This is a genomic window from Pseudobutyrivibrio xylanivorans, from assembly GCF_008935055.1.
Classification (GTDB): Bacteria; Bacillota; Clostridia; order Lachnospirales; family Lachnospiraceae; genus Pseudobutyrivibrio; species Pseudobutyrivibrio xylanivorans_A.
Genome location: NZ_CP043028.1, coordinates 3,084,160 through 3,141,830, shown reverse-complemented (window position 1 = coordinate 3,141,830; position 57,671 = coordinate 3,084,160). Strand labels below are relative to the sequence as shown.

The window sequence follows — 57,671 nt, the reverse complement described above, 5'->3', positions numbered from 1 at the left end:
TTATGTGTCTGCAGACCTTTGCTACTGCGCCTAGTACTGTAGAGTATCTTGAAACATATGGTACAGAGGAGCAGGTTATTCCAGATTCTGCTATTTCTGCAGCCATGGATACAATGAATACCATTATTAATGATGGGAATGATAGTGTTATTTTGTCAAGGATAACAGGCGATCAGATATACAGAACTGATCATGCCGAGCTTGCAAATATTTCTGACCGTGAATATTTCCAAGAGGCAACAACTACAGGAAAACCAGCAATTTCTGATGTAGTAGTTAGTAAGTCGAAGGGAACTCGTATTACAATTATCTGCGTACCTATTTACGATAAAACTGGTTCAAAGGTCATTGGCACAATTCAGCGAAGCTTTGATTTGAATAATCTCCATGAATTCTTAGCAGCCAATATTGATGATGGTTTTATCTGTGATACAAAGGGTATGATGGTTGCTCATGCTCAGTTCGAGATTAGTGCAGAAGAAGAGTACGATATGAGTGCTTTTGAGTTCATGACATCCTCTGAGTCATCAGGCGTAATCACTTCTGAATTTGACAGTGGCCTTACATATATGTCATGGGTTCGTGAACCGACCAGTGGATACATTGTAGCCGCTTCAGAGGCAAATTCAATTATCATGGCATCTGCACAGAAGTCAGCATTAACAATCATCCTTGTTGGTGTTGTACTTTTGATAATTGCTATTATTATTTCACTTGTTGTTGCTACAAGCTTTACAAAGCCAATCGTGGCTGTTAATGCTTCAATTTCACAGCTGGCAGATGGTCGCTTTAAGAAGATTGATGGCTTCGCAGGACGTAAGGATGAATTTGGCGAAATCGTACGTAGTACAAACTCCGTTATCGATAGATTAGGAAGTATAGTTGCTGCTATCAAGCATTCAGCAGCCACAGTTACCACATCCTCTGAGGATTTGGCTGATATGGCAAATCAGATTGCAGCAACAACAGATACAGTTGCAAATGCAGTTCAGGAAATTGCAACTGGTGCAGTTCAGCAGGCTGAGGAAATTCAGGAAGCAGCAGAGAATGTTGGTAAGATTACCGATGCCGTTGCAGGCGTTCAGACTTCAACAGATAATATGGAGAGCCTTGCAGGCAAGATGAAGGAAGCTTCAGAAACCTCTAGCAAGTCACTTCTCAATCTTCAGGATTCAAGTAGTGATATGACTGCTAAGATTGAAGAGATTGCCAGAACAATTTCTGCAACCAAGGATGCTGTTACAAGCATCAATGAGAGCGTAGAAGGCATTTCAGGAATCGCTTCACAGACAAACCTTCTTTCACTTAATGCTTCGATTGAGGCAGCCAGAGCTGGTGAAGCAGGCAAGGGTTTCGCAGTTGTTGCTGAGGAAATCAGAAAGCTTGCTGATGATTCAGACAGCATGGCTCAGGATATCAGAACACAGATGGATGTTCTACTTAAGCAGTCTGAGGCAGCCGTTGCCGCAGCAAACCTTGTAAAGCAGGGTAACTTGGAGCAGCAGGATGCTATCGGAGGAACCCTTGAGTCAGTTAACGGAATGCTCGCAGACATCAATGGAACAGTTAACGGTGTACGCGACATCGCTGGTGGAGCAAGCACTTGCGTAACCTCTAATGAAGTTGTTTCCGATGCCATGTCATCACTTTCAGCTATCTCTGAAGAGAATGCAGCATCATCAGAGACAACAGGCGCATCTGTTCAGGAGCTTTCTGCTACAGTTTCAAGTCTTGCAAACTCAGCAGACGACCTGAAGGACATCGCAGTCAAGCTCAACGAAGAAATCTCATTCTTCAAGGACGACGAAACCGAATAGCGCACATGGCATAATCCTTAAATACAATGTGTACTCAGCGGCTCTTTGATAACCTCAGAGGGCCGCTTTTTTGCGCCCTTTTTCAAGTGAATATGTTCTTTATCTTTATCAGTTGTGCAACATGGGTTATTAGGAATTAATATGAAACTTCTGTGAATAATGAATATTGATATTACCCCGAATGTATAATGTATACAAGCTAGTTGTTGTAATCTGCGGTTTTGTGGGGATTCGACATGGAAAGATATAAATATGATGAAAAAGAACTGAAATTAATTGAAAGCAGCAGTATACCACTTGCTGTTTATCAGTTTATAGATAAGCGTGTTGCTACAATAGCACTGTCTGAGGGATTTGTGAAGCTAATCGGCCTTGATTCGATGGAAGAGGCTTATTATCTCATGGATAATGATATGTATAGAGATGTTCATCCTGATGATGTTGCCGAATTGGCAGATGCTGCTGTACGTTTTGCAGTAGATGGCGGAGAGTACAATCAGGTATATCGTTCCAAACTTGGTGATAAATATATCATTCTTCACTCTATAGGAAAGCATATATACAAGGAAAATGGTGTAAGACTTGCAGTTGTAAACTACGTAAATGAAGGTGTTTACAATGCAGATAACAGAGACATCGCTATGGGATTTAATCTAATCCATAACAAGCATTTTCAGAGCAAAAAGGCTGCGACAGGCTTGAGTTATGATTACTTGACTGGACTGCCAACTATGGATTATTTTTTTGAATTGGCTGAAACTCAAAGAAATAATTATATCAATGAAGGAAAGAGCCTTGTAATGGTGTTTTTTGATTTAAGCGGTATGCAGGCATTTAATCAAAGATATGGATATGAAGCTGGGGATGTATTGATAAAAGAGAGTGCAAAACTACTGGTTAAGTTTTTTAGTAACTATAATTGCTGTAGAACAACAGCGGATCATTTTGTTGTATATACAGATAAGGAAGGTATTGATAATAAGCTTAAATGTTTGGTTAATGATTTTAAACTTATTAATAATGGTAAGAATTTGCCTGTTAAAATAGGCGTTTATGACACCAGATTTGGAGATGTAGGTTCTGCCACAGCTACGGATAGAGCTAAGATTGCCTGTGATAGCTGTGGGCAGATTTACGATTCGAAAATTGTGTATTTTGATGAAAAGATGTTGAAAAAGTTTGAAGACAGACGATACATCTTTGAAAATTTTGATAAGGCTATAGAAGATGGTTGGATAAAGGTTTGTTATCAGCCTATTATCCGCACATCTAATGGCAAGATTTGTAATGAAGAAGCTCTTGTCAGATGGAAGGATCCTAAGAAGGGAGAAATGGGTCCTAATGATTTTATACCTATTCTTGAGGATGCAAAGATAACGTATAAGCTTGACTTATATGTTGCGGAGCAGGTAATTATAAAGCTTAAGCACCAGACCGAGGCGGGTTTGAATGTTGTGCCTAATTCCATCAATTTATCAAAAACGGATTTTTATTCCTGCGACATTGTAGAAGAGATAAGAAAACGTGTGGACGAGGCAGGGATAGATAGAAGTAGAATAGTAATCGAGTTGACTGAAAGTGTAGTTATAGATGATGTAGATTACATGATTATACAGATAAAACGCTTCAGAGAATTGGGCTTTAGCGTTTGGTTGGATGATTTTGGTCGTGGATATTCCTCTCCTGATTTATTGCAGAGGATTCATTTTGATGTAATAAAGCTTGATAAGGCTTTCGTAGATAAAATTCATGAGAGTGAAGACAGTAATGTTATTGTCTCTGAAATTGTCCGTCTAGCCAGTGGTTTAGGAAGCGATACAGTAGCTGAAGGTGTTGAAAATGAGTATCCAATCGACTTCCTCAATGAGATAGGGTGCACAAAACTTCAGGGCTATTATTATGGTAAGGCAGTTCCATTTAATGATATTCTCGATAGATATAAAAACGGAACTCATATAGGTTTTGAGAATCCTAAAGAGGCTGAGTACCACGCAACTGTTGGTAAGGTAAATATGTATGATATGTCTTTCTCAGCTGATGACGATAGCATTATATCTGGCGATTACTTTGACACAATGCCTATGTTTATCGTAGAGGTAAAAGGGAATGAGATAAGACATATGAAAGGTAATAAATCCTATAAAACATTTATGGAGAAATACTATCCAACGTTTTCTGCAAGTGAGAATTATTTGGATGATAGAGGAGACTCAAATTTCTTCAATGCATTGATACAGTGCAAAAATGATGGAAAACCTGTTATCGTTGATATTAGAGGTAAGAACAACGATGTAATTCACTTGTTTATTCGCAAAGTTGCTACAAACGAAGAAAACGATGCCGTAGCGTTGTCTGTTGTAATACTAGGGTATATTGATAATGATGCTGAACTGCGACATAAAGAAGAACTTGAACGAATAAAAAGAGAGCGTATGACTTATAACAGAGTTACTGCACTTACAGGTGATTTTATCTGTATCTATGCAATTGATCCTGAGAATGATCATTTTGTTAGATATACCTTAGATGAAGATTATATATACCTGGGATTGGATAGCGAAGGGGTCAATTTCTTTGAAATGTTAAAAGAGAAAGTTCTGGAAAATATTTATATAGAAGATATAGATCATTTCCTAGCCTTATCCTCAAAAGAAAAAGTTTGCAAGACGATTGAAACTAATGGTGTTTATTCATTAAACATAAGGTATATATATCAGGGCTCAATCAAATATGCATGTATTAAGGCTACCTACATTCTTGAAGAACAGAAACAAATTCTAATACTAGGTATTGTCGATATAGATGCTCAGGTTAGAAAAGACCAGGATTATTATAAGAATCTCGCAGAAATGAGTAAGATAGCGAATTTAGATTCCCTTACTGGAGTTAAGAATAAGCATGCATACATTGATGTGGAGGCAAAACTTAACAGATCCATTGAAGAAAAAGAGGACGTAGAGTTTGCAATTATAGTTTTTGATATAAATGGTCTTAAAGAAATTAATGATACATTGGGTCATCAGGCAGGAGACGAGTATATTAAATCTGGCTGTTCTATAATTTGCAACTTATTCAAGTACAGCCCAATATATAGAATTGGCGGAGATGAGTTTGTGGTTATTGCTCAAGGTAGGGATTATCAGAATGCGGACCATATCATGGCAGAATTTGAAAAGACTAATTTAGATAATCAGAAAAATGATAAAGTTGTAATTGCTTGCGGAGCAGCGAAATATAATGGTGAGCGAAATGTAGCAGTAGTATTTGATAAGGCTGATAAAAGAATGTATGAGAATAAACGACAATTGAAATCTATTACAATTCCTGTGAGGTAGAAATGACAAAAGGGCTGTCTAGTGACAGCCCTTTATTAGGTATTTTGCATACTTGATTATGCCATAAGCATACGGAACATTTCGATTACCTGCTCCTTTGTAGCCTCGCGTGGGTTACCTGGGTAGCAAGCGTCGTTGAGTGCATCTGTTGCAAGTGTATCAAGATCTTCTTCCTTGATCTTGTCGAGAGTTGTAGGAATTCCTACGTCCTCAGAAAGCTTCTTAACAGCTGCGATAGCTGCGTCACGGTATTCATCCTGAGTCATGTTGTCTACGCCTTCAACGCCCATAGCACGAGCAACTTCACGAAGTCTCTCGCCTGTGTACTCACGATTGAACTCCATAGAGATTGGAAGGAACATAGCGCAAGCTACGCCGTGTGGTGTGTCATAGTGAGCTGAAAGAGTGTGAGCCATAGCGTGGTCGATACCAAGACCTACATTTGAGAAGCCCATACCTGCGATGTACTGACCAAGAGCCATTCCCTCGCGGCCTGACTTCTTGTTCTCTACAGCGTCACGTAAGTTAGAAGAGATAAGACGGATAGCTTCAAGATGGAACATGTCTGTCATTTCCCAAGCAGCACGTGTTGTGTAGCCCTCGATTGCGTGTGTAAGAGCATCCATACCTGTTGCAGCTGTAAGACCCTTAGGCATTGAGCTCATCATCTCTGGGTCAACAACAGCTACGATTGGCATATCGTGTGTGTCAACGCATACGAACTTTCTTTCCTTTTCTACATCTGTGATAACGTAATTGATTGTAACCTCAGCAGCAGTACCAGCTGTAGTTGGAACAGCGATGATAGGTACGCATGGGTTCTTTGTTGGAGCAACGCCCTCAAGTGAACGAACATCTTCAAACTCTGGGTTTGTAATGATGATACCGATTGCCTTTGATGTATCCATAGAAGAACCGCCACCGATTGCAACGATGCAGTCAGCACCAGACTTCTTGAAAGCCTCAACACCATTCTTTACGTTTTCGATTGTTGGGTTTGGCTTGATATCTGAGTAAATCTCGTATGGAATCTTTGCAGCATCGAGAAGGTCTGTAACCTTTGCTGTAACTCCAAACTTAATAAGATCAGGATCAGAAGCTACAAAAGCCTTCTTGAATCCGTTGTTGTTAATTTCTGTCACTACTTCGTTGATTGCGCCAGCACCATGGTAAGATGTGGCATTGAGTGAAATTCTGTTTGCCATAATCATTAAACTCCTTTGCGTTTATATTCTCTGTTAAATAATTAACAGCCCCTACGAAAATATATTAGCATGTGTTTATGGGTGAATATAAGTTACAGATGTGGAGTTGTGTAACATATATGTTTGACAATAATACGAAAAAATCGTAATATTAAAATACGAAAAAATCGTAGGAGGAAATATGGTTGTTGAAAAAAATCAAGAAACAAAAAAAGTAGTTTCTGAGAATTTGAAGTTTTTGTTGTTACAAAATGGCAAGACCCGTAAAGATGTTTGCCAAGATTTAAATATAAAATATACAACTTTTTGCGATTGGATTAATGGGCGAATAATACCTAAATATCAGAATTTAGAAATGTTGGGAGAGTATTTTAGCATAGAACCAGTGGATTTTTACAAGCCTCTTAGTGGGGAGGAAAGTATTATGGCAGCTAAAAGAGTTTTAACATATGCAAAAGAGTTACAACCAAATTGCAATAAGGAATTGGAGATGAGTATGATTAAGGATATGTCTGATGAACAGATAATAGAATTAGTAAATTCAGGGGTTTCATTTAAGCACAAATCTTATGAAGAAAGATTAGCAGAATGTGGGGGTGTGGCTCAATCATATAAATTCGATTGGGGAGAACCAAAAGGAAGAGAGATACTTTAATGAAAGATTTTTATCAGGGAGATATTATAAAAATAGCTGGATTTGGAAATTTGTTTCTTATAGTGAGTAAAAATTCCTTTATCAGAGAGAGGCAGATGTTTCATGTATGCCCAATTGTTAAAGCTGATTTGGTGAATCCCATGTGCATTCCTGTAAAAGGAAATGAAGGGAACGAGGGAACAGCGATTTGTGAAGAAATAAAACTAATTGATCCTTTGGCCAGAAATTGCTCTAAGGTTGATAGGCTTAATTATTGGAGTGTTATCAATATTTCAGATGCCATTCAGGGAATGTTTGAATATGATTAAATCGGTAATTAATACTATAGGGGAGATTGTTGTACGTCCCCTATAGTATTTTTATTTTTGCAAATAGTTCTTGAAGCTTTGGTGGCATAGCATCAATCATCAGGTCAGCCAGTGCTTCTTCGGGTTCCTTCATGCCTTTTGTCAGCCACTGCACAGTCATGTAGATAGAAGACCAGCAGTACATTTCAAGAAGCTTTCTGGTTTTGGTGTCTGGAGGGGTGCCGGTTTTCTCACGAATAAGAGAGCAGTAGAATTCATAAATCATTATGAAGTCATGCTCCTTTAGATTGTTTTGATTGTCGCCCTTGAAGCCAGCAGTGAAGAAAAGCTTTTCCTGCTTAATGTACTGGAATTTCTTAATCAATCCTTCGCGTATGGTTTCTCCTTTTCCCATTTCTTTGAAGGACTGTTCCAGCAGGCGGTCGAAGTACCAGTTTACCAAATCATATTTATCTATGAAGTTCCTATAGAAGCTCTGACGTGAAACGCCTGCAGTTTCAACAATCTGTTTTACCGTGATGTTTTCCACAGAGGTGGTGCGCATGCAGGTTTTCATGGCTTCAGCTAATTTATACTTAATATCCATATAGTTGATTTTAATAGACTTATGGTTAAAAATGCAAGAATGTTATTTTGAAGTTGTGTGGCACATCTGCTACAATATTTCTAATAGGAGTATAAAAATTTAAAGGGGAGAGCGTTAAGAACGTGGATCGAAACAGAATTTTATTTAAGAGATTTTTATTAGTAATTTTGGGCTTTGTAATGATTGCATTTCAAAGCCCTGTTTTTGTGTCGGCACACAATCATGCAACCAAAACTGTAAGGATTGGTTATTACGAGAACGAAATTTTTCAGGAGGGAGCTTCAGAGGATTCGGTGAAATCCGGCTATGCCTATGAGTATTATATGAAGCTTTCTGAGTATACCGGCTGGCGATATGAATATGTGTATGGCACCTATAATGATTTGTATCAGATGCTTGTTGATGGTGATATTGATATGCTGGCAGGTATCGCATTCAGGGAGGACCGTGAAGCACTTATCGGTTATCCGGAGATTCCTATGGGGGTCGAAGCCTATGTTTTAGTTAAGCACGATTTTGATACAGAAATTACCGCAGAACCATCTACACTTAGCGGACATACAATTGGCGTTTTAAATAGTAATATGTCTGCGACGCTTGGAAACTATTTGAAAGAGCATGCTATAGATGCAACGGTGATTACCTATGAGAATAGTGCTAAGCTTTTGGACGCATTTGATTCAGATGAAATAGATATTCTTGCAGCGGAGAGTGATGGTACTAATATAAGGAAGCATGCAGAGGTTCTTTATGCTTTTGGAACTGCTGATTATTATATATGTGTAAACAAAGCTGATACGATTTTGCTAGACGAACTGAACGAAGCACAGAGCGCCCTGTATACTGACGAGCCATACTATTTGAGCGTGTTAAATGCTAAGTATTTTGGAGCCAGCCTTTCATCACAGACTTTGTCAAATGTTGAAAGAAACTGGATTTTAGCCCACGACAAAATCGTTATTGGCTATCTGAATAATTACTTGCCATATAGTGACACAGATGCAAATGGGCGGGTGACTGGTGTCGTTAAGGATATTGTTCCAAAGCTTTTTGACTCTATGAATATAACTGAGCTGGATATTGAATATAAAGGCTTTGATAATTATGATGATATGATTTCTGCAGTGGATGCAGAAGGGGTGGATGTGGCATTTCCTGTAGCAGGAGGCCTGTATTATTCCGAGGAGAGTGGCATTTACCAGTCAAATTCGGTATTGTCTTCAAGTACTGATTTAATTTACAAGAATGTTGTTATTTATCCAGACAACGCCAGCTTTGCAATCAATAACAACAATCGTATGCAATATTATTATGTGAAGACCAATTATCCAAATGCACATATGGTTTTCTACGACAGTATTGATGAGTGCCTTAGAGCTGTTCTAAAAGGTGAGGTAGATTGTACCACTGTCAATGGTATGAGAGCCAATGCAATTTTGAAAAATGCAGAGTATGCGGATTTGTCCCTTAGACAGCTTTCCTCAGCTGATGCCAGATGCTTTGGTGTCAGAATTGGCGATGAGGGACTGCTTCGTATAATTAATCGAGGCATTCACATTATGGGCAGTGATTATCCAGAGAATCAGGCCTATAAATATGTGGATGGCCTTTATATTGAAGAAAAAACACTTAGCCTAAAGGATTTTATTCCATGGATACTTTTGGTATTATTGCTTATTGCTTGCGTCATTATCGTATATACGATGACAAAGCTTAAACGGTGCAAGGCTGCGGTAGCTGATTTGCAGAATGTTAATTATATTAAGAGCAACTTCATTAACGATGTGGCCACAAATATCAGAGAGCCGATAGTGGAGATTACTGAAGAAATCGACAGTCCTACTGCTGAGAGATTGCTTTCAGCTGTGGATGACATTATTGATTTGAGCAATTTTGAGTATGGAAAAGTCACATTAAGTGAGGACAAAATTCATATTCCAGCTCTTGTCAGAGGCTTAGAGTCAGAATTTCAGGAGAATCCTTCCTGCAAGAATCTCAACCTTCAGTTTAATGTGAAGGAGATTCGAAACAAGGATGTTATTGCTGACAAGGCTCGTTTAGTCCAGGCCTTAACCAAAATCCTTAACAATGCAGTTGAGTATTCTAAAAAGGGCGGTCATATTCGTGTCGAAGTAGAAGAGCAGAAGTGCAGCAATCCTAGAATTACCAATATGGTATTTACGATAAAGGATGATGGAATTGGCATGAGTCCTGAATTTCAGAAGATTGTATTTGATGCTTACACAAGAGAAAATAATGGTATGGATGGAAAGCAAGGCGTGGGCCTTGGCTTAACCATCTCAAAAAGAATTGTAGATTTGATGGGAGGAAAAATAGAAATCAATTCTACAAAGGGCTACGGCTGTGAAGTCGTTGTAAAAGTCCCAGTAAAAATATGTTATACAAGATAGCTTAATCGGTGGTGAGATTTTTCTTCCATCTGATGACAGCTACTCCAATAATTATCGTATATCCGATAATACTGAGAACAGTAGGTGCCTCTCCAAGGAAAATGATTCCAAGCAATGCTGCAAAGATTACCTGAGTGTAATCGAAAACGGAAATTTCCTTGGCAGGGGCATATTTATATGCTGTTGTAATAGCAAACTGACCAAGGGAGGCACCAACACCAGCTAATAGAAGAAACAGCAGCTGCTTTGGAGCCATAGGTACATAGTCCTTGATTAAAAATGGCAATGTCACAAGGCATGAAAAGGCTGAAAAGCTGATAACAATAACGGGAGTTGTAACTCCATTTCTAGTCATTTTTCTGACGAAAACATAAGCAGTTCCTGCACCAAATCCCCCAAACAATCCAACTAAAGCTGGAAAAACTGAAGAGAATGTACCTGTTGGTCTGATGATGAAAAGTGCACCAGTGAAGGCGATTATAGTAGTGATGATATCAAACTTGTTTGGAATCTCCTTCAATATAAAAATGGATAAGATAATAGCAAAAAACGGTGAGAGCTTATTCAGCATATTGGCATCAGCGATTCCAAGTCTGTCGATGGCATAGAAGTTTGCAATAAGTCCAGCAGTACCAAAAGCACATCTCATAAACAGAGAAAGACGATTACCTTTTCCTACTTCAAATCTGGCATCGGTTTTGAGAAGGGCAGTTATTGCCACAAAAAGTGCAACCAGATTTCTGAAGAAGGCCTTTTGCATCGTAGGAAGGTCACCAGAAATTCTGACGAAAAAAGTCATAAGTGAAAAGCCGAAGGCGGCAAGCAAGATGCAGACTATTCCTTTAAGTTTGTTAGTATTTTTCATATTGGGTCTCCTTATGTTGAGTGGTTTGTTGTCGAAATATTATATCAGTTTTATTGCTATCTTGAATGTATTCAGATATTTGTGTTATTAGTGCTTTTTGTTATATTGCAAGTTGTAAACTGTACATCGTCTCTATATTATACATGCATAGCAATAAAAAAAACATGACTTCTTGTGGGCTACTTAAGGAAAAAGCCCACAAGAACTTGGCTTTGCCAAGCAATATTTTCTTTCAGAAAATATTGGTCCATGTCCGGTTCTTGATTTTCTGAGGAAAATCAAAAACCTATGACTTCTTGCTGACCAAACAGTGAAATTGTCAGCAAGAATCCTGCTTTGCAGGACATGAAAATAGATAAATCTATTTTCATGGTATTTACGATTTCTGTTTTTCTGAGGAAAAACAAAAATCTATGAATTCTTGCGCAAGAAGTATTAGAGGTAAAAGGAAATCGCCGGCTTGTATGTAGTAGAAAGAAGTGGAAATCTCTACAACATTACGTCTTCAGTAAATGACGATGGAACAACCCGCATTGTTGCAGCATTTAATGCCCATGCACTGAAGTCATATATAAAGAATCAGCTGGAAACTATGGGACTTGGTTCAAGTGATGTTGTAGTTTCGCTGAACTACACAGCCGTCGTAACAGACAAGATTCAGATTAATAGTGATGAGAATATCAATACCGCTTCAGTACGCTTCGAGAAGAGTACTGGTGATGTGGATTCTACATCGGATGTTGTATACGGATACACCTACGGCCTAAAGGTTGTTAAAAAAGATGGTAATGAGACAGACACATTCTTGGCAGGCGCACAGTTTAGGCTGTTTAAGGAGCAGGATATTTATATCAAGCATTCAGGTGATGAAGACTTTGCATGGTCTAAGAGAATTGGCTCTGATGCTGTAGAAGCACCGGATAATGCACTTGCCTATGCAGTGGCTAAGGATTCCTTTGATGATACAGGAATTAACAGTGGAGTATATCTGTTACATGAAACCTTTGACGGGGCTGGAACCACAGAATCGGGGGTGGATTACGTAGCAGGAGATGAAATCTGCAGACTTTTTGTAGTATATGACGATGCTTACAATACCAACACTAATACTCTCGCTGAAAACGGTGAATTCACTTCTGTTGCAACTGCGGAAGGTATACTCTTAACTGGCTTGGGCGATGGCACATATATCATGGCCGAGATTAAGGCACCTAATGGCTACAATGAACTGGCAGAGGACATGATGTTTACAATCTATCGTATGGACGATGAGGAAGCAGCCCAGTATCATCATGGTAACCTTCGAAACTTCTACGAGAAGGCGGCAGATGGAACGATGGAGATCAATGAAAGCGGAATGATTGCACTTACAGTTCTTAACTACAAGGGCCTTGTCCTTCCTAGCACCGGTGGAATGGGTACTCTTATCTTTACAATACTTGGTGTCATCATTATGGGTGGAATAATTGTAGTGCTGATTGTAAGAAGAAGGAATAATAATAGAGATTTTATGTAGAGAGGTATATTGACTAGCAGACTGGAAAAATCCGGTCTGCTAGTTTTTTTATCTACACCCAGAGTAAAATAAATATTGTTGAGAATTTTTAGTGAAATCTCTGTGAAAGGAAATGATGTCAGATAATTCTGTGGTATATTAGGTACAACGGGGGAATTATGTTCTTTTTTCAACAGGAGGATTCGCTGTATGACTAAGAAGAGAGGTTCCTTAAAGACAACATTAGTGGCAGTTATTCTTGCAGCTGTTGTTATTACAGCAGTGATTATCTCAGCATTCACAGTTATTAGTACATTGAACACTAATTCTGAATCGACTGAGGCCTACACATCAAGACTGCTTGAGGACATTAAGTCTGAGCTCAAAAACGAGACACAGGTTGCCATGAGCGTCTGTGAGACTATGAATGCCAAATATGAGGCAGGTCAGATGACTAAGGCAGAGGCTATGAAGCAGGCTGCTGATATCATCAGAGAGCTTAGATACAATGATGGAGCTGGATATTTTTGGGTAGATACCTCTGAAGGTATTAATGTTGTTCTTCTTGGTCGAGATACAGAGGGACAGTCCAGATGGGATTCTGTAGATCCTGACGGTAATTACTTTATCCAGGATATGATTAAAAATGGTATGCAGGATGGCGGTGGTTACACAAACCTTATGTTTGCTAAGCCAAATGAGACTGAGCCATTACCAAAGATTAACTATACTGCTTACTATGAGCCTTTCGACTGGGTAATGGGTACTGGTGTCTGGGTTGATTATATCGATGAACTCACAGCTAATTATACACAGCATGCAGATGCAGCACTTAGAGAGAATATCATTGCAACAGTTATTATATTGATAATCCTGATTATATGTGGTGTTGTAGTTGCCCTGTTCTTTGGCGAGAAGATTACAAGTCCTATTAAGCTTTCTGCAAGCCAGATTGTTCGTATGTCTAACAGTGATTTCACCGAAAATGATGAGATTGAGGGAGTTCGTAATCTTGTAAATAGAAATAACGAAATCGGACAGATTTCTGAAGCTCTTAATCAGATGCATGCTAATATCAGAAATCTTATGTTGGAAATCTCTGATACAACCACATCAGTTGCGGCAGCTTCTGAGGAGCTTTCAGCATCAGCTTCACAGTCAGCAGAGGCATCTGAAATGGTTGCAACCTCTTGTACAAACGTAGCTAATTCGTGCAGTGGTCAGATTAATGCGGTTACTGATGCCAGCAATGAAACCGATTCCTTTGTTTCTAACATGAAGGAATTCCAGGAGGCAATCTCTCGTACAACAGAGATGATTAAGTCTACAAATGAGGCAGCTGTTAATGGTGCTTCAGATATGACAAATGCAACTGATATGATGAACAGCATTCGTGAATCAGTTGAAAATACAGCACAGGTTGTTGAGGGACTTGGCGAGAGACTTAAGAGCATCGATGAATTCGTTGTTACAATTTCTGAAATCGCAAGCCAGACAAACCTTCTTTCCCTTAATGCATCAATTGAGGCTGCAAGAGCCGGTGAGATGGGTAAGGGCTTCGCAGTTGTTGCCAGCGAAATATCAAAGCTTGCTGATGAGTCTAACCAGGCAGCTCAGAAGATTACAGAGCTGATTAGCGCTATCACCAAGAATTCTCAGGAAGCTGTAGAGGCAATGCGCGAGGGCGCACAGAACGTTATTAATGGTTCTGAGCTTGTTAACGAGGCTGGCGGAACCTTCAACAATATTGTTACCATGGTAAATTCTATTCAGGAAGAATCAAGCACAATGAGCTCTATTGTTGAGCAGCTTTCTGGTGGAACCGAGACCATTGCTCGGAACATCCATCAAATCGAGCAGATGAGTATCGAGGTTGCGGATGAAACATCTAATGTATCCGCAGCATCTCAAGAGCAGACAGCATCTTCTTACGAGGTTGCTCAGGCGTCCGACAAGCTTGCTGGAAATGCTCAGGAGCTTCAGGATTTCGTAGCTCGATTCTCACTTTAATTTAGTTTTAGTGCCACCCTGTTGCTTTATTTGGTGACAGGGTGGCTTTGACATTGATAAAGCTTACTTCTTAATTTTTGCTTCGAGGGCTGGTTATGGATTGGTTTGCAATTAATTTGGCAATACTTTTAATAAGCTTGAATTTATTAATTGGATTACCTATTTATTTCAAGCGAAAGAATGTTAGGAATGCTGCGAGGGCTGCATTTCAGAAACAGTGGGATGACATGGTTACTCTGGACAAGCAGTATGCACCACACATTCAGCAGCTAAATAAAAATCTTAATATCATCAATTACTGGCTCAAAACTGGCAAGGACCCAACGGAGTCTGAGGAGGAGGCAGAGAAGCAGGAGAAGGAGGACAGATTCTTTGCAGGCCTTATGGATCCGCTGGAGGCTAAGAAATGGAAGGAAGCAGTTAGAAAGGCGAAGGAAGAGCATAATATAGATTTGGATATAAAGGAAATCCGCGTAGATGAATTTCGGGTTTACGACATGGATCCAATGGATGTTAATCAGACCAAGATGGACTTTAAGTATTGTACAGATTGTGGTGATTACATTTATTATTGTGCGACCCCTGATGCAGTTGATAAAAAGATGTACAGGCACGTGGTTTACTTTACAACCTCAAGGCCTACCAATTTACCAATTGTATATCCATTCAAATATGAGGGGGCTCAGATGCTTTCGCTATATAAGCATCCAAGCCAGACAGTCTGGTTTTTAAAGAATTGGAAGCTGATTCGCGAGGGGCTTGAAGGTCAGATGGAAGAAGAGGCCGTAGAGCTTGATGAGTCCATTACAGAGTTTGATTTGTAAGAGTATTAACGAGGGAGTCTATGGTAAAAGCAGCAGAGCTGGAGAAATTTGAGAAGGAATTCATTGACCGCAAACCCAACCGTTGCAGTAAGTGTAAGGGGCGACTTAAGTATTTGGGTGGCGGTTATTACCAGTGCTTTGACTGCGAAAATACCGAGATAGACGACTTCGGAAGGATAAAGGATTATATTGATGAAAATGGGCCTAAGCCTGCCATTGTGATTGCAGAAAATACAGGTGTGCCCATTGATATAGTAAATGGGATGCTTCGGGAGGGGCGCCTGGAGATTCCTGAGGGCAGCAAGGTTTATATTCAGTGCCTGAGTTGTGGCTGCAGCATTCGATATGGTCGCTACTGCCCAGATTGCATCAGAAACAAAACCAACAACCTCAAAGGAATCTACTTCAACCCTGAGGTCGGCGAAAAACCTAAAGCCGCCCCGAAACAGGACGGGAAGATGCATTTCTTGGATTTCGATAATTAGACTCTAAGGCTTGTAGGCGTAACCGACGGACTAAAGTTATTGAGGTACTTTAGTCTGCTAATGCGTTACCGTACTGTGCTGACAATTGTCCGCATTAGGTGTACAATCTGTTTTGTTGTGTTATAGAGAATAATGTACGGAGACACTAATGAAACAGATTTTTAAAACAGGCATAATTGTAATTTTAGGACTATTCTTATATGCACTTGGAGTTGCATTCTTTATAGAGCCCTCAGGGCTGATCACAGGCGGCGGCACAGGTCTTGCGCTGTTCGTTCATCACATGTGGGGAATCAAGACCTCTTATGCAGTGTTTGTAATTAACACAGTTCTTTTCTTGGTTGGCTGGCGTGTAATGGGACGTCGCTTTGCAGCCAACACCTTACTTTCCACATTTGCTTTACCAGTAGAGATTCACATTGCAGAGATTATTGCATCTCATTATCCACTTACAGATGATATTGTGCTTTGCACTGTATTTGGAGGATTGTTCATTGGCGCCAGCCTAGGAATTGTAATTCGTACCGGCGCATCTACCGGTGGTATGGATATTCCACCAATCGTTTTGAACAAATACTTGGGCACTTCAATTTCTGGAGTGATGTGGATTTGCGATATTATAATCCTTGCTGTGCAGGCTATTTTTACTGAGAAGACACTGGTGCTTTATGGCATCATCCTTGTCATCATTTATACAATGACTTTGGACAAGACACTTATCCTTGGCAAGGCCAAGACCCAGATTAAGGTAGTCAGCAAAAAGAGTGATGAAATCCGTCGTGCCATTCTCCAGGATGTTGACCGTGGCGTTACAGTAATTTATGGTCGCACCGGCTACCTTGGTAAAGACACAGACATCACACTGTCAATCGTATCCACCCGTGAGCTTGCCAAAGCAGAAAAGCTTGTTCACGCCATAGACCCAGAGGCTTTCATCATCGTTAGCCGCGTATCTGAGGTAAAGGGAAGAGGATTCACCGAACAGAAGAAGTATTTATAAAAGTAGCACTTGCAATATATCTAAGTTTTTTCAATGAATATAGGACTGACCGATATTGAAAAAACTAAAGATATATGTAAGTGCTACTTTATTACACTAAAGTGTTCTGCTACAATGAAAATCAGATAAGAATGCATGCGGAAAGGGAGAATGACTATGCCAGTATTTGATTTTGCTAATGATGAGAACGTTAAGAAGGATGCAGTGGTGACCTATACTACATTCAGGTCGGATGAACCAGCTGCAACTGCAGAAAAGCCTATTCTTGTTTTAAGGGATAGTGAGAAGCTGATGGCACATCATACAAATGGTGCTTTTACAAATCCTATTACAAGAAGCAGCTTTGAATATGAGTCAGATAATGGCACTGTCTCTGTGGATATTCTTAAGCTTGATTTGCGTTTTGTGGCTCTGATAGGCTGGCTTGGGGAGAATCATATTCCAGTTAGGCTTTCAGGTACGCAAACTGACGATGGGTACGCGGTATACAAGATTCGTGAGACTGGTATCGGCAATGGAAAGCTTTCATCGGAAGATGGATTCCTACAGTTTATGATGGAGCGACTTTTTGCATCAAGTGCCCCTTCTGAGGAGGAGCTTGATGAGGAGGATGCTGAGGATGGCGACGATATGAAGCTCACCAGTATTCAGTCCATCACTGATTTCATAACCTGCGCAGGGCGTACATTTCCAGATAATATCAGACTCTGGGCACGTCGTAATCTTGCAGTTGCAAAATCCGCAGAGGTTACTATCGAGGAACGGCGCCACGCCCAGCGTGCCCTTTCAATTATGACCAGCATTCAGTGGAAGAGCGACTATTTCGAGGCTATTGACCCAGTGGCAGCTAGAAAGATTCTCGATGAGGAGCTTTACGGCCTTGAGTCGGTGAAGCAGCGAATCATGGAGACTGTAATTCAGATTAACAGAACTCACACATTGCCAAGCTATGGTTTGCTACTTTGCGGTCCAGCTGGTGTTGGAAAATCTCAAATCGCATATGCGGTAGCACGAATTCTTAAGCTTCCTTGGACAACTCTTGATATGAGCTCTATCAATGATCCTGAGCAGCTTACAGGAAGCTCTCGTATATATTCCAATGCGAAGCCGGGCATTATCATGGAGGCTTTTGCTAATTCTGGAACAAGCAATCTTGTTTTCATTATCAATGAGCTTGATAAGGCAAATTCTGGCAAGGGCAATGGTAATCCTGCAGATGTACTTTTGACACTTCTTGACAACTTAGGCTTTACTGACAACTACATGGAATGTATGATTCCAACCATGGGTGTTTATCCAATTGCCACAGCCAATGTGAAGGCTGATATTTCAGCACCTCTAATGTCACGTTTTGCAGTAATTGATATCCCAGATTATTCCGTTGAGGAGAAGAAGGAAATCTTCCGCAGATTCTCTTTACCAAAGGTGTTGAAGCGAATAGGAATGTCCCCAGAGGAGTGTCAGGTGACAGAAGATGGACTTGATGCAGTTATGGAGAAATTTGTCATTTCTACTGGCATCAGAAACGTGGAACAAGCCGCAGAACACCTTGCTGCAAATGCATTGTATCAGATTGAGGTGGATGGAGTTTCGTCTGTTACATTTGATAGAAAAATGGTAGAAAAACTTTGCTAAACTGGGTTTACAAAATGTAGTTTTCTGTGATAAATTTAATATGTAATTTATACAATTTATTCAATTTAAAGAAAGGAGAGCAGCTATGGATAAATCAGACAGTCACGGGCGATTATGTAGCGACGAGGCATTTAATAAGCTTAGCATTTTAGCTGCTCTTTTAAATATCTAAAGGGTAGTTTCCTTTAATTTGCATAGTAAGTTGAGTGTCATCGTCTAAGTTCCAATTTTTTAGGAATCCGGTGACTTTTTTTATACCTATAGTTCATGTGAAACTATGGAACAGAAGGAATTATTAGAGGATAACAAGACCCAGGAGATTATCGACTTACTACGCTCTAATATCAGTGCCGAGCAGATGGTGGAGGTCTTAGACGATTATCATGAGAATGATATTGCTGAGGCTTACGAGGCGTTGGAGCCAGAGGACCGTCAGCGTTTGTTTGGCATCTTAGGTGCAGAGCGTCTTTCTGAGATTTTCCCTTATATTGAAGATGTAGGTGAATATTTAGCTGAGTTCAATCCAGAGCAGGCTGCCGACGTCCTTGAAAACATGGATGCCGACGATGCTGTTGATGCTTTGGAGGACATCGAGGACGAAGAGCAGAGAGAGAAGCTCATCGAACTCATGGACAAGGAAGCTTCAGCCGATGTACGATTGATTAATTCTTACGATGAGAATGAAATCGGTAGCATGATGACTACCAACTTCATTGTTATTTCTGAGAATTTTTCAGTCAAGCAGGCTATGCGAGCACTGATTTCTCAGTCTCAGGACAATGACAATATCAACACAATTTATGTTGAGGATAAGGACAAGAAATATGCCGGCGCCATCGAGCTTCGTGACTTGATTTTGGCCCGCGCTGAGACTCCGCTTGAGGACATCATCAGTCATAGCTACCCAAGCGTAGCTGCCGATGCTATCATTTCCGACACCATCGAAATGCTGAAGGATTATGCAGAGGATTCAATTCCAGTTCTTAATCCGAACGGCGAAATTATCGGTGTAATTACATCTCAGGACATCATCGAGGCCGTTGATGATGAGATGGGTGAAGACTACGCTAGGTTGGCTGGTTTGACAGCTGAGGAGGATTTGAACGAATCCCTTTCAGAGTCAATCAAGAAGCGTATCCCATGGCTCTTGCTATTGCTTGGACTTGGTCTTGTAACAAGCTCAGTTATTGGTATTTTCGATAAGGTCGTAGCATCAGTTGCAATCGTGGTTGTGTTCCAGTCACTTATTTTGGATATGGCAGGAAATGTAGGAACACAGTCTCTTGCTGTTACTATCCGCGTCCTTATGGATGAGGAAATTTCAGGCCTTGAGAAAGCGAAGTTTGTGCTTAAGGAAATGCGCGTTGGCGGAACCAACGGATTAATTCTTGGTTTGCTTGCACTTATATTTGTTGCAATTTACCTTCACGGGTTCAAGGGGTACATTTGGGCGTCAGCCTTCCAAATTTCAGGAATCGTTGGCTTCTCATTGTTTATTGCAATGATTGTTTCAAGCTTTATTGGAACTATCATTCCAATTTTCTTCCACAAGATTAAGGTGGATCCAGCTGTTGCTTCAGGTCCACTTATCACTACTGTAAACGACCTTGTTGCAGTTGTAACTTATTATGGCTTGGCAGGTATGCTTTTGGTTGGAAGAATATAGTCAAAATACAATTTTATATTGATTAAAATGGGGTCAGCCCTCTGTATTGCAGTATTTGTAATGTGTTAACAAATATAACAATATAGAGGGCTGTTTTCACACAATTTACATAAAAACATACAAAATGTTGTAGAACTCAAAGGGCAAATAGGCTAAAATTAAATTATAAAATCAATCTACTTCATGGAAATATCTAGATGGAGTAGCTCTTGTGAAAACTTAATAAAGGAGCGTGGCCCTATGAAGAAAAATTACGTACTCGACACTAACATCCTGATTCACTGCCCTAGTGCTATTTTTGGTTTTGATGATAACAACGTTATCATTACGACCACTACGTTGCAGGAACTGGATTCCAAGAAGACTGCCTATGCTGAAGTCGGCTATGGTGCCAGAGAAACTATACGTAACATTGAATCGATCGAAGGTGACTACGCCAGCGGGGTTCCGATGCCAAATGGTGGAACCTTTAAAATAGCTAAAGAATCTGAATTTGAAAAGCTGGTTCCAGCTGAGTATACGCTAGACAGACCAGACAATAGAATAATTAATGGTGTGCTTGCTATTTCTAAAATGAGCGAGCTGGAAACCATTCTTGTAACTAACGATATTTCCATGAGAATCAATGCTACAATGTGTGGCTGCGTAGTTCAGGGCTATCACAACGAGATGATTCTCGACAATGAGAATTATTCAGGACGAAGAGATATCACACGGGATGATATCGATAGTCCATTCAATAAAGGCTTTATCGAAAATGAATTTGGTATTTGTAAGGATGGAAGTAATTCCGCACTTTACACCTTCAAAGCCGATGGCTGGCATCTTTTAAAGGATAGAGATTACTACACTCCATATTGTCAGCCTAGAAACGTGGGCCAGAGATTTGCATTATATGCCCTTTTGGCAAGCCCAGAGGAGCTGCCACTTGTAATTCTGAAGGGTAGCGCTGGTACAGCGAAGACTTTCCTTTCGCTGGCAGCAGGATTGCAGGGCTATTATCACAGTGGTTTTGACCGTATCATGATTACCCGAAGTAATACTCTTTCGGATAATGATTTGGGATTCTTGCCAGGTGATCTTGAAGAAAAGATGACTCCACTCATCGCTCCATTTATGGATAACCTTCAGGTACTTTTGAAGGGGCAGAATGAGGAAAAGGAGCAGGTTAAGCTCCAAATTGAAGATATGTTTGAGACAGGTATCATTGAAATCTGCTCACTTGCTTACATGAGAGGTCGTTCTCTTGTAAATTCATTTATCATTGTGGATGAGGCTCAGAACTGTACAATTGGTCAGATTCTTGAAATCATCACACGTGCTGGTAAGGGCTCTAAGGTTGTACTCCTTGGTGACCCAGACCAGATTGATTCTCCAAAGCTGGATAGAAAGAACAATGGACTTTCCTTTGCAGCTGAGAGAATGAAGGGCTCAGGCCTTTGTGCACAGATTACCTTTGATGAGAGCGAGACCGTGCGAAGCGCATTGGCAGCTGAAGGCGCGAAGCGTCTGGTAATCAAGTAAAATTGTTTGTTTCTGTTTGTTATTATAATAATCCTCCTTTCACGGACCCAGGTGCTACTCCTGGGTCCACTTCTTTTTTGTATGGCCTCCCCTTGAGGGGTAAAAAAAATTTTTAAATTGCAACAATTCCTTAAGACAAATTGTATATATGATAGAATGAAAAATAAGGAGACCGGGAGGTAAAACCATGAAAAGAAAATTTGTTAGCTTTTTAGCACTTATTATTGCAACATCATTTGTTTTTGCAGGCTGCGGTACAAGCACCGATACAGCGACTACATCCTACGAGGAGATTGCAACTGAGGGCACAAGTGACGCAGCGGGTTTTGATTCGAGCGTGGGAAGCTTTTATGCTGAGGAGCCTAAAGAAGCGGCAGCAGGGACTACAGAAAAGTCCGTTGCTAATAGCGGTAGCGCAGGTGATGACGCTGAGGAGTTCACTTATGATACCAGCCGTAAAATCATCTATAATTCCAGCATCAATATAGAAACCAAAAAGTTCGATGATGACATTGATGCCATAAAGAAGCTGGTTTCAAAAAATGGAGGATATTACGAGAGCTCTTCTATCAATGGTACTGCTGAATATGGTGGACGCTATGCTAATTACACAGCGCGAATTCCATCGAAAAATTATCAGGCCTTCATGGATAGTCTTGGTGATATTGGCTCTGTGACCTATAGCAACGAATATGTGGACGATATCACTTCGGAGTATGTAGATGTTCAGGCCAGATTAAAGAGTCTTCGCACAAAGCTTAAGAGACTTGAAGAGCTTGAGCAGAATGCTGAAACTATCGAGGATTTGCTTGCTATAGAGGATAGAATCAATAATGTTCAGTACGATATTGAAAACTATACTGCACAGCTTAAGCTTTATGATGACAAGGTGGAGTACTGCACAGTTACTATCAGTCTGGATGAGGTCGTAACCTACACCGAGGTGAAGAAGGACACTGCATGGAACAGATTTACTGAAGCCTTCGCATCATCAATTTCAGGATTCCTGGCATTTCTCCAGTGGCTTGTAATTGCATTTATTTACATATTGCCATACGCTCTTGGAGCTGGTGTTATTGCGATTATCGTTATTCTTATCGAAAAGAAAAGAAGAGCAAATAAAAAGCAGAAAAAAGAAAAAGAATCAATTACCTATACAAGCTATATAGCTCCTAAAGATACATCAGAAGATAAGTCAGAGGAGAATCCTGAAAAAACTGAGTAAGACGTGACGAAAATACCTGCAGGTGAGGACAATAACCTTGTTCTTACCTGCTTTTTTTGTTATTATTACATATTGAATTAGTAGATTTTCATGTAGGAGAAAACAGATGAGAATAGGAACAGGATATGACGTACATAAGCTTGTTGAAGGCCGCGACCTTATCATCGGTGGTGTAAAGATTGAACACACACTTGGTCTTCTAGGTCATTCAGATGCTGACGTACTTTTGCATGCAATAGCAGATGCTGTTCTTGGAGCAGCAGGGCTTAAAGATATAGGCGCACATTTTCCAGATACAGACCCTAAGTACAAGGGGGCTGATTCACAGAAGCTTCTTACGGAAGTTCGTGAGCTTGTTATGGATAAGGGCTACGTAGTAGGGAATGTTGATGCCACAGTCATCGCTCAGAAGCCAAAGCTTCGTCCATACATCGAGCAGATGGAAGAGAATGTAGCACGATGTTTGGGCATTGATGTTGATCAGGTAAATATCAAGGCTACCACAGAGGAACATCTTGGCTTTACAGGCCGCGAGGAAGGCATCAGCGCTCAGGCTGTCTGTCTACTTTACGAGTTCTATGATGGTAGCAACGTGGTATTCGACAGTGGTCGTAGCTGCGAGACTTGCGGCGGCTGCGCTCGTAAGTAAAAATGGATAATAATTTTTTATAGAATAATAGATGAGCGGATGACCATCCAAGCATATGTTCTTTAACTGACCTTAAAGCAACATCAGCACTTAGTGAGGCTTGCCGAACTTAGTACTGCTATGTTGCGACAAGAGCGAGAGCGTGTCAGTGTAGAATATATGCTATGGATGGGAGTCCGCGGACTAGGAGTTTATGTAATGAAGGAATTCAAGTTTTATAATACAGCCTCAAGAAATGTTGAGGTTTTCAAGCCAAATGAAGAGGGCAAAGTTGCTATGTATACTTGCGGCCCTACAGTTTATCATTTTGCACACATTGGTAATATCCGCACATATATCATGCAGGATGCACTTATCAAGTCTTTAGAGTACGCTGGCTATGACGTTAAGCGTGTCATGAACATCACAGATGTAGGTCATCTTTCTTCAGATGCTGATACAGGCGAGGATAAGATGGTTGCTGGCGCAAAGCGTGAGCACAAGACAGTTATGGAGATTGCGAAGTTCTATACAGATGCTTTCTTCAAGGATTTTGATGCAGTTGGCAACAAGCGCCCAGACGTGGTAGAGCCAGCTACAAACTGCATTCCAGAGTTTATCCATATGGTAGAGGTTCTTATCGAGAAGGGCTACGCATATGTTGCAGGTGGAAATGTTTACTTTGACACTAGCAAGCTTGAGGATTACTACGTATTCTCATCATCAGTTGAGAAGGAGGCACTTGAGGTTGGCGTTCGTGATGATGTAGAAGAGGATACAAATAAAAAGAATAAGACTGATTTCGTTCTTTGGTTCACAAAGTCAAAGTTCGAGGATCAGGCTCTTAAGTGGGACAGCCCTTGGGGCGTTGGTTACCCAGGATGGCACATTGAATGCTCATGCATTTCAATGAAGCATCTTGGTGAGTACATGGATATTCACTGTGGTGGCGTAGATAACATCTTCCCACATCATACAAATGAGGTTGCTCAGTCAGAGGCATATCTTGGTCACAAGTGGTGCAATTACTGGTTCCACAGCAATCACCTTAATGACCAGTCAGGAAAGATGTCAAAGTCTAAGGGCGCTATCCTTACAGTTTCAGTTCTTCAGGAGAAGGGCTATGATCCACTTGTTTACAGATTCTTCTGCTTACAGTCACACTATCGTAAGCCACTTGTTTTCTCTTGGGAGAATCTTGATAACACAGTTCAGGCATACAACAAGCTTGTTAAGAGAGTATCAGAGCTTAAGGCTGAGGGCGCAGTAGATGAAGCTGTAAAGAGGGAGTTTGAGGAGAAGTTCTGCGAGGCAGTTTCAAACGACCTTAATACTTCAATGGCTATCACAATTCTCTATGATGCTTTAAAGGCTGATACAAATGATGCTACAAAGCTTGCTCTTGTAGAGAGCTTTGATAAAGTACTTTCACTTGATTTGATTGGTCATGCAAAGGCTCTTGCAGAGGCTGGAAGCAATGTTGATGCAGAGCTTGAAGCATTTATTAACGATGCAATCGCTCGTCGTGCAGAGGCAAAGAAGGCAAAGGACTTTGCTACAGCTGATGCTATTCGTGATGAGCTTTTGGCAAAGGGTGTAGAAATTAAAGATACTCGTGAAGGAGTAGTATGGCATCTGGTTTAAATGATTATTTGAACGAACAATTTAACATTGAGCCAAAGGATATCAGGACATATTCACCACTGACCCTTGCCTATATTGGCGATGCGATTTTTGATGTGGTGATTCGTTCCATCCTAGTAAATAAAGGCAATACCGCAGTGAATAAGCTTCACCAGCGTGCCAGCTCCATCGTAAAGGCGCCTACTCAGGCAAAGATGGCTGCAGCACTTATGGATAGCTTCACTGAGGAGGAGGCTGACTGGTACCGTCGTGGCCGCAATTCAAAGCCACACACAAAGGCTAAGAACGCCACCACTATGGATTACCTCGAGGCTACAGGATTTGAGGCCGTAATGGGTTACCTGTACCTTACCGGCAACATGGACCGCATTTGCGAACTCGTTCGTAAGGGGATAGAGGCGTTGCAGCTCGACATCCTCGATTAGTAGGTTATTACGTTATTATTTTATGATTTAGGTGAGTCGGTAGTCGACAAGCATTGGCTGTAGCCATCAAGCTCTGATATTTCTTAAGCGAGACATGTAGTCGAGCGTAGAAATCATCAGGCTTGTAGGCGTAACAGCCTAGAGGCTTGTAGGCGTGACCGACGGATTTAGGAGTATAAATGGAAGAAAGTAGAATTGTAGAAGGAAGAAACGCAGTACTTGAGGCTTTTAGAAGCGGTAAGACAATAGACAGACTCTTTGTTCTTGATGGTTGCAAGGATGGCCCTATTCAGACTATCCTGCGCGAGGCTAAAAAGAGCAAGGATACTGTTATCAGCTTTGTAAAGAAGGAGAGATTAGACCAGCTCTCAGAGACTGGAAAGCATCAGGGCGTTATAGCCTATGCTGCAAGCTATGAGTATGCAGAGCTTGAGGATATCCTTGAGAAGGCTCGTTCAAAGGGCGAGGACCCATTTATTATTATTCTTGATAATATTGAGGACCCACATAACCTTGGAGCTATTATCCGTACAGCAAACCAGGCTGGTGCCCATGGTGTCGTAATTCCAAAGCATCGTGCAGTTGGCCTCACAGCAACAGTTGCAAAGGCTTCTGCTGGCGCAATCAATTACACTCCTGTTGCAAAGGTTACAAACATCAGCAAGACTATGGAGGAGCTTAAGGAGCAAGGTATGTGGTTCGTATGTGCAGATATGGGTGGCACAGCAATGTACGACCTTAATCTTACTGGCTCAATTGGTCTTGTAATTGGAAATGAGGGCCATGGAGTTTCTGATTTGGTAAAGAAGAACTGCGATATGGTTGCCAGCATTCCAATGTATGGCGACATCGATTCACTTAATGCATCAGTTGCTTGTGGTGTTTTGGCATATGAGGTTGTGCGTCAGAGAATAAATAAAAGCAAATAGGAGTAGGTTATGGACCTGCGAGAAGAATATACACAACTTACAGATGAACAATTAGTTAAAAGATATCAGGACGGCGATCAAGCTGTCCTGAACTTTATATGCGAAAAATATAAGCCTCTTGTGTTGAAAAATTCCAAGAAGTATTTTCTTGTTGGCGGTGAAAATGAGGATTTGATACAAGAAGGGATGATAGGTCTTTTCGGAGCTATCGGAGATTATGATACCAGCTCTGATGTTACATTTTTTCATTTTGCCCAGCTTTGCATAGACAGGCAGATGATAAAGGCTATCGAAGCCAGCAATCGAAAGAAGCATTCGCCTCTTAATGCATATATTTCTCTATATGATGAGGATGGGACGGAGCTAGAAGAACCAGCATCAATTGCCGACGACCCAGCGGAAATCATCATAGAAGCCGAGGAGAACCTAGGACTTATCGATCGACTAAAGGCTGTCCTTTCACCTATGGAGCTTCAGGTCTTCGAACTCTACATGCAGGACTTAGACTATAAGGAAATCGCAGCGCGACTAGGCAAGGCGCCAAAAAACATCGACAATACACTTACTCGTATTAAAATCAAAGCAAAAAGTATATAAATAAACTATAAGCCACATTGTTACGGCTACAAGTCCTGGAGTCCGTCGGTTACGCCTACAAGCCATAGATATCTCCGCTCAACTACATGTTTCGCTTGAGATACCTATGAGCTTGATGGCTACCGACTCAATAAAAGCTTGATGCCTACAATGTGGCTTTTGGTTATAGAATACCTTCAGTGTAGATTTTATACAACTCAGGGTTTACGTTTGATTCGATAGATTCATATACTGGCTTGCTAAGCTCACGGATTTCTTCACGCATTTCATCGGAGAGTGTGATGATTTCGGTGCCTGATTCTTCGATTGTTGCAATTCTTGATGCGATTCTGGCATCACTTTGTTCCCTTGCATATTCAGTTGCTGTCGCGGCAGCTTCTCTTAAGATTTCCTGTTCTTCAGGAGTCTTATCCTTCATAAACTCATCACTTACAATTAAAGAGATAAGATGTGGCAGATGATTAGTCTCCACTACATAATCCTGCTGTTCGTATAATCTGTTGGATACGATAACCTCGTAAGGATTTTCCTGAGCATCAATTGTACCCTGTTGAAGTCCAATGTATACCTCCGAGAAGGTCATTGGTGTAGGAGCAGCGGAGAGAGCCTTCCAAAACTCCAAATGGTAGGAATTTTCCATTGTACGGATTTTTTGTCCCTTGAAATCTTTTAGGGCTTTAACAGGCTTGTTGGTAGTCATAACTCTAAAGCCCTGATCTGCATATCCTAATAGTTGATAACCTCCCTTTTCATAAACGGCAGATATTTCTGACATAAATCCAGGGTCATCAACCTTTTTGCGCACTTCATCAATAGTTCCAAACATACAAGGCATATCAAATATTGCAACGTCAGGAAGGAAGGTAACCTGTGGAGCGGTGTTCTGAACAACAAATGGAATATCACCATCCTTGCAGGACTCTAAGAGCTCTCTGTCGCCACCTAAAACGCTGTTTGGATAAACCTGAATAACCATTTTGCCATCGCTGAGACGATACACCTCATCGGCAAATTTCTCAGCATAGATTTGAGTTACTGTATCCTCTGGGCTTGAGGTGCCAAGAGGCCACGCATAGGTCTGAGAATCAGAGGATGTGCCACAGGAACAAAGCCCAAGGGTTGATATAAAAATAGCTGATAGCGCAAATAATCTTTTGAATTTCATATCATCCTCCTAAACTAAGACCAAGCTGATTCCAGGAATAAATGTAATCAGTAATAGAGCGACAATAAACATAATAATCATAGGCAGAGCCTTTGCTGCAATGTCAACAACAGGCACATCTGTTAAGGAGCTTGCAACGAAGAGGTTAACACCAATTGGTGGTGTGACGAAGCCAATAGCAAGATTAACAACCATCATAATACCAAAGTGAACAGGGTTCATTCCAACTGCGGTAACGATTGGCAGAAGGATTGGTGAAAGTATGAGGATTGCTGGTGTTGTATCCATAACCATTCCAACCAGAAGAAGGAACAGATTAATTACTAGAAGCAGGACAATCTTGTTGGTGAAGTTGTCAAGGATGTAGGCACTAACTGTCTGTGGCACCTGCATAAGAGTAAGCACTCTTGAGAAGGCTGTTGATGCTGCCAGAATAAAAAGGATTGGCGCATAGGTCTTCATAGCCTCTACAAAAATGTTCCAAATATCTCTGAAGCGGATTGTTTTGTAGATGAAAAGGCTGACGATAAGCGCATAAAAAACTGAAATAACAGCGGCCTCTGTAGGAGAGGCAATTCCGGCATAAATGCAGCCAAGTACGATTACGGGGCTAAGGATAGCAAAGAAGCTTTCCTTAAATATTGTGCCAAAGCCCTTTGCGTGAAGAGCATCTATTTCTGCGTTAATCTTTTCCTTATCCTCGCCCTCGATTTTGCAGTGAAAATAAGCATAGGCCATAAGCAATAAACTTATTAAAAGACCTGGAATAATTCCTGCGATAAACAAATCGCTAACAGACTGTCCAGATGCCATTGCGTACATGATAAATGGAATACTTGGAGGAATAATAACTCCAAGTCCGCCTGCAACTGCAACGATGGCGGTGGAGAACTTCTTGTCGTATCCCATTTCAAGAAGAAGTGGGATAGTCATAGAACCAACGGCTGCAACGGTAGCAGGAGCGGAGCCTGAAATAGCACCGTAGAACAGGCAGGTGATAATAACCGCGCAAGGCACGCCGGCAGTTTTCTTTCCAATGAAGTATGAGAAAACATCAAAAAGCTTCTTTGAAATTTGACCATGAGCCATGATGATTCCAGAAAGGACAAACATTGGTACAGCCAAAAGTGGGAAGCTGTCGATACCGCCAACCATTGAGCGGATAACATAGCTTGCGCTGGCTGTAAATGATGGATCAAAGGCGCCAGGCAACACTGCAACTATTCCAAGGGAGATAGAAACAGGTATGGCAATAATCAGGCATATAGCAAATAAGATAAGTACGGTTAATGCACTCATTTCTACTTTCTCCCTTCTTCAGATTCTGCGTTTTCAAGTATTTCTTTATTAAAATTCTCCTGTGAAAGGAGAGAGTTCATTTCGATTTTATGCTTTTCGCGCTCCTCAATTTGCTTGAGATGAGAAGGCCAGGTTTTTAATTCTTCGCGATAAATAACGTTGTGCCATTCAAGGAACCATCTTTCGAGGATTCTGATGGCGCAAAGTGTAAAGCACACAAGAGGTGCTGACTGCACAAAGTACATAGGAATACCGCAGGCAGGAGATACCTGTCCGCTTTCAATCGTTGAGATAAGATAACGATATGCGAAAGGAATGAGATATACAAAAAATACAAACTCGATTGTAAGGTTTAGTACCTTAAATAAAGCCTTTCCTCTTGGCTGAAAAGCACGGATAAACTGGTCGATTTTGATTGAGATACATTTCTTGGTGCAAAGACTTACAGAAAAAAATGCAGACCAGATAAAAAGATAACGGGTGATTTCTTCAGACCATGAGAGAGAAGCTCCTAGAATATAGCGACAGAAGATTTGGATGCCCATGATAATGCTCATAGCAATGAGAAGAACAACCATGATAAACTCTTCGAGATATTCGTCAATAAAGAAAAAGATACGTTTCATGTGATTCCAAGTCCCCTTATATTCAAAAGGGCAACTTGTGCATTTACACAAATTGCCCTATAAATGCTTAATGATTACATTGACTCATGTATAAGATTAAGTATTGTTGAAAGATCAGAAGCGTTCATCTGACCTGGAGCAGAAGCCTTTCCAACAGCACCAAAAGTAAGTGCTGAACCGAAAGCTTCGCCACAAAGACGGCTTACAAGACCTGTGCCAGCCATTGACATTGTAATGATTGGACGGTCTGCATAGTTATCAGCCATTTCCTGTGTCGCGCTAAGGAGTGTAACAACATCCTTGCGGCAGGTAGGCATAACAGCAATCTTTGGAATATCAGCTCCAAGCTCCTGCATCTTGCGAAGTCTTGAAACGATATCGTCCTTGTCAGGTGTCTTATCAAAATCGTGATTTGAAGCAACAACCTTAACGTTATTCTTGTGAGCCTCAGCAACGATATCCTTAACGATATCATCACCTGTGAAGACCTCAACGTCTACTAAATCAACAAGACCAGTAGCAGCAGCCTTCTTATTAAGTTCAGCGTAAACGTTCTTCTCGATAGACTTCTCGCCGCCCTCGTTTGAGGTTCTGAAAGTGAAGAGGAGAGGAGTGTCACCTAAAGCAACTCTAAGGTCCTTAAGAACGTCCTCAACCTTGTCAAATTCGAATACGCCGTCGAACCAGTCAACACGCCATTCAACAACGTCGTGAGCAACTCCATTGAAGGAATTTGCTGCAGCAAGGATATCTTCCTTTGTCTTAGCAACGATAGGTACGCAAATCTTTGGAACGCCCTCGCCAAGTACTACATTTCTAATTTTAACTGTATTCATAATTGTTTCCTCTAATTAGTAAGTTTATGAATTAGCTTCTACCATCTTAGTATATCTTAAGTTTACGAAGATACCAAGAGCAACACCGATAGCTGTAAGAACAATGTTCATAACCATAACGCCTGAAGGTGTCATAGCTGAAGCAGCTGTAAGGATAGTGTAGTTGCAAAGTGATGAAGCAATCATAACAAGTGCTGTAACGGTACCCTTGATTTTAGGGAAGAGCATGTTACATACAGATGTTGCAATCTGAAGAAGTCCGCCTGCTCCGGCCCAACCGATAGCGAATGCTGCAACCTTCATCATGCCCTGTGATGGAGCCATAAGAACAAGAATCAAAGTAGCAAGACAAATAATTGGGTAAACTACGATGAAACGAACATCCTTGATCTTGCGTGTAAGGATAGATGTAACAATAAGAGCAAGGATTGTACCTGTTGAGTAGAAGGTCTGCATGATTGAAGGATCTTCCCAACCAACATTTGTCTTAGCATAGTTCTGTGCACAGTTAAGCCATAACTGGAATGTACCTGTACATGTGAAACCAATAAGAATCATCGCAATTGACTCGATAGAGAAGTGAGTCTTCTTTAAGCTTGCGATAAGTCCTTCCTTCTTTTCAGCTGCAGCTGCATCTGAATCTGGAAGTGGAAGGATGAAAATAAGTACTACTAAGATAATGTAGCCAATACCACAGATATAGAAAAGTCTGTTGTAGCTTACTAAACCAGCAGCATTTGTTGCAACTGTCATTCCAAGGAAGAATGGAAGAAGCATCTGTGAGATTGCGATAAAGAACTTGATTCCCATTGTAGCAATACCAGGAGCATCGCTGATAATTTCAGCAACAGCTGGGTAAATACCAGTATCAAGGAATGAGTTTGCAATACCACCAACGATAGCGCAGATGTAAGCAATCTGATAACCGCCGTTTGTACCAGCATTGAATGCGAGTGCAAGACCGATAACATAGATTGCGTAAGAGCAACCACCGATAACTACAGAAATGCGACGACCAAGCTTATCTGAAAGAGGTCCGGCAAAAGGAAGTGCGATAAGTCTTCCAAGACCAAGTGCAGCTGAAATAGCTGTGATTGACATTACCTCAACGCCCCAGCTAGTAGCAAGAGCCTCTTTGATAACTGATTGTCCAAGGATTGAGCAGCCTACTCCATGAATAAAATAGTTCAAATAGAGAATTAAAGCTGCAGGATAATATTTTGCTTTTGAATTAGTTCCCATGAGATTTCCTTTCATTATTAAAAATGGAATCAACTATGATTACTCGTACTTAATTCCAAGTACTTCCTTCATATGCTCGATTGGCATATCCTGGCCTGTCCAAAGCTTGAAGCCAGCAGCACCCTGGAAGAGCATCATACCAAGACCGTTCATCTTCTTACAGCCAACTTCCTCAGCCATCTCTAAGAACTTTGTCTTAGCTGGTGCGTAAACTGTATCAGTAACGATAAGGTCTGGACGAAGATAAGAAGTATCTGGAAGCCATGTCTGACCCTCGAGAGGCTTCATGCCCATACCTGTTGCGTTTGCAAGAAGGTAGCTGTCTGCGATTTCGCGTCTGAGAGCTTCTTTATCTGCAAGATCGTAAAGAGTTGCCTTACAATCTGTTCTGTCATTGATCTTGTCAACTGTTTCCTGTGCCTTGTCCCAGAATGCATCCTTGATGTTGAAGATAGATAATTCTTTAACACCATCAAGAGCAGCCTGAATCTGGATAGCTGTACCAGCACCACCGCAACCTACGATAGTCATTTTCTTTCCGATTACATCGATATCATAATCCTTAAGTGACTGCATGTAACCAATACCATCTGTGATGTGACCTGTAAGAACACCATTCTCATTTGTGATAGTGTTTACAGCGCCGCAAAGCTCAGCTGCAGGAGAGAGCTTGTCAAGATACTGTCCAACAACAGTCTTGTTTGGCATTGATACGTTTGAGCCAACAAGCTTAAGTGCGCGGATACCCTTAACTGCATCCTCAAGTGTGCTGTTGTCTACCTCAAATGCAAGATATGCATAGTCGAGACCGAGATAAGCAAATGCCTCGTTGTGCATAGCTGGTGAGCTTGAGTGTCTGATTGGATAGGCCATAAGACCGATGAGTTCGGTGTGGCCAGTGATTCTTTCTGCCATTATTCATTTCCTCCAAAAGTGTTTATTAAGAATTTGCTTTTTAACAGTGCCCGCTAGTTAAATTGTTAAATTCTTAACAGTCTCTATGTATATTATTGTAAAGGTATTAATAGAAAACTTCCAATACTTATATTGCGTGAAATTGATAGCATAAATGTACTGATTATGGTAATATTACCTATATAGAGTAATCGGTTTGTGAACAGATTGTGCATTTTTATGAATAAAATGTGATTCCTTCTATGATAAAGGGATACAATAAAGGGATACGAAAGGAGTTGGAATGACACTTAATCAGCTTACTTACTTTTATGAGGCAGCAAAGCTTCAGCATTTCAACCAGGCGGCTGAGAAGCTTCATATTTCGGAGCCATCCTTGAGCCGTTCTATTGCGTCGCTTGAGAGTGAGCTTGGGGTTGTATTGTTTGAAAAGACAGGTAGAAATGTTGTGCTTACAAAGACTGGAGATATTTTCTTTGAGCACGTTGACAAGATTTTGCGTGAGGTGAATCAGTGCGATAGAAAGATGCACCAGCTTTCAGGCTCAGGTGGTCATATTGATCTTGCCTATGTTGCACCTCTTGCAGGTTCATTTATTCCAAATATGTGTAGAGCTTTCCTATTAGAAGATAAGAACCATTCGGTTACTTTTAATTTTCATCAGGATATAACCTCTAAAAATATAGAAGGATTAAAGGCAGGAAATTACGATATTATCTTTGGCTCTTTTGTAAAGGATGAGCCGAATATCAAGTTTATCCCTGTTATGCAACAGGAACTTGTGGTTATTATGCCAAAGGGACATCCGTTGGAGCAGTATGAGCTCATCGATGCGAAAGCATTTGCACAGTATCCTGTTTTGGGGTATACAAGAAATTCTGGATTGGGACGTCTTACAAGAGATTTCTTTACTCATAATGATGTGGAACCAAATTTTATATGCGAATCGCCAGACGAAAATGGAATAGCATCACTGGTGGCGGCAGACTTCGGAATTGCCCTTGTTGCAGACGTTACTTCTATACATAGAGATGATGTTTCTATAAGGAAGCTCGCAACGGAACAGTACATTTCACACACTGTTTACATGGCATATATGAAGGGAAGATACCAAATGCCGGCGGTTCAGCGTATGATAGATTTTATATTAGTACATTCAATGCATTGATGATTTACAAAAAATGTATTGGATTTATATGTTAAAGCGGGATTATACTTTCCTTAAGGAAAAGCATGCCCGCTTTTGTTTTTTAAATTCTGAATAGCTCTACATAAATAATTGTTTATTTAATAGGAGCGTCTAATATGAGAAATAAGTATCCACACATTTTTGAACCACTCACAATCCGTCGTATGACACTGAAGAATCGTATCATGATGACACCAATGGGAACAAACTATGGTGATCAGAATGGTGAGATGACTTTCGTGCATATCGATTATTATGAGCAGCGTGCCAAGGGCGGCACAGGTCTTTTAATGGTAGAGAATGCCAGTGTATTCTCACCACAGGGTTCAAATGGTACAACCCAGCTTAGAATTGATCATGATAATTACATCCCACGTTTATGGTATTTTACTGAGAGAATGCACAAACATGGTGCTTGCGTAGGTATTCAGATTAACCATGCAGGTGCATCTGCTGTTTCTGCTCGTACAGGAATGCAGCCAGTTTCTGCATCAGATATCCCTTCAAAGGCTGGCGGAGAGATTCCACGTCCACTTGAGAAGGAAGAGATTTATGAAATCGTAAAGAAGTATGGTGAGGCTGCAAAGCGTGCTCAGACTGCAGGTTTTGACTGTGTTGAGATTCATGCAGGTCATTCATACCTTCTTAGCCAGTTCCTTTCACCTACAACTAATAAGCGTACTGATGAGTTCGGCGGCTCTGCTGAAAACCGTGCTCGTTTTGCAAAGCTTGTTATCGAAGAGGTAAGAAAGCAGGTAGGACCATTCTTCCCAATCTTCGTTCGTATTTCTGCAGAAGAGTTTATGGAAGGTGGCAATACACTTGAGGATACACTTGATTATCTTCAGTATTTCCAGGAAGAGGTTGATGTATTTGATGTTTCAGCTGGTCTTAATGGCTCTATCCAGTACCAGATTGATGCAAACTATCTTCCAGATGGATGGAGATCATACATGGCAAAGGCTGTTAAGGAAAAGTATGGCAAGCCATGTGTAACAATGGGGAATATTCGTGATCCTAAGGTCGCTGAGGAAATCCTTGAAAAGGGTGAAGCAGATCTTATCGGTATGGGTCGTGGACTTATCGCAGATCCAGCTTGGGTAAACAAGGTAGAGTTTAATAGAGAAGACGAGCTTAGAAAGTGTATCTCATGTAACGTAGGTTGTGCTGGCCACAGAATTGGTCTTAACATTCCAATCAGATGTACAGTTAATCCTGCAGTTAATGCAAATGATGAGTACTATAAGAGAAAGATTAACAAGCCATGCAACGTTGTTGTAGTAGGTGGTGGTACTGCTGGTCTTGAGGCTGCATGTACAGCAGCAGAGGTTGGATGTACAACATTCCTTCTCGAGAAGAAGAGTGAGCTCGGTGGTCTTTCTGTACAGATTTCAAAGATTCCTGATAAGAAGAGACTTGCAGACTTCCCTACATATATGATTAATCGTGCTAGAAAGCTTAAGAATCTTTTCATCTTTACAAATAATGATACAACAGTAGAGCAGGTTAAGGGATTCAAGCCTGATATCATTGTAAATGCAACAGGTTCAAACCCAACACTTCCTCCAATCACAGGTCTTATGGATCTTGTTGATAAGGATGATTCAAATGTTGCTACAGTTATCAAGATGATTGAGAGAATCAATGATTACCCAGAGGATATGAAGGGTAAGAAGGTTGCTGTAGTTGGTGGTGGCGCCGTAGGTCTTGATGTAATGGAATTCTTTACAGAGAGAGGTTGCGAGGTTACTATCATCGAGATGCTTCCAATCATTGGTAATGGTCTTGATCCTATTACAAAGTGCGATACAGCTGCAAAGATGAAGAAGTACAATGTTCGTCAGATGACAAACACAGCTCTTCAGGAGGTTTGCAACGACAAGTTTATCGTTAAGACTCCAGAGGGCAACATCGAGAACATTGACTTCGATTATGGTTTCGTATGCCTTGGTATGAGAGCTAACACACCTATCATCAATGACCTTGAGGAGGCATTTGCTGATACAGATGTTGAGATTTACAACATTGGTGATTCTAAACGCGCACGTCGTATCATAGAGGGTACAGAAGAGGGACGTGATATCATCAAGGTTCTTGAGAGACATGACTTTCTTTAAGATTTAGTCTAAAATAATTGCAGACAGGTTGAAATTTTAGGTTTCAATCTGTCTGTTTTTTTGTTAATATTAGTGTTACAATTTAAAGTACTAAAGTGATTAGAAAATAGAAGTGTCTTGCACTTCAAGAACCAGATTAAAAGGAGAAGATGTAATGGACCAGCTTAAAATACTACGTGAACACCTACGTCAAAATGATGAGATAATTCTTAATGCTCTTCTGATGAGAAATAGCATCGTTGAGGAGATTATGGCATATAAGGAGGCTAAGGGCCTTCAGATTCTTCAGCCTGAGCAGGATGAGAAGAGGGATAAATGGCTTTCAGAAAGGCTTGAGGGAAAGCGTCACGGCAAGGAAGTACAGAATGTTTTTAAGAGTATTGTAGAAAATTCAAAGAGAATTCAGGCGCGTCACCTGTTCAATTACAATATTGTACTGATTGGTTTTATGGGGGCAGGCAAGACTACAATTTCAGACTTCCTAAGCACCTGTTTTGCCATGGATGTTGTTGAGATGGATCAGGTTATTTCCGACAGAGAGGGGATGAGCATTTCAGACATTTTTGAAGTGTACGGCGAGGAGCATTTCAGAAATGCGGAGACTAATCTTCTGAAGGAGATGCAGACTAAACACAATGTAGTTATTTCCTGCGGCGGTGGTACTCCAATGAGAGAGTGCAATGTGGTTGAGATGAAGAAGAACGGACGAGTTGTACTTCTTACAGCAAAGCCAGAGACTATTCTTGAAAGAGTAAAGGACAGCCATGACAGACCTCTTATTGAGAATAATAAGAATGTTGAATTTATTGAGGAGCTGATGCTGAAGCGTCGTGAGAAATATGTAGCAGCTGCTGATATTATCATAGAAACAGATAATAAGACAGAATTGGAAATATGCGAGGAGCTTGTAAATGCTCTTTTGAAATTTGATGCTGAAAACAAATAAAAACAGGGAACAGATATAGGGAAGAAAAGCCTGGGACATATCCTAAATAGGATAGGCCTCAGGCTTTCTGTTTTTGAAAACAACATATTCATTGAAACCGCAGTCCTTCATGAAATCTGGAAGGAAATCAAAATCAGCGGCTATATCTTCAGGCTTGTGAGCATCTGCACCGAGGGTGATAAGCTTGCCACCAAGCTCTTTGTAGCGCTTTACAATATCCTTGTGAGGGTTTGGATAATTCATTCCCTTTCGAAGACCGGAGGTGTTTATTTCCAACGCTTTATCTTTCTTGATAATGTGCTTTAGAATTTCATCGACAATATCTTTATAGGGTTCGTAGGAATTGTTCTTTACATCCGTATTCTTGGCGTAGCGGAAAGCGTAGTCCAAATGCCCGACAGTATCGAAATTGTTGAACCTGGTAATATTTTCGTAAACACACTCGTAGTATCTTTTCATCAAGTTAGCAGGAGTGATTCCTTCCCAACTGGATTCAAAATAAGGGTCAAGTTTATCAATCAGATGAGTGCTTCCTATAATAAAATCATAAGGATGGTCTGAAACAATTTTCTCGTTCTCGTCTCTTGCCCATGGCTGAAGTCCAACCTCAAGCCCTGTAAGAACAGTAAAATCCTCATCGGAATTTTCAATTGCAAGCTTATGATGAGTAGGATAGTAGTTTCCTAAATCTAAATCGAAGAAACCGTATTCCTCCGGATAACCTAAATCTAAATGGTCAGTAAAAGTAATTCCTCTAAGACCTTTCGCCTTTGCAGCCTTTATCATATCGATTGGCGCTGCGTCAGAGTCTCCGGAAAAGTTCGTGTGCATGTGATTATCCCAAAACATTTCTAAGATTCCTTTCTGAATAATATGACTTGTCTGAAATTAGCCATTATTTTAACACAACAAAAAGGGTAAAACTAGCGAATATATAATAAAATGCACGAGTTTGAGAAAATTTTAACAATATTTGATTTTGGGGTTGAATTTGAAATTGGTTTTGTTTAAAATGTAGTACATACGGGGCGCTTTTTTGAGAGTGCCTCAGAAAAAATTTTTTAAAAGAATCTTTAGGAGGATTTAAAAATGGCAGTAAGAGTAGCAATCAACGGTTTTGGCCGTATCGGACGTCTTGCATTCCGTCAGATGTTCGGCGCAGAAGGTTACGAAGTAGTAGCAATCAACGACTTAACTAGCCCAAAGATGTTAGCACATCTTTTAAAGTATGATTCATCACAGGGAAAGTACGAGCATGCAGATGAGGTTTCATGCACAGACGATTCAATCATCGTTTGCGGTAAGGAAATCAAAATCTACGCATTCCCAGATGCAAACAATTGCCCATGGGGTGAGCTTAAGGTTGATGTAGTTCTTGAGTGCTCAGGATTCTACACATCAAAGGAAAAGGCACAGGCTCATATCAATGCAGGTGCTAGAAAGGTTGTTATTTCTGCCCCAGCAGGAAACGATCTTCCTACAATCGTTTACAATACAAACCATGAGACACTTAAGGCTTCTGATACAATCATTTCAGCAGCTTCATGTACAACAAACTGCTTAGCACCTATGGCTGACGCACTTAACAAGTACGCTCCAATCCAGTCTGGTATCATGGTAACAATCCACGCTTACACAGGTGATCAGATGACACTTGATGGCCCACAGAGAAAGGGTGATCTTCGTCGTTCACGTGCAGCAGCAGTTAACATCGTTCCTAACTCAACAGGTGCAGCAAAGGCTATCGGTCTTGTTATCCCAGAGCTTAACGGAAAGCTTATCGGATCTGCTCAGCGTGTTCCTACACCAACAGGTTCTACAACAATCCTTACAGCAGTTGTAAACAAGGCTGATGTTACAGTTGAGGGTATCAACGCAGCTATGAAGGCAGCAGCTAACGAGTCATTCGGTTACAACGAGGATGAAATCGTTTCTTCAGATATCGTAGGTATGAGATTTGGTTCTCTCTTCGATGCTACACAGACAATGGTTTCTAAGGTTTCTGATGATCAGTACGAGGTACAGGTTGTTTCTTGGTATGATAACGAGAACAGCTACACATCTCAGATGGTACGTACAATCAAGTACTTCTCAGAGTTAGCTTAATTCGTCTATCGAATTTAACGACTTTTTTAGGGGTCCGGTCCTTATGGACCGAACCCCTTTTTATTTTAGATATTTAAGTGAGCTAGTAGGTAACAAGCTTGCAATGAGTCGGTAGCCATCAAGCTCATAGGTATCTCAAGCGAAACATGTCGTTGAGCGGAGATATCTATGGCTTGTAGGCGTAACCGACGGATTCTAAGGCTTGTGACCGTAACTGGCGGACTTGGATTTATTAAGGAGGAATAGAATAATGGCATTAAACAAGAAGACAGTTGATGACATCAACGTAAAGGGCCGTCGCGTTCTTGTTCGTTGTGATTTCAACGTACCACTTAAGGCTGGCGAGATTACAGATGATACTCGTATCCGTGCAGCTCTTCCAACAATCCAGAAGCTTATTGCTGATGGTGGAAAGGTTATCCTTTGCTCACACCTTGGAAAGGTTAAGAATGGTCCTAACGAGGGCGAGTCACTTGCTCCAGTAGCAAAGCGTCTTTCTGAGAAGCTTGGCAAGGAAGTTACATTCGTAGCTGATTACAACGTAACAGGCGAGGCTGCTACAAAGGCAGTTGAGGCTATGAACGAGGGAGATGTAGTTCTTCTTCAGAATACTCGTTTCCGTGGCGAGGAAGAGACAAAGAACGGTGAGGCTTTCTCTAAGGAGCTTGCTGATCTTGCTGATGATTATGTATGTGACGCTTTTGGTTCATCACACAGAGCACACGCTTCTGTAGCTGGTGTTACAAAGTTCATCACAGCTAAGGGTGGTTCTAACGTAGTTGGATACCTTATGCAGAAGGAAATCGACTTCCTTGGCAACGCTGTTGAGAATCCAGTACGTCCATTCGTAGCAATTCTTGGTGGTGCAAAGGTAGCTGATAAGCTCAACGTTATCAACAACCTTCTTGAGAAGTGTGACACACTCATCATCGGTGGTGGTATGTCTTACACATTCCAGAAGGCTATGGGATACGAAATCGGTACATCACTTTGCGATGATTCTAAGCTTGATTACTGCAAGGAGATGCTTGAGAAGGCAAAGAGCATGGGTAAGGAAATCCTTCTTCCACTCGATGCTGTAACAATCGCTGAGTTCCCAGATCCAATCGATGCTCCAGTAGAGTGCATTACATACGATACAGAGAACATGCCAGCTGACAGAGAGGGTTGCGATATCGGACCTAAGACAGTTGCTCTTTTCTCTGAGAAGGTTAAGACAGCTAAGACAGTTCTTTGGAACGGACCAATGGGTCTTTTCGAGAACCCAGCACTTGCTGTAGGTACAGAGGCAGTTGCTAAGGCACTTGCTGAGACAGATGCTACAACAATCATCGGTGGTGGTGATTCGGCAGCAGCTGTTAACCAGATGGGATTCGCTGACAAGATGAGTCACATCTCTACAGGTGGTGGAGCTTCTCTTGAGTTCCTTGAGGGTAAGGAGCTTCCAGGCGTTTACGCAGCAGACGACAAATAAAAATCCGTATTTTGCTTGATTACTGCGTTAGCAAATGTCTCGCAGTACATAGTACAGCGTCGCATTTGCTGCCTTGTACTAAAGCAAAATCCAAATTTTTAAAATAATACTTAAAGTAGCCTAGTCCCGAAGGAATAAAACATACTCATATCAGACCTTGATGAGCCGTCCCTACTTAGATGGCACGAAGTGGCATCTTATGTAGGGCAACGAGCGAATAAGAGCGAAAGCGTGTCTGATAGAGTGTGTGTTATTCAGAAGGGGATAGGCGAGAAAAGAGGTAAATTATGGCAAGAAGAAGAATTATTGCCGGCAACTGGAAGATGAATATGACACCTTCTGAGGCTGTAAAGCTTGTTGCTGAGCTTAAGGATTTAGTAAAGAACGATGATGTAGACGTAGTTTACTGCGTACCTGCAATCGACATCGTTCCTGTAGTAGAGGCTGTTAAGGGCACAAACGTAAACGTTGGTGCTGAGAACTTCTACATCGAGGATAAGGGTGCTTTCACAGGCGAGATTTCAGCTCCTATGCTTGTAGACGCTGGTGTTAAGTACGTTATCATGGGACACTCAGAGAGAAGAGATATCTTCGGTGAGAACGATATCCTTATCAATGCAAAGGTTAAGAAGGCATTCGCTGCTGGTCTTACACCAATTCTTTGCTGTGGTGAGTCTCTTGCACTTCGCAAGGCTGACACATACAAGGAGTGGATCGAGCGTCAGATCACTTGGGATCTTTCAGGTGTTACAGCTGACCAGGTAAAGAACCTTGTTATCGCTTACGAGCCAATCTGGGCTATCGGTACAGGTGAGACAGCTACAGCTGATCAGGCTGAAGAGGTTTGCGCATTCATCCGTGAGCTTATCGCTAAGCTTTATGATGATGCTACAGCAGAGGCTGTTCGTATTCAGTACGGCGGATCTATGAACGCTTCAAACGCTGCTGAGCTTCTTAGCAAGCCAAACATCGATGGCGGTCTTATCGGTGGTGCTTCACTTAAGCCAGACTTTGGTAAGATTGTTAACGCTTAATATTCTGTGGGTTTTATTAATGACTTTGTTAAAATTGTCAATTATAAGTAAGAAAAACTCCTAAAGTTTTACATGCGCACCAGTTATCTGGTGCGCTATTTTTATTTTATTTGCCATATTTTTATGATATAATTTGCGCTGATGGACTGAGTTATACCATCGAAATTGGAGGTATTATGAAACGAAATTTTCGTTTGATTTTATTAATAGCCGCATCAGCAGTAGTTTTTATGGGTTGTTCTAAGGAAATGGAAGAAAAGACTGAGGAGGAACAGGCCACTACTGAGCAGGTTGCATTTGATGATGTGAAGGTTGAGGACTATACAATCCTTTCTTACAGCGAGCTAGAGGTTCTTGCCTACGAGGGAGATACTGAAGCTCAGGTTATGCTTGGCCGAAGTCTTGAATATGGCACAGAGGATATCAAGCAGAATTTTTATGAGGCACTTTCCTGGTATCAGATGGCTTCAGATTCCGGAAATGTTGAAGGTACCTGCGCACTTGGTTATTTTTATTTGACAGGTGCAGGTGTGGATGTTGACTTAGATAAAGCGGCAGAGCTTTTTAATACAGCAATTGAGAATGGTTCAGTAAATGCAAAGGTTGGTCTTGCAAGAGTTATGCTTGCCCAGGGAGACTACGAGGCATTGGCTGAGGCTGAGAGTCTTGAGGACACAGCAGATGAGTCATCTGTGAACTCTCAGGAGCAGACTGAGAAAAGCACTGTCCAGGCTGAAACAACAAAGACTGTAACAACAAAGACAGTAGCAACAAAGACAGACTCAGCTAAAACTGAGAAGAAGTCTGATGATAAATCTACAGATTCAGATGAGGAAGCTGAGCCAACAGAGCTGGATCAGATAATTGATCTTCTTACAGTTGCACAGCAGGCTGGTGATTTGGATGGTGGCTATTATCTTGGCTATATCTATGAGAAGGGTATCGGAGTTCTTCAGGACTATAAGAAGGCCTTTGATTACTACAACAGAGTTACAAAGTCTTCAAGCACAGCATTAAACGATAGAGATGCAATTAATCTTTCAAATATTGCCATTGGTCTTATGTATGTTAAGGGCTATGGTGTAGAGGCAAATCCAGAGACTGCACTTGAGTATTTCACCACAGCATCTGACAACAATTCACCTAAGGCCAGCTATTACATCGGTCAGATGTATGAGAATGGCATAGGTGCTGACAAGGATTACGAGAAGGCTATGGAGTTCTATCTTAAGGCAGCGGACCTTAATTATGCTCCTGCATTAAATCAGATTGGTTATCTTTATTACAATGGATATGGCGTAGATGTTGATTTTGCATCTGCTGTTTATTATCAGAAGCTTGCGGCATTACAGGGTTATCCTATTGCGCAGGTAAATTTAGGTTTTCTTTATGAAAACGGATATGGGGTTGAGAGGAATTTGGAGACAGCTTTATCCTACTACGAAATGGCTGCTTCAGCAGGTTATGAAGGGGCGAATGAAGCTGTTGTCCGAGTGATGGCACAGATTAATGAAGAAATGTAAGTTTTGCTTGACTATTTTATTAGCCTTTGCATGCTTGGCAGGGGGCTGCGGAAGAGATTATTCATCAGTTTCTTCAGAGATTGTTAAGGAAAAAGAGAAGGAGCCTGAGCGAATAGAAATTGCCGATTTAGGAGAAGCTTGGGACACAATCTTAAATAACAGTACAAAAGCATTTATTGGTGGGCATCCGGTTGACGAGAATTTTTTATCACTAGTTACAGCGGAATATGGAGATGCAGTCATTCAGGAGATTGCTAGTTACGCTAATTTTGAAACACCGGATATCTGGTATGAGCTCACAGGCAAAAGTATTCATGTTCTTTGGTATGAATACTGTAAAAGTACAGGAATACAGAATTATTCTTTCGATAAAACATATTTATTAGATGAAGAAGTCGATGGTGATATCATTCTTGATTTCACCGGAGATTTGTCTATAGCTGATGGGGTAGCTACAACGGTCTATATGGACCATCAGAAAAATGGTATTATAGATTGTTTTTCTGATAATCTTTTGGGCGAGATGAAATCAGCTGATATCTTGATGGTTAATAATGAATTTGCTTACACTTCCAGAGGTACAGCACTTCAAGGAAAGGCATATACCTTCAGGGGTGCTCCTAGCAGAGTAAATCTACTCTATGAGCTTGGAGTTGATGTTGTAAGCATTGCCAATAATCATGTTTTTGATTATGGTGAGACAGGCTTTCTTGATACACTTGATACTTTAAAATCGGCTGAAATGCCATTTATGGGTGCTGGTGTAACCATAGAGGAAGCGAAGAAGCCAGTCTATTTCATTATAGGCGGCAGGAAAATAGCAATATGCTCTGCGACTCAAATCGAGCGCACACTTAGTTTTACTCAGGAGGCTACTGGCGTTTCACCAGGAGTTCTCAAATGTCTTCATCCTGAAGTCTTTTGCGGAGTGATTCGTGAGGCGAAGCAGAATGCAGACTATGTCATCGTTTTTCCACATTGGGGAACAGAGGGAAATGCCAATTATGGCGGTGACCAGGTGGCACTTGCAAGAAGCTTTGTAGAGGCTGGAGCAGATGTTATAATAGGAGGGCACACACATTGCCTTCAGACTGTGGAATATATGGACGACGTTCCAATTTTCTATAGCCTTGGAAATTATTGGTTTTCAATCACTGGCACAATGCCTGCAGATTACAACACAGGCCTTGCACAGGTTAGAATATCAAAGGATGGAAGTATCAATGCATATTTTCTTCCTTGCAGATTTAGCGCAGGAGTCACAAGCCTGCTTGGCAAAGACGATAAAGCATATAGCGATATCATAGATAGTCTCAACAGTTTATCAAGCTCAGCGCAGATAGACGCTAGGGGACACATTACAAAAAAACAATAGAATAATGAACTAGTAACACTAGGCATTTAAGGAGGAATTACTATGAGTAAGAAACCTGTAGTACTTATGGTTCTCGATGGATACGGAATCAACGAAAATCCAAAGGGAAATGCAATCGCAATGGCAAACACACCTGTTATGGACAAGCTTATGGCTGAGTGTCCATTTGTTCAGGGACAGGCATCTGGTATGTTCGTTGGACTTCCAGACGGTCAGATGGGAAATTCTGAGGTAGGTCACATGAATATCGGCGCAGGCCGTATCATCTACCAGGATCTCACAAGAATCACAAAGGCTATTAGCGATGGCGAGTTCTTCGAGAACAAGGTTTTACTTGAAGCTATCGAAAACTGCAAGAAGAATAATTCAGACATGCACCTTTGGGGTCTTCTTTCAGACGGCGGTGTTCACAGCCATATCGAGCACGTATATGGAATGCTTGAGATGTGCAAGAAGAACGGCCTCGACAAAGTTTTCGTTCATGCTTTCCTTGATGGACGTGATACTCCACCAGCTTCTGGTAAGGATTTCTTAGAGACACTTCAGAAGAAGATGGATGAAATCGGAGTTGGTAAGATTGCATCACTTTCTGGTCGTTACTATGCAATGGATAGAGATAACAACTGGGATCGTGTTCAGAAGGCTTACGATTCATTAGTTAAGGGCGAGGGCGTAAAGGCTACTTCAGTTCCTGAGGCTATGCAGGCTTCTTATGATGATGGAGTTACAGATGAGTTCGTTCTTCCAACAGTTATCACTTACGCTGATGGCACACCTCTTTCAGTAGTGAAGAACGGCGACTCAGTTGTATTCTTCAACTTCCGTCCAGACCGTGCTCGTGAAATTACAAGAGCTTTCTGCGATGACAAGTTCACAGGCTTCGACAGAGAGTTCCTTAATCTTTACTATGCTTGCTTCAAGGATTACGATGAGACAATCCCTAACAAGCACATTGCTTTCGAGAAAGAAAACATTACAAATACATTTGGCGAGTTCTTAGCTAACAATGGATTAAAGCAGCTTAGACTTGCAGAAACAGAAAAATACGCACACGTTACATTCTTCTTCAACGGCGGTGTTGAGGAGCCTAACAAGGATGAGGAAAGAATCCTTGTTAACTCACCAAAGGATGTAGCTACATATGACCTTAAGCCTGAAATGTCGGCACCAGAGGTTGGAGCAAAGCTTGTAGAGGCTATCAAGTCTGACAAGTACGATGTAATCGTAATCAACTTTGCTAACCCAGATATGGTTGGTCATACTGGCGTCATAGAGGCAGCTGTAAAGGCTGTAGAGCGTGTAGACTCACTTGTAGGAGATGCCGTTGAGGCAGTTAAAGAGGTGAACGGAGCATTGTTCATCTGTGCTGACCACGGTAATGCAGATAAGATGATTGATTATGAGACAGGAGAGCCATACACAGCTCACACAACAAATCCTGTTCCATTTATCTTAGTTAACTATGATGAGGCTTATACACTTCGCGAGGGCGGTGCTCTTTGCGATATCGCTCCAACACTTATCGAGATCATGGGTCTCGAGCAGCCAGCGGAGATGACTGGTAAGTCACTTTTAATTAAGAAATAATTGTTTCTCCCCCTTATAGGGGGATGGATAATTAAATAAACTAAATAAAAAGAGAGAGGATTTGATTATGAAACCAATTAAAGAGGGAAAAGTAAGAGAAGTATACGATAATGGGGATAGCATTATCATGGTAGCCACAGATCGTATATCTGCATTCGATGTAATTTTAAAGAATAAGATTGTTAATAAGGGTGCAGTTCTTACCCAGATGTCTAAGTTTTGGTTTGACCTTACTTCAGATATCGTTCCAAATCACATGCTTTCAACTGATGTGAACGAGATGCCTGAATTCTTCAGAAACGAGGAGTACAAGGGCAAGGCTATGATGTGCAAGAAGCTTACAATGCTTCCTATCGAGTGCATCGTTCGCGGTTACATCACAGGATCAGGCTGGGCAAGCTACAAGGAGAACGGCACAGTTTGCGGAATAAAGCTTCCAGCTGGTCTACAGGAATCTGACAAGCTTCCTGAGCCAATCTACACTCCATCAACTAAGGCAGAAATTGGTGATCATGATGAAAATATCTCTTTCGAGCGTTCTATAGAGGTTCTTGAAAAAGAATTCCCAGGCCACGGAGAGGAGTATGCAACAGCTCTTCGTGATAATACAATTGCTCTTTACAAGAAGTGTGCAGATTATGCTCTTACAAAGGGTATTATCATTGCAGATACAAAGTTCGAATTTGGTCTTGATGAGGATGGTAATATCGTTCTTGCTGATGAGATGCTTACACCAGACAGCTCACGCTTCTGGCCACTCGAGGGCTATGAGGCAGGTCACGGTCAGCCATCTTTCGATAAGCAGTTTGTACGTGATTGGCTCAAGGCAAATCCAGAGTCAGATTACCTTCTTCCACAGGATGTAATCGACAAGACTATTGCTAAGTACTTAGAAGCGTATGCACTTCTTACAGGCAAGTCTCTTGAAGTGTAGTTAATATTAAGACTAGCTTTATAAGAACTTAGAGAAAACAGATGTGAACAATATTTCTTATTGATTCAGTGAATATAGTGAAAACGATACTGAATCAATTAGAAATATGTGAGCATCGGTAGGTATTAGGAGATTTTATGGGAGATTTTAATTTAAAGGATACTCCATGGGACGGACTGCATGAGGAGTGCGGCGTCTTTGCGATGTATGATTTTGATGGCGGAGATGTTGCCTCCTCTATTTATTATGGCCTTTTTGCTTTACAGCATAGAGGGCAGGAGAGCTGTGGCATCGCCGTTTCAGATACCAATGGCCCAAAGCGTAATTATGCACTGCACAAAGACATGGGCCTTGTAAATGAAGTATTCAATCAGGAAATCCTTGAGAGTATGCATGGTGACATCGGCGTTGGACATACCAGATATTCTACCGCAGGTTCATCCTGCCGTGAGAATGCACAGCCACTTGTACTTTCATATTGGAAGGGACTTCTTGGAATGGCACACAACGGAAATCTTATCAATGCGGAGGAGCTTCGCGATGAGCTTTCTATGACAGGTGCCATTTTCCAGACTACTATTGATTCCGAGACTATTGCATATATTATTGCCAGAGAGCGTCTCAAGAGCGCAACTGTTGAAGAGGCTGTTGCAAGAACCTGCGACAAGATTAAGGGAGCATATTCACTTGTAGTTATGTCGCCTCGTAAGCTCATTGCAGCTCGTGACCCACAGGGCTTCAGACCGCTTTGCTTGGGAAAGCGTGATAATGCTTATGTTATCGCATCAGAGACCTGTGCTCTTGATACAATTGGTGCAGAGTATATTCGTGATATTGAGCCAGGAGAGATAGTTACAATTTCTCCTGACTTTGGAATTAAATCTGACAAGAGCAGATGCGTCCCAAAGGAAAAGCACGGACGTTGTATCTTTGAATACATCTATTTTGCTCGCCCTGATAGTGATATCGACGGAATCTCTGTTTATGAGTCACGTATCAAGGCCGGACGTTTCCTTGCACAGGATTCACCTGTGGAGGCAGATTTGGTTGTAGGCGTTCCAGAATCAGGAAATGCAGCTGCAATGGGGTATTCATTGGAATCTGGTATTCCATATGGCACAGCTTTCGTGAAAAACAGCTATGTGGGACGTACATTTATTAAGCCTAAGCAGGCCAGCAGACAATCATCAGTTCAGGTGAAGCTGAATGCCCTTCGTGAGGTGGTTAATGGCAAGCGAATCATCATGATTGACGATTCAATTGTTCGCGGTACAACATCTGATCGCATCGTTAAGATGCTTCGAGATGCTGGCGCAACAGAGGTTCATGTGCGTATTTCATCACCACCATTCTTATGGCCATGCTACTTCGGTACAGATGTACCTTGCCGTGAGCAGCTCATTGCATACAAGCATTCAGTAGACGAAATTTGCGCGATTATCGGCGCAGATTCGCTTGCGTACCTTGGCTTCGACAGACTATCAGAGATGGTAGATGGAATGGAGATATGCCATGGATGCTTCGACGGAAACTACCCAATCGAGCCACCAACCCGCGATATCCGTGGTGAATACGATAAATAAAGTCGTAGCCGCTGCATAGGGCTACCGCTATGTATATTAGCCAAATGTAGCTATCTAGCTCTATGTGTTACTTAAGCGAAGCATTTTACGCTGAGCGGAGTAATACATAGGCTTGAGAGCGTAACATTTGGCGGTAGATAAAATGTAAGGAGAGAATTATGTCAGATACAAGTAGATACACCAGCCCACTTTCGGAGAGATACGCCAGCAAGGAGATGCAGTACATCTTCAGTCAGGATAAGAAGTTTTCGACCTGGCGTAGACTTTGGATTGCTCTTGCTGAGACTGAGATGGAACTTGGCCTCTCACAGGATGGTAAGCCTGTAATCACTCAGGAGATGATTGACGAGATGAAGCAGCACATCGAGGATATTAATTATGATGTTGCAAAGGCTCGTGAGAAGGAAGTTCGCCATGATGTAATGAGCCACGTATATGCTTATGGACAGCAGTGTCCAAAGGCTGCTGGCATCATTCATCTTGGAGCAACAAGCTGCTACGTTGGTGACAATACAGATATTATTATCATGCGTGATGCGCTTCTTCTTATCAGAAAGAAGCTTGTAAATGTAATTGCAGAGCTTGCAAACTTTGCTGAGAAGTACAAGGCACAGCCAACACTTGCCTTTACACATTTTCAGCCAGCACAGCCTACCACAGTAGGAAAGCGTGCAACTCTTTGGCTCAATGAGTTCGTAATGGACCTTGAAGACCTTGATTATGTACTTTCTACTCTTAAGCTTCTTGGCTCAAAGGGAACAACAGGTACTCAGGCAAGCTTCCTCGAGCTTTTCAATGGAGACCACGATACAATCGATAAGATCGACCCAACTATTGCAAAGAAGATGGGATTTGAGGCTTGCTACCCAGTTTCTGGCCAGACCTATTCACGTAAGGTTGATACCAGAGTTTGCAACATCCTTGCAGGTATTGCAGCATCTGCTCACAAGATGTCAAATGACATTCGTCTACTTCAGCATTTGAAGGAAGTAGAGGAGCCATTTGAGAAGAGCCAGATTGGTTCATCTGCTATGGCTTACAAGCGTAATCCTATGAGAAGCGAGAGAATTGCATCTCTTTCAAGATACGTAATGATTGATGCTTTGAATCCAGCAATCACATCAGCTACACAGTGGTTTGAGCGTACACTTGATGATTCAGCAAACAAGCGTCTTTCTATTGCAGAGGGCTTCCTTGCAACTGATGGTGTACTTGACCTTTGCTTGAACGTAGTAGATGGTCTTGTGGTTTACGACAAGGTTATCACAAAGCGTCTTATGTCAGAGCTTCCATTCATGGCAACTGAGAATATCATGATGGATGCAGTTAAGCTTGGCGGAAACCGTCAGGAGCTTCACGAGAAGATTAGAACTCTTTCTATGGAAGCTGGCAAGAATGTTAAGGTAGAGGGCAAGGAGAATAACCTCTTAGAGCTCATCGCTGCGGATGATGAGTTCCCAATGGGCCTTGAGGAGCTTGAGGCTACAATGGAGCCTAGCCGCTACGTTGGCCGCAGCCCTCGTCAGGTAGAGGTTTACCTCCGCGATGTTATTACACCAATCCTTGATGCAAACAAGGACGTTCTTGGTGTTAAAGCTGAGATTAATGTATAGATTCTTGAAAAACATCAGTTTTTCAGGAATCGTAAATACCATGAAAATAGATTTATCTATTTTCATGTCCTGCAAAGCAGGATTCTTGCTGACAATTTCCTTGTTTGGTCAGCAAGAAGTCATAGGTTTTTGATTTTCCTCAGAAAATCAAGAACCGGACATGGACCAATATTTTCTGAAAGAAAATATTGCTTGGCAAAGCCAAGTTCTTGTGGGCTTTTTCCTTAAGTAGCCCACAAGAAGTCATAAAATATAATTTTGAATCCGAGAAGGGGCTGTGAAATAATCAGCTCATGAAAAAAAGAGAAGTAATAGCTGGAAACAGCCGATTACTTCTCTTTTTTCATGGTAAAATATTACCATGATCAATCAAACCAATTCTTATAATACTCTAAATCAGGGCGTTTTACCATTTTTTATTTCAGATTGCTTGGATATCTGTGATCCGGTTTTTACTTTTGACGAACTCGTGGGAGGTATGAATCTTGAGAAGTATCTGAAAAATGTGCCAGAGCATAAGCTTGGCAGAATCAGATATAATCCAGTCAAAATGTTGAAAACCGTACTATTCGGTTTTATGAGTGAAGGATATATTTCACTAAGAGGACTTCAAGAAAACTGTAGGGTTAACATTCGATTTATGTATCTTATGGACAGGGAAACTCCTTCTTACAGAACCTTCAGCTATTTCATAAACGATGTGTTAAAGGATTCAATAGAGGATATTTTCAATGATATTAATCAGGAAATATTCAGCAGGCATAAAGTTGACCTGAATCATCTTTATATTGATGGTTCGAAGTTTGAAGCTAATGCTAACAAATATACTTGGGTATGGAAGAAGGCCACGGAAAAATCCCGTTACCGTCTTTTTGAAAAGATTACTAAATTACTGCAAGAAATCAACAGCGATCTTCAGTGGAGCGGAATCAAGATTGAGACTAATACAGAGTACATGCCTGAATATATGCGCCAGATAACAGAACGGTTTTCTGAGATATGGAAGCTTGATACTTCAACTTTTGTTTCAGGAAAAGGACATAGGAAAACCGTCCAGCAGAGACAGTACGAAAAGCTTGTAGAGTACACAACAAAGCTCAATGAATATGTCACAAAAATCAGCATCTGTGGAGAAAACAGGAACAGCTATTCAAAGACAGATCCTTCCGCTACATTCATGAGAATAAAGACCGACTACATGGGAAACGACCAGCTTCTTCCCGCATACAACGTTCAGATTGGTGTAGCTGATGAATACATAGCAGTTGTTGATGTTAATCAATACAGATCTGACATGGACTGCTTCATACCGTTGATGAATAAGTATTATGAAACATATGGCTTTTATCCAAAATATCCTGTGGCTGATGCTGGATATGGCTCGTTCAATAATTATATCTTTTGCGAGCAAAAAGGCATGAAAAAGTACATGAAGTTCACAATGTTTAAAAAGGAGACGACCGATAAGAAATATCACAACGATCCATTCAGAGCTGTTAATTTTGAGATCGGTGATGATGGGAAAATGCGTTGTCCTAATGGGAGGAGCTTCAACTTTCTATACAGGCAGCATGTAAAAGGAAACCAGTATGGCCGGCAAGAAGAAGTCTATCAGTGTGAAGACTGCAGTGGTTGTCCCTATGCATCGAAGTGTAAGAAAACAGATAAAAACAAAACCGTAAGAATAAACGAAGAACTGACCGCTATGCATCAGGAGGTTATAAATAATCTTGAAAGCATCCAGGGAGCACTCCTTAGAATGAACAGATCCATTCAAGCGGAAGGTACTTTCGGAATCATAAAAAATGATCGTTGGTATAAAAGAATAGTCCGAAAAGGAATAGAATCCGTAAAACTTGAGGTTCTTTTGGTTTCAATAGGTCATAACTTATATAAATATCACAATAAAAAGATGCGTCTCCAAGAAGCTGCCTAATCAAAAAAGTTTGTAGTTTTTTGGGGAAAGGGGCATTATACTCTATTTTTGCCAGAAACAGCATACCTCACAAAAAATGATATAAAAAGGGAGCTGGAAAAAATGATTATCTCATTTTTTCACAGCCCCTTTTTTTGCGTCTTTTGTGGTTAGAAAAGTCTAGTCACTGGAGCTTTTTTCATATATCATAACAGTTGAAATAAATGTTAAGGGGATGACTAATGAATAGAGACAAAATGTTTTCTGATAGAGCCTTCTTAAAGAGGCTTTTTAATTTGGCTTTACCGCTTGCGTTTCAGGCGTTGATGTTGGCACTTGTTGCAGCTTGTGATGCTGTAATGCTTGGCAGGGTAGAGCAGAATTCTATGGCGGCAGTTTCTCTTGCCACTCAAATCCAGTTTATTCAAAATATGATGCTTTGTGCAGTTACTGGCTCCATTTCGATTTTGGGCGCACAGTACTGGGGCAAGGGCGATAAGGAAACTATCCATAAAATCTTTGGTATGAGTATTCGTATTGCTGTTGTAATTTCTGCAATTTTTGCTATAGCCTGTATTGCCTTTCCTACGTATCTTATGCAAATATTTTCAGGAGATGCTGATTTGATTTCAATCGGCGCAAGCTACCTAAGAATTGCCGGATGGTCTTATCTTTTGACAGGATTGTCGCAGTGTTATCTTGGAATGATGCGTGTTACCGACCATGCTGATAGATGTGCAATCATAAGCTCTGGTGCTGTAATTATAAATATTATTTTAAATGGCATTTTTATCTTTGGATTCATGGGCATTCCTGCCATGGGTGCAAGAGGTGCCGCTTATGCCACTTTATTTGCCCGTATAATCGAATTGTTAGGGGCTGTTATTTCATCTTATCAAAAGGATTTCATACATCCTACATTTAAGGACCTTCTTGTACACGACGCCATGCTTGCAAAGGATTATGTGAAATGTGGTTTGCCTATTGCTGGGGCTGCTATGTTCTGGGGCGTAGGCTTCACATCCTATACAGCTATCATGGGACATATGGGTGCAGATGCCGCCGCAGCCAATTCTGTAGCAGCTGTAGTACGTGACCTAATGTGCTGCCTCTGTGATGGTATCAGCGCTGCCGGAGGAATTGTCATTGGAAATGAGCTAGGCTCTGGTGATTTGGAAAAGGGTAAGCTTTACGGTGGAAGAGTATCAAAGATTTCTGTATTTCTTGGATTTTTCTCCACCGCAGTTGTTTTGCTTGTGACTCCGTTTGTTGTGAATTACATGATTTTGACAGATAAAGCCAGAACATATCTTGTGGGAATGATGATTATAATGTCCATATACATGATAGGACGCTGCATAAATACTGTTGTTATCAATGGCGTGTTTGCTGCCGGTGGTGATACTTTATTTGACGTATATAGTCTTGCCGTATGTATGTGGTGCCTGGCCGTTCCATTAGCCTTGCTTGGAGCCTTTGTGTTCCACTGGCCAGTGCTTATGGTTTATGCCTGCACATGCGTAGATGAAGTTGGCAAGCTGCCATGGGTGTTCTATCACTACAAGAAATATAAGTGGGTGAAGGACCTAACACGTTAAAAAAGTCAACAGGATTTTTTTGCGAAACCATCTACAAAATAATACTAATTGATTAGGTTGATGATTGAGTTGTTGTAAAACGCTCACATCGACCTTTCTTTTTACTTAAATTTTCGTTGCATTTGTGATTAGTTTTCATGGAAGATAATCACAAAAAGGCTCATAAATGCCGTATTTATGCGGTTTCTACGAAATATCACAAATCATTTTCTGTAACTATTTACAAAAGTGAATTAATTCTAGTTTCCTTATTGACGGTGAAATTAAAAACAGTTAATGTATTAACAGTGTTAAGTAATTAACACTTGAAAGACAAATTGGCCAAATAAAATATGAGCATAATATTGCTCAAGTACAAACCTAGGGGTGTATGAACATGAAAAAAATAAAAGAGGTTGCTGGAAACAACACTAGCGATCTTGTGGAGATGAATCGTTCCGCTATCGTTAGAATTCTCCAGCAGATGGATGTTTGCTCCAGAGCAGACATTGCAAAGATTACAGGCCTGACACAGGCCTCAATTACAAAAATCGTGGCAGTTCTGATAGATATGGGAATTGTTACAGAGGTTGGATTTGTAAAGGGCGAAGGAAATCGACGCTCAATCGGTCTGAGACTTAATGCTGAGAAAAACCTTGTAATCGGTGTGAAGTTTTCAAGACACGTATTTTCCATAGGAGTTTTTGATATCCGTGGAAAGGTCTACACACAGCAGGAGACAGAATTCGGTTTGGATGAGTTCGCATCAGATGTTGTAGTAGAAATGAAAAAGCAGATTCATGATCTGCTTAAGAAATACAAAAATGTAGTTGCGATAGGCTTTGCAGTTCCGGGTCCTTATCTTCGAAAGGAAGGAAGAATTGCACTTGTAACCAAGATGCCTAGCTGGCAGAATGTCAATTTTGTAGAGGAGTTTGAAAATGAATTTGACAAGCCAGTATTTATTGAGCAGGATGCCAACGCAGGAGCCTTAGCAGAGTGGTGGTTTGGAAATCATGGTAGACCAATTAATTCCCTAGCATACTTTTTAGCAGGTGAAGGCGTTGGCTCAGGAATAGTCGACCACGACAGATTGATTCTTGGAAACTTGGGAATCGCCAGTGAGATTGGTCACATCAGTATTGATGTAAAGGGGCCAGCTTGCGAATGTGGGAACAAAGGTTGTTTGGAGCTTTACTGTTCTGCAAACGCATTATTAAAAAAGGCTGAAGAGATTCTTCCAGAATTGTTTGAGGAAGAATATGAAAATAGATGGGAGGCTTGCAACAGAGTTTTCCTTGCAGCAAAGGAGGGCAATGAAAAAGCCCTGGAGCTGACAGAAGAAATTGCTGAATATTTGGGATACGGATGTGTGACACTTATCAATGCATACGACCCAGAAATAATTGTTATTGGGGACAGCATTTCGCAGGGAGGAGATCTTCTTCTTCCAACGATCAATAAAATAGTCAAAGAGAGAGTGATACCTGAAATCAGCGGTAAGGTTCAAATCAAAATCTCAAAGCTGACTGTTGATCCAACGCTTTACGGTGCAGCGGCCATTGCCACCGACAAAGTACTTAGGAAACCAAGCGAGTATCTAGTTTCAAAGTAGAAATCTGGAGAACGCTTTTGGCTTATAAAGGGAGGATTTTTATTATGGAACACAATTCTTACATCCTTCAGATGCAGGGGATTACAAAGGAATTTCCTGGAGTAAAGGCACTTGATGATGTTACTCTTGAAGTTCGACAGGGTTCCATTCACGCAATTTGCGGCGAGAATGGTGCAGGTAAATCCACGCTGATGAAGGTTCTATCTGGTGTTTATCCTCATGGCACGTATGATGGCAAAATCATCTATATGGGCAAGGAGATGAAATTCAAAAACATCAAGGAATCAGAGAATGCTGGAATCGCAATTATCCATCAGGAGCTGACGATGATTCCCGAGCTTTCAATCACAGAAAACATTTTCATGGGAAATGAGATTGCGAAGCGAGGACTCATCGACTGGCCTGAGGAAAGACGCAGAACCAGTGAGATTCTAAAAAAGGTAGGTCTTACCATCAATCCTGATACATTAATCAAACATTTAGGAGTGGGACAACAGCAGCTTGTAGAAATTGCGAAGGCTTTATCAAAGAATGTTAAGCTTTTGATTTTGGATGAGCCTACATCGGCACTTAATGAAGCTGATTCGGCTAACCTTCTTGAATTGATGAAGGGGCTTAGAGATAAGGGCATAACCTGTATCATGATTTCTCACAAGCTTAATGAGATTGCAGATGTTTCGGATGCGGTTACAGTTATTCGAGATGGTCACACAGTCGAAAGCTATGATGTTGAAGGCGGAAAGGTTGATGAGGACCAAATCATTAAGTCAATGGTTGGTCGTTCTATCGAGAACCGATACCCAGAGCACGAGCCAAAGATTGGCGAGGTTATCTTCGAGGTTGAAAACTGGTGTGTTGAGGATCCTGAGGTTGAAGGTCGAATGGTTTGCAAGAATTCTAAGTTCAACGTTAGGGCTGGAGAGATTGTAGGTTTTGCTGGACTGATGGGTGCTGGACGAACAGAGCTTATGCGTTCACTCTTTGGAAAAAACTATGGAATTTACAAGAGTGGAACTGTAAAGATTAAAGGCCGTGAAGTAAAGCTGAATTCAGTGGAGCAGGCAATCAAAAATGGTTTGGCTTACGTTCCAGAGGATAGAAAGAATCTTGGACTAAATCTTTTGGATTCAATTAGGAAAACAGTAGTTTCTGCTGACCTTGACAAGATTACTAAGAATGGTCTTTTAAGTCCTGATATGGAGCTTTCGGCAGCTGAGGAATACAGAAAATCCTTAAAGATAAAAACAGCAGGTGTAGATGTTGGAGTAACAACGCTTTCAGGTGGAAATCAGCAGAAGGTTGTTCTTTCAAAATGGATGTTCACCGAGCCTGATGTTTTGATTTTGGACGAGCCAACCAGAGGTATTGATGTTGGTGCCAAGTACGAGATCTACAAGCTGATTCATCAGTTGGCTGACCAGGGGAAGGCAGTTATTCTGGTATCTTCTGAATTACCGGAGCTGCTTGGTATGGCTGATAGAATTTATACAATTTTTGAGGGCACAATTACAGGTGAGCTTCTTGCCAGTGAGGCAAATCAGGAAAGCCTGATGAAGAAGATGACAATCACTTCGAATTCTTAAGGTATTGGGAAAGGATGGAATAATTATGAAATATGTGAAACAGGTATTGGGCGGAGACCTTCGTCAATACACAATGGTTCTTGCTTTAGCTTTATTGATACTAATTTTTAATGTGATTTCTGGAGGAAGAATGCTTACATCATCAAAC

At 41.1% G+C, this 57,671-nt stretch carries 46 protein-coding genes (2 of these 46 only partly in view); 36 read left to right on the top strand and 10 right to left on the bottom strand.

Annotated elements, in window-relative coordinates; all coding sequences use genetic code 11:
• Positions 1 to 1,817, top strand: the 3' portion of a protein-coding gene (locus FXF36_RS14060; protein WP_151625149.1) for a methyl-accepting chemotaxis protein. 229 nt of this gene lie to the left of the window's left edge; the window shows 1,817 of its 2,046 coding nt (coding positions 230–2,046); its start codon lies beyond the left edge, outside the window; its stop codon occupies positions 1,815 to 1,817.
• 236 nt (positions 1,818 to 2,053) lie between these two features.
• Positions 2,054 to 5,152, top strand: coding sequence for an EAL domain-containing protein (locus FXF36_RS14055; protein WP_151625147.1), 3,099 nt, complete (start codon positions 2,054 to 2,056; stop codon positions 5,150 to 5,152).
• 56 nt (positions 5,153 to 5,208) lie between these two features.
• On the opposite strand, the gene fucO is transcribed toward FXF36_RS14055, so the two are convergent.
• The gene (gene fucO, locus FXF36_RS14050) at positions 5,209 to 6,357 is read right to left on the bottom strand and encodes a lactaldehyde reductase (RefSeq protein WP_151625145.1); all 1,149 of its coding nucleotides are present in this window, start codon (positions 6,355 to 6,357) and stop codon (positions 5,209 to 5,211) included.
• Positions 6,358 to 6,538: 181 nt separating this feature from the next.
• Between fucO and FXF36_RS14045 the strand changes: the two genes are divergently transcribed.
• Both FXF36_RS14045 and FXF36_RS14040 read left to right on the top strand, forming a co-directional pair.
• A complete protein-coding gene (locus tag FXF36_RS14045) occupies positions 6,539 to 7,012 on the top strand; it encodes a helix-turn-helix domain-containing protein (RefSeq protein ID WP_151625143.1) in 474 nt (157 codons plus the stop codon).
• Positions 7,012 to 7,320: a hypothetical protein gene (locus FXF36_RS14040; protein ID WP_151625141.1), complete on the top strand. Its 309-nt coding sequence runs from the start codon at positions 7,012 to 7,014 to the stop codon at positions 7,318 to 7,320. The genes FXF36_RS14045 and FXF36_RS14040 overlap by 1 nt, the downstream gene beginning before the upstream one ends.
• A 40-nt stretch (positions 7,321 to 7,360) precedes the next feature.
• Here FXF36_RS14040 and FXF36_RS14035 read toward each other — a convergent pair whose 3' ends face one another.
• Positions 7,361 to 7,906 carry a TetR/AcrR family transcriptional regulator gene (locus tag FXF36_RS14035; protein ID WP_151625139.1) on the bottom strand — a complete coding sequence of 182 codons (546 nt, stop codon included), beginning with the start codon at positions 7,904 to 7,906 and terminating at the stop codon, positions 7,361 to 7,363.
• Between the two features lie 122 nt (positions 7,907 to 8,028).
• On the opposite strand from FXF36_RS14035, the gene FXF36_RS14030 reads away from it, so the two are divergent.
• Positions 8,029 to 10,317 carry an ATP-binding protein gene (locus FXF36_RS14030; RefSeq protein WP_151625137.1) on the top strand — a complete coding sequence of 763 codons (2,289 nt, stop codon included), beginning with the start codon at positions 8,029 to 8,031 and terminating at the stop codon, positions 10,315 to 10,317.
• Position 10,318: 1 nt separating this feature from the next.
• On the opposite strand, the gene FXF36_RS14025 is transcribed toward FXF36_RS14030, so the two are convergent.
• Positions 10,319 to 11,182 carry a DMT family transporter gene (locus tag FXF36_RS14025; protein WP_151625135.1) on the bottom strand — a complete coding sequence of 288 codons (864 nt, stop codon included), beginning with the start codon at positions 11,180 to 11,182 and terminating at the stop codon, positions 10,319 to 10,321.
• 460 nt (positions 11,183 to 11,642) lie between these two features.
• Here FXF36_RS14025 and FXF36_RS14020 point away from each other — a divergent pair, with 460 nt between their 5' ends.
• From FXF36_RS14020 to FXF36_RS13955, 14 genes are all read left to right on the top strand, one after another.
• Positions 11,643 to 12,698: a SpaA isopeptide-forming pilin-related protein gene (locus tag FXF36_RS14020; RefSeq protein ID WP_151625133.1), complete on the top strand. Its 1,056-nt coding sequence runs from the start codon at positions 11,643 to 11,645 to the stop codon at positions 12,696 to 12,698.
• Between the two features lie 189 nt (positions 12,699 to 12,887).
• Complete coding sequence (locus tag FXF36_RS14015; protein ID WP_151625131.1) at positions 12,888 to 14,687, top strand: methyl-accepting chemotaxis protein; 1,800 nt, start codon at positions 12,888 to 12,890, stop codon at positions 14,685 to 14,687.
• A 95-nt stretch (positions 14,688 to 14,782) separates the two neighbouring features.
• Positions 14,783 to 15,511 carry a hypothetical protein gene (locus tag FXF36_RS14010; protein WP_151625129.1) on the top strand — a complete coding sequence of 243 codons (729 nt, stop codon included), beginning with the start codon at positions 14,783 to 14,785 and terminating at the stop codon, positions 15,509 to 15,511.
• A gap of 20 nt (positions 15,512 to 15,531) precedes the next feature.
• Positions 15,532 to 15,996, top strand: a complete 465-nt coding sequence (locus FXF36_RS14005; protein ID WP_151625127.1) for a hypothetical protein — start codon at positions 15,532 to 15,534, stop codon at positions 15,994 to 15,996.
• A 148-nt stretch (positions 15,997 to 16,144) separates the two neighbouring features.
• Complete coding sequence (locus tag FXF36_RS14000) at positions 16,145 to 16,996, top strand: YitT family protein (RefSeq protein WP_151625125.1); 852 nt, start codon at positions 16,145 to 16,147, stop codon at positions 16,994 to 16,996.
• A 156-nt stretch (positions 16,997 to 17,152) separates the two neighbouring features.
• Positions 17,153 to 18,631: an AAA family ATPase gene (locus FXF36_RS13995; protein WP_151625123.1), complete on the top strand. Its 1,479-nt coding sequence runs from the start codon at positions 17,153 to 17,155 to the stop codon at positions 18,629 to 18,631.
• A 277-nt stretch (positions 18,632 to 18,908) separates the two neighbouring features.
• Positions 18,909 to 20,297: a magnesium transporter gene (gene mgtE, locus FXF36_RS13990; protein ID WP_151625121.1), complete on the top strand. Its 1,389-nt coding sequence runs from the start codon at positions 18,909 to 18,911 to the stop codon at positions 20,295 to 20,297.
• A 240-nt stretch (positions 20,298 to 20,537) separates the two neighbouring features.
• The gene (locus tag FXF36_RS13985) at positions 20,538 to 21,821 is read left to right on the top strand and encodes a PhoH family protein (protein WP_167511396.1); all 1,284 of its coding nucleotides are present in this window, start codon (positions 20,538 to 20,540) and stop codon (positions 21,819 to 21,821) included.
• Positions 21,822 to 22,008: 187 nt separating this feature from the next.
• Positions 22,009 to 23,046: a DUF4349 domain-containing protein gene (locus tag FXF36_RS13980; RefSeq protein WP_151625117.1), complete on the top strand. Its 1,038-nt coding sequence runs from the start codon at positions 22,009 to 22,011 to the stop codon at positions 23,044 to 23,046.
• A 106-nt stretch (positions 23,047 to 23,152) separates the two neighbouring features.
• Positions 23,153 to 23,695 carry a 2-C-methyl-D-erythritol 2,4-cyclodiphosphate synthase gene (gene ispF, locus FXF36_RS13975; protein ID WP_151625115.1) on the top strand — a complete coding sequence of 181 codons (543 nt, stop codon included), beginning with the start codon at positions 23,153 to 23,155 and terminating at the stop codon, positions 23,693 to 23,695.
• A 198-nt stretch (positions 23,696 to 23,893) separates the two neighbouring features.
• Positions 23,894 to 25,318 carry a cysteine--tRNA ligase gene (cysS, locus tag FXF36_RS13970; protein WP_151625113.1) on the top strand — a complete coding sequence of 475 codons (1,425 nt, stop codon included), beginning with the start codon at positions 23,894 to 23,896 and terminating at the stop codon, positions 25,316 to 25,318.
• Positions 25,303 to 25,743, top strand: coding sequence for a Mini-ribonuclease 3 (locus FXF36_RS13965; RefSeq protein WP_151625111.1), 441 nt, complete (start codon positions 25,303 to 25,305; stop codon positions 25,741 to 25,743). The genes cysS and FXF36_RS13965 overlap by 16 nt, the downstream gene beginning before the upstream one ends.
• A 179-nt stretch (positions 25,744 to 25,922) precedes the next feature.
• Positions 25,923 to 26,672 (top strand): 23S rRNA (guanosine(2251)-2'-O)-methyltransferase RlmB, encoded by a 750-nt coding sequence (gene rlmB, locus FXF36_RS13960; protein ID WP_151625109.1) that lies wholly within the window; start codon positions 25,923 to 25,925, stop codon positions 26,670 to 26,672.
• Between the two features lie 9 nt (positions 26,673 to 26,681).
• Complete coding sequence (locus tag FXF36_RS13955; RefSeq protein ID WP_151625107.1) at positions 26,682 to 27,269, top strand: sigma-70 family RNA polymerase sigma factor; 588 nt, start codon at positions 26,682 to 26,684, stop codon at positions 27,267 to 27,269.
• A 163-nt stretch (positions 27,270 to 27,432) separates the two neighbouring features.
• On the opposite strand, the gene FXF36_RS13950 is transcribed toward FXF36_RS13955, so the two are convergent.
• The 6 genes from FXF36_RS13950 to FXF36_RS13925 all read right to left on the bottom strand — a co-directional run bounded on the left by FXF36_RS13950 (position 27,433) and on the right by FXF36_RS13925 (position 33,352).
• Positions 27,433 to 28,434 (bottom strand): TRAP transporter substrate-binding protein, encoded by a 1,002-nt coding sequence (locus FXF36_RS13950; protein ID WP_151625105.1) that lies wholly within the window; start codon positions 28,432 to 28,434, stop codon positions 27,433 to 27,435.
• A gap of 9 nt (positions 28,435 to 28,443) precedes the next feature.
• On the bottom strand, positions 28,444 to 29,733 hold the full coding sequence (locus tag FXF36_RS13945; protein WP_151625103.1) for a TRAP transporter large permease: 1,290 nt from the start codon (positions 29,731 to 29,733) through the stop codon (positions 28,444 to 28,446).
• A 2-nt stretch (positions 29,734 to 29,735) separates the two neighbouring features.
• Positions 29,736 to 30,359: a TRAP transporter small permease gene (locus FXF36_RS13940; protein ID WP_151625101.1), complete on the bottom strand. Its 624-nt coding sequence runs from the start codon at positions 30,357 to 30,359 to the stop codon at positions 29,736 to 29,738.
• A 74-nt stretch (positions 30,360 to 30,433) separates the two neighbouring features.
• On the bottom strand, positions 30,434 to 31,195 hold the full coding sequence (gene aroD / locus FXF36_RS13935; RefSeq protein WP_151625099.1) for a type I 3-dehydroquinate dehydratase: 762 nt from the start codon (positions 31,193 to 31,195) through the stop codon (positions 30,434 to 30,436).
• A gap of 24 nt (positions 31,196 to 31,219) precedes the next feature.
• Positions 31,220 to 32,437 carry an MFS transporter gene (locus FXF36_RS13930; RefSeq protein WP_151625097.1) on the bottom strand — a complete coding sequence of 406 codons (1,218 nt, stop codon included), beginning with the start codon at positions 32,435 to 32,437 and terminating at the stop codon, positions 31,220 to 31,222.
• A gap of 39 nt (positions 32,438 to 32,476) precedes the next feature.
• Positions 32,477 to 33,352 carry a shikimate dehydrogenase gene (locus tag FXF36_RS13925; protein WP_151625095.1) on the bottom strand — a complete coding sequence of 292 codons (876 nt, stop codon included), beginning with the start codon at positions 33,350 to 33,352 and terminating at the stop codon, positions 32,477 to 32,479.
• Positions 33,353 to 33,635: 283 nt separating this feature from the next.
• Here FXF36_RS13925 and FXF36_RS13920 point away from each other — a divergent pair, with 283 nt between their 5' ends.
• From FXF36_RS13920 to FXF36_RS13910, 3 genes are all read left to right on the top strand, one after another.
• A complete protein-coding gene (locus tag FXF36_RS13920; RefSeq protein ID WP_151625094.1) occupies positions 33,636 to 34,520 on the top strand; it encodes a LysR family transcriptional regulator in 885 nt (294 codons plus the stop codon).
• 137 nt (positions 34,521 to 34,657) lie between these two features.
• Positions 34,658 to 36,658: an oxidoreductase gene (locus tag FXF36_RS13915; RefSeq protein ID WP_151625092.1), complete on the top strand. Its 2,001-nt coding sequence runs from the start codon at positions 34,658 to 34,660 to the stop codon at positions 36,656 to 36,658.
• 154 nt (positions 36,659 to 36,812) lie between these two features.
• On the top strand, positions 36,813 to 37,604 hold the full coding sequence (locus FXF36_RS13910) for a shikimate kinase (protein ID WP_151625090.1): 792 nt from the start codon (positions 36,813 to 36,815) through the stop codon (positions 37,602 to 37,604).
• Between the two features lie 42 nt (positions 37,605 to 37,646).
• On the opposite strand, the gene FXF36_RS13905 is transcribed toward FXF36_RS13910, so the two are convergent.
• On the bottom strand, positions 37,647 to 38,435 hold the full coding sequence (locus FXF36_RS13905) for a histidinol-phosphatase HisJ family protein (RefSeq protein ID WP_243143519.1): 789 nt from the start codon (positions 38,433 to 38,435) through the stop codon (positions 37,647 to 37,649).
• Between the two features lie 258 nt (positions 38,436 to 38,693).
• Here FXF36_RS13905 and gap point away from each other — a divergent pair, with 258 nt between their 5' ends.
• The 14 genes from gap to FXF36_RS13835 all read left to right on the top strand — a co-directional run.
• The gene (gap, locus tag FXF36_RS13900) at positions 38,694 to 39,710 is read left to right on the top strand and encodes a type I glyceraldehyde-3-phosphate dehydrogenase (protein ID WP_151625086.1); all 1,017 of its coding nucleotides are present in this window, start codon (positions 38,694 to 38,696) and stop codon (positions 39,708 to 39,710) included.
• Positions 39,711 to 39,960: 250 nt separating this feature from the next.
• Complete coding sequence (locus tag FXF36_RS13895) at positions 39,961 to 41,184, top strand: phosphoglycerate kinase (RefSeq protein WP_151625083.1); 1,224 nt, start codon at positions 39,961 to 39,963, stop codon at positions 41,182 to 41,184.
• A 287-nt stretch (positions 41,185 to 41,471) separates the two neighbouring features.
• Positions 41,472 to 42,218, top strand: coding sequence for a triose-phosphate isomerase (tpiA, locus tag FXF36_RS13890; RefSeq protein WP_151625081.1), 747 nt, complete (start codon positions 41,472 to 41,474; stop codon positions 42,216 to 42,218).
• 176 nt (positions 42,219 to 42,394) lie between these two features.
• Entirely contained in the window at positions 42,395 to 43,741 is a 1,347-nt protein-coding gene (locus FXF36_RS13885) for a tetratricopeptide repeat protein (RefSeq protein ID WP_151625080.1), read from the top strand.
• Positions 43,728 to 45,116: a CapA family protein gene (locus FXF36_RS13880; RefSeq protein WP_151625079.1), complete on the top strand. Its 1,389-nt coding sequence runs from the start codon at positions 43,728 to 43,730 to the stop codon at positions 45,114 to 45,116. The genes FXF36_RS13885 and FXF36_RS13880 overlap by 14 nt, the downstream gene beginning before the upstream one ends.
• Before the next feature lie 42 nt (positions 45,117 to 45,158).
• Positions 45,159 to 46,703: a 2,3-bisphosphoglycerate-independent phosphoglycerate mutase gene (gpmI, locus tag FXF36_RS13875; protein ID WP_151625078.1), complete on the top strand. Its 1,545-nt coding sequence runs from the start codon at positions 45,159 to 45,161 to the stop codon at positions 46,701 to 46,703.
• A gap of 67 nt (positions 46,704 to 46,770) precedes the next feature.
• Positions 46,771 to 47,637 carry a phosphoribosylaminoimidazolesuccinocarboxamide synthase gene (locus FXF36_RS13870; protein ID WP_151625076.1) on the top strand — a complete coding sequence of 289 codons (867 nt, stop codon included), beginning with the start codon at positions 46,771 to 46,773 and terminating at the stop codon, positions 47,635 to 47,637.
• Positions 47,638 to 47,774: 137 nt separating this feature from the next.
• Entirely contained in the window at positions 47,775 to 49,220 is a 1,446-nt protein-coding gene (purF, locus tag FXF36_RS13865) for an amidophosphoribosyltransferase (RefSeq protein ID WP_151625074.1), read from the top strand.
• Positions 49,221 to 49,378: 158 nt separating this feature from the next.
• Entirely contained in the window at positions 49,379 to 50,833 is a 1,455-nt protein-coding gene (gene purB / locus FXF36_RS13860) for an adenylosuccinate lyase (RefSeq protein WP_151625072.1), read from the top strand.
• A 361-nt stretch (positions 50,834 to 51,194) separates the two neighbouring features.
• Positions 51,195 to 52,769: an IS1182 family transposase gene (locus FXF36_RS13855; RefSeq protein ID WP_151623185.1), complete on the top strand. Its 1,575-nt coding sequence runs from the start codon at positions 51,195 to 51,197 to the stop codon at positions 52,767 to 52,769.
• A 221-nt stretch (positions 52,770 to 52,990) separates the two neighbouring features.
• On the top strand, positions 52,991 to 54,346 hold the full coding sequence (locus FXF36_RS13850) for an MATE family efflux transporter (RefSeq protein WP_151625070.1): 1,356 nt from the start codon (positions 52,991 to 52,993) through the stop codon (positions 54,344 to 54,346).
• Between the two features lie 376 nt (positions 54,347 to 54,722).
• Entirely contained in the window at positions 54,723 to 55,940 is a 1,218-nt protein-coding gene (locus FXF36_RS13845; RefSeq protein ID WP_151625068.1) for an ROK family transcriptional regulator, read from the top strand.
• Positions 55,941 to 55,984: 44 nt separating this feature from the next.
• Entirely contained in the window at positions 55,985 to 57,523 is a 1,539-nt protein-coding gene (gene mmsA, locus FXF36_RS13840) for a multiple monosaccharide ABC transporter ATP-binding protein (RefSeq protein WP_151625066.1), read from the top strand.
• A gap of 25 nt (positions 57,524 to 57,548) precedes the next feature.
• Positions 57,549 to 57,671 carry the 5' portion of a sugar ABC transporter permease gene (locus tag FXF36_RS13835; RefSeq protein WP_151625064.1) on the top strand. It continues 1,092 nt past the right edge of the window, so only the first 123 of its 1,215 coding nucleotides appear in the window; it begins with the start codon at positions 57,549 to 57,551; its stop codon lies beyond the right edge, outside the window.

What these genes read in the sequence shown, in the direction of transcription:
- FXF36_RS13945 (WP_151625103.1), bottom strand. Translation starts at nt 29,733, where the DNA reads ATGAGTGCATTAACCGTACTTATCTTATTTGCTATATGCCTGATTATT.
- FXF36_RS14025 (WP_151625135.1), bottom strand. Translation starts at nt 11,182, where the DNA reads ATGAAAAATACTAACAAACTTAAAGGAATAGTCTGCATCTTGCTTGCC.
- FXF36_RS14055 (WP_151625147.1), top strand. Translation starts at nt 2,054, where the DNA reads ATGGAAAGATATAAATATGATGAAAAAGAACTGAAATTAATTGAAAGC.
- FXF36_RS13985 (WP_167511396.1), top strand. Translation starts at nt 20,538, where the DNA reads ATGAAGAAAAATTACGTACTCGACACTAACATCCTGATTCACTGCCCT.
- gpmI (WP_151625078.1), top strand. Translation starts at nt 45,159, where the DNA reads ATGAGTAAGAAACCTGTAGTACTTATGGTTCTCGATGGATACGGAATC.
- purB (WP_151625072.1), top strand. Translation starts at nt 49,379, where the DNA reads ATGTCAGATACAAGTAGATACACCAGCCCACTTTCGGAGAGATACGCC.
- purF (WP_151625074.1), top strand. Translation starts at nt 47,775, where the DNA reads ATGGGAGATTTTAATTTAAAGGATACTCCATGGGACGGACTGCATGAG.
- FXF36_RS13850 (WP_151625070.1), top strand. Translation starts at nt 52,991, where the DNA reads ATGAATAGAGACAAAATGTTTTCTGATAGAGCCTTCTTAAAGAGGCTT.
- ispF (WP_151625115.1), top strand. Translation starts at nt 23,153, where the DNA reads ATGAGAATAGGAACAGGATATGACGTACATAAGCTTGTTGAAGGCCGC.
- FXF36_RS13915 (WP_151625092.1), top strand. Translation starts at nt 34,658, where the DNA reads ATGAGAAATAAGTATCCACACATTTTTGAACCACTCACAATCCGTCGT.
- FXF36_RS14015 (WP_151625131.1), top strand. Translation starts at nt 12,888, where the DNA reads ATGACTAAGAAGAGAGGTTCCTTAAAGACAACATTAGTGGCAGTTATT.
- fucO (WP_151625145.1), bottom strand. Translation starts at nt 6,357, where the DNA reads ATGGCAAACAGAATTTCACTCAATGCCACATCTTACCATGGTGCTGGC.
- FXF36_RS13950 (WP_151625105.1), bottom strand. Translation starts at nt 28,434, where the DNA reads ATGAAATTCAAAAGATTATTTGCGCTATCAGCTATTTTTATATCAACC.
- gap (WP_151625086.1), top strand. Translation starts at nt 38,694, where the DNA reads ATGGCAGTAAGAGTAGCAATCAACGGTTTTGGCCGTATCGGACGTCTT.
- tpiA (WP_151625081.1), top strand. Translation starts at nt 41,472, where the DNA reads ATGGCAAGAAGAAGAATTATTGCCGGCAACTGGAAGATGAATATGACA.
- mmsA (WP_151625066.1), top strand. Translation starts at nt 55,985, where the DNA reads ATGGAACACAATTCTTACATCCTTCAGATGCAGGGGATTACAAAGGAA.
- rlmB (WP_151625109.1), top strand. Translation starts at nt 25,923, where the DNA reads ATGGAAGAAAGTAGAATTGTAGAAGGAAGAAACGCAGTACTTGAGGCT.
- FXF36_RS13925 (WP_151625095.1), bottom strand. Translation starts at nt 33,352, where the DNA reads ATGGCAGAAAGAATCACTGGCCACACCGAACTCATCGGTCTTATGGCC.
- FXF36_RS13920 (WP_151625094.1), top strand. Translation starts at nt 33,636, where the DNA reads ATGACACTTAATCAGCTTACTTACTTTTATGAGGCAGCAAAGCTTCAG.
- FXF36_RS13895 (WP_151625083.1), top strand. Translation starts at nt 39,961, where the DNA reads ATGGCATTAAACAAGAAGACAGTTGATGACATCAACGTAAAGGGCCGT.
- FXF36_RS14005 (WP_151625127.1), top strand. Translation starts at nt 15,532, where the DNA reads ATGGTAAAAGCAGCAGAGCTGGAGAAATTTGAGAAGGAATTCATTGAC.
- FXF36_RS13855 (WP_151623185.1), top strand. Translation starts at nt 51,195, where the DNA reads ATGATCAATCAAACCAATTCTTATAATACTCTAAATCAGGGCGTTTTA.
- FXF36_RS14000 (WP_151625125.1), top strand. Translation starts at nt 16,145, where the DNA reads ATGAAACAGATTTTTAAAACAGGCATAATTGTAATTTTAGGACTATTC.
- FXF36_RS14045 (WP_151625143.1), top strand. Translation starts at nt 6,539, where the DNA reads ATGGTTGTTGAAAAAAATCAAGAAACAAAAAAAGTAGTTTCTGAGAAT.
- FXF36_RS13845 (WP_151625068.1), top strand. Translation starts at nt 54,723, where the DNA reads ATGAAAAAAATAAAAGAGGTTGCTGGAAACAACACTAGCGATCTTGTG.
- FXF36_RS13930 (WP_151625097.1), bottom strand. Translation starts at nt 32,437, where the DNA reads ATGGGAACTAATTCAAAAGCAAAATATTATCCTGCAGCTTTAATTCTC.
- FXF36_RS13870 (WP_151625076.1), top strand. Translation starts at nt 46,771, where the DNA reads ATGAAACCAATTAAAGAGGGAAAAGTAAGAGAAGTATACGATAATGGG.
- FXF36_RS14035 (WP_151625139.1), bottom strand. Translation starts at nt 7,906, where the DNA reads ATGGATATTAAGTATAAATTAGCTGAAGCCATGAAAACCTGCATGCGC.
- aroD (WP_151625099.1), bottom strand. Translation starts at nt 31,195, where the DNA reads ATGAATACAGTTAAAATTAGAAATGTAGTACTTGGCGAGGGCGTTCCA.
- FXF36_RS13910 (WP_151625090.1), top strand. Translation starts at nt 36,813, where the DNA reads ATGGACCAGCTTAAAATACTACGTGAACACCTACGTCAAAATGATGAG.
- mgtE (WP_151625121.1), top strand. Translation starts at nt 18,909, where the DNA reads ATGGAACAGAAGGAATTATTAGAGGATAACAAGACCCAGGAGATTATC.
- FXF36_RS13905 (WP_243143519.1), bottom strand. Translation starts at nt 38,435, where the DNA reads ATGCACACGAACTTTTCCGGAGACTCTGACGCAGCGCCAATCGATATG.
- FXF36_RS13955 (WP_151625107.1), top strand. Translation starts at nt 26,682, where the DNA reads ATGGACCTGCGAGAAGAATATACACAACTTACAGATGAACAATTAGTT.
- FXF36_RS13965 (WP_151625111.1), top strand. Translation starts at nt 25,303, where the DNA reads ATGGCATCTGGTTTAAATGATTATTTGAACGAACAATTTAACATTGAG.
- cysS (WP_151625113.1), top strand. Translation starts at nt 23,894, where the DNA reads ATGAAGGAATTCAAGTTTTATAATACAGCCTCAAGAAATGTTGAGGTT.
- FXF36_RS13885 (WP_151625080.1), top strand. Translation starts at nt 42,395, where the DNA reads ATGAAACGAAATTTTCGTTTGATTTTATTAATAGCCGCATCAGCAGTA.
- FXF36_RS14010 (WP_151625129.1), top strand. Translation starts at nt 14,783, where the DNA reads ATGGATTGGTTTGCAATTAATTTGGCAATACTTTTAATAAGCTTGAAT.
- FXF36_RS13940 (WP_151625101.1), bottom strand. Translation starts at nt 30,359, where the DNA reads ATGAAACGTATCTTTTTCTTTATTGACGAATATCTCGAAGAGTTTATC.
- FXF36_RS13980 (WP_151625117.1), top strand. Translation starts at nt 22,009, where the DNA reads ATGAAAAGAAAATTTGTTAGCTTTTTAGCACTTATTATTGCAACATCA.
- FXF36_RS14040 (WP_151625141.1), top strand. Translation starts at nt 7,012, where the DNA reads ATGAAAGATTTTTATCAGGGAGATATTATAAAAATAGCTGGATTTGGA.
- FXF36_RS13995 (WP_151625123.1), top strand. Translation starts at nt 17,153, where the DNA reads ATGCCAGTATTTGATTTTGCTAATGATGAGAACGTTAAGAAGGATGCA.
- FXF36_RS13880 (WP_151625079.1), top strand. Translation starts at nt 43,728, where the DNA reads ATGAAGAAATGTAAGTTTTGCTTGACTATTTTATTAGCCTTTGCATGC.